Source organism: Thermobacillus xylanilyticus (assembly GCF_907165215.1).
Classification (GTDB): Bacteria; Bacillota; Bacilli; order Paenibacillales; family Paenibacillaceae; genus Thermobacillus; species Thermobacillus xylanilyticus.
Window position 1 is genome coordinate 1 of sequence record NZ_CAJRAY010000001.1, and the last position, 57,671, is coordinate 57,671.

The following is a 57,671-nucleotide window of genomic DNA, read 5'->3' on the forward strand; positions in this document are numbered from 1 at the left end:
AGACGGCGCGCAGCTCGGCGACCGGCACGCCGGCAGCCGCGGCGGCGGCCGCCACGCCGAAGCCTTCCATCGCTTCGGCGGCGGCGCCGGGCACGCGGCGTGCGCGTTCGGCCGCGGTGGCGGCCGTTCCCGTCGCGGTCGAGACGGTCAGCACCGGACCGCGGCGAAGCGGCAGACCGGCCGCTTCGATGCGCCGCGCCAGCCGGGCCGACCAGTCCGGATCGGCCGCGATGCGCGACGTGCCGAAGCCGAGCTCGTCCACCGGCAGGAAGCCGTCCGGCGTCTCGACGCCGAGATCGGCGGCCGCGATGACGTCGGCCAGCACGAGGTCGCCGATGCCGGCCGCACCGGCAAACCCGCCGCCGATCCCCGCGCTGATGACGAGGCGCCATCCGCCCCCGGCGAGCGCCGCCGCGGTCCGCGCGGCCGCCGATGCCGGGCCGACGCCGCCCAGCCGCACCTCCGCCCGCGGGCAGCCCGCCAGCCCGCGCAGCACCGCATCCCGTTCCGCCTCCACCGCCGTCATGATCAGAATGTCCGGTTTCGCCGCCCGGCCGGCTTTTTCCGTCTGACCGTCCGTTCCCGCCAGACGCTTATCGTCCCTCATCGCCGCACCTCCACCCTTCGGGCATCCGCCCGCAGTATCCGCAGCATGGTGCACAAATGCACGATATTTGCTCACGAAAAGCTGAAGTATCTTGATGTGCGCTCCGCCCGGGCAACCATGCCAGGCCGAACCGCTACGTCAGCCCCGGATTGCGGTAACGGACCGCATACCGCTCGAACTCCGCCCGGTCAAGCGGCTTGCTGAGCAGATACCCCTGGGCGTGCGTGCATTGCATGCCCCGAAGCATTTCGAGCTGCTCCTCGGTCTCCACCCCTTCGGCGATCGAATCGATGCCGAGCAGCGACGCGATGGACAGGATGACCTTCACGAGCGCCCTGTCCTTGCTGCCGTCATGGATGCGCGAGATAAACGAGCGGTCGATCTTGAGCACGTCAACATCCAACTGATTCAGCACGGAAAGCGACGAGTACCCGATCCCGAAATCATCCAGCGCGATCAGGATGCCGAGATCCGACAGTTCGCGCAGCGTCCTGGCGATCACATCCATCCGGCTGATGACCGCGCTCTCGGTCAGTTCCAGCATCAGCCCGTCCGGATCACAGCCCGTTTCGGCCAGAATCGTCCGCACGGTGTCGACGAAGCCCGGCTGTTCGAGCTGGATGGCGGACAGATTGACGGACACGCGATCGATCGGCAGCCCGCTGCGCCGCCACAGACCGAGCTGAGTGCATGCCTGCCGCAGCACCCATTCGCCGATCTCGACGATCAGGCCGGTGCTCTCCGCGATCGGAATGAACAGATCCGGCCGCACCGGGCCGAGCTCCCTGGAATGCCATCGCAGCAGCGCCTCCGCGAACAGGCCGCACTTCCCTTTCGCGATCGCCTGGATCGGCTGATAGACCAGCGCCAGCTCGCCTTCGGCCACCGCTTTGCGCAGATGCTGCTCGATCGCCACCTCGCGCGTCGTCTGCTCGACCATCGATTCGTCATAGCAGACGAGGCAGCCGCCTCCCAGCTTCTTCGCGCGGTACATCGCCAGATCGGCGTTCCGCAGGAGTTCGCCGCCGCTGGCCGCATGTTTCGGATAGAAGCTGATGCCGGCGCTGCCCGTGACGATGAATTCGTGATGTTCGAGCCGAATCGGCTCGCGCAGACGTCCGAGCACCCGCTCCGCTTCGGCGATGCCTTCCCCGGGGGCCTTCAGCGCTTCGAACAGCAGGACGAACTCGTCCCCGCCCAGCCGGTACAGCCGCTGGCCTTGGCGCAAGGCGGCGCCGAGCTGGCCGGCGGCCGCGATCAGCAGCCGGTCGCCGACGTTGTGGCCCAGCGCATCGTTGACGTTCTTGAAACGGTCCAAATCGATGAGCACGAGTCCGATCAGCCGGTCCTCGGAGAACGGATGGCTGCGGATCAGCGCGTTGAGCGCCTCCCTGAGCTGCAGCCGATTCGGCAGCGCCGTCAGCAGATCGTGTCTGGCCGCGTGGCTCATCTGGGCCAGCCGCTTTTTCAGATCGCGGAACCGGGAGGCGAAGCCTTGATGAAAAACGTACAGCAGAAGCAGCAAAACGGCATCCAGAAGGGCGAAGCCCGCCGCGGTCCGCCAGAAGCCGCTGCCCGCCGATGCCAGCAGCAGCCGGCCGGGAGCGGCGGCCGCGAGCGTCCAGGGCGTCCCCGCCGCCTTTCCGTATATTAACAGAAAATCTTCACCGTCCCGCTCGAACCGGATCACCCCGGAATCCGCATCGTCCCGCGAGCCGATCCGGCCGGCCAGGCCGGGATCCTCCGCCGGCCCGCCGCCCTCCGTCAGCCGAAACGCGGCATCGCCGGCCAGAAAGTAAACCGTCTGTTCCTCCGTCAGCGTGTATGTATAAAAAGTCTCGTGCACCCAGGCCAGCGGCACGAAGCTGCCCACGGCTCCGCCGGGCGCCCCGTCCGTCCGCTCAACAGAAAAGGCCAGCACGAGACCGGTCTCGCCGTGCGGGCCGTCGACCGGGCCGTAAAGCATCCCGCCGCCGTCCGCTTCATGCGGGACTGCGCCGTCTTCCTTCACGGACGCCGATGATCCGTCCGGAAAGACGATCGTTCCGTCCGGACCGATCAAGCCCAGGAGCGGAAGGTCCGCGTGCCTCGTCCGTTCTTCGGCCAGATAGGGCAGCGCTTCTTCGTCATTTCCCGACCGGACGGCGGTTGTGCCCGCCATGACGCGCAGCTCGGCGATCCGCATCTTCGTCCAGGCGGCGAATTCGTCCGCCCATGCGGCGACCGCCGCCGCGGCTTCATATTCGAGACGTTCGGTTTCGTCCAGTTTCTGTTTCTGATAAACGATCGTTCCGACAGACAGCACAAGCCATGTCGTCAAGACAGCGGCGCCCCAGAACCATCGGCGCATCCCCTTGTCCTCCACGTATGTTCCTCCCCACCGGCTGCCGCCTGTCACCATTATAACCGAAGGACCGGGGATCTGTAAGATTCATCCTGTCGATTCATGTCGAAGTTTGCAAATTGGCCTAATCCCCGCCGGCCGCGCTTTCCGTCGGTTGCGGCCGGCCCGGGCGAATGCCTATAATAACCCATAATCCCTTATACAGGAGCGATTCCGCCGTGAAAAAAGAGCTTATCGAACGCCTCACGCGCTACGTTCAGGTGGACACCCAGTCGAACCCGGACAGCGGCACCTGTCCCTCGACACCCGGCCAGCTCGAACTCGGCCGCATGCTCGTGGATGAACTGAAGGCGATCGGGTTGACCGACGCGGCCATGGACGACAACGGCTATGTCATGGCCACCCTCCCGGGCAACACGGACCGCAGCGTGCCGGTCATCGGCTTCCTCGCCCATCTCGACACGGCCACCGACTTCACCGGCAAAAATGTCAAGCCGCAGATCGTCGAAGCGTACGACGGCGGCGACATCGTGCTGAACGCTGAGCAGGGGATCGTGCTGTCGCCGCGCGACTTCCCCGAGCTTGCCGGTTACCGCGGTCATACGCTCGTCACGACCGACGGCACGACGCTGCTCGGCGCGGACAACAAAGCCGGCATCGCGATCATCATGACGGCAATGCATCATCTCGTCCGGAATCCCGGGATCAGGCGCGGCGCCGTGCGCGTCGCCTTCACGCCCGACGAAGAGATCGGACGGGGACCGCACCGGTTCGACGTCGCGAGGTTCGGCGCGCGGGCGGCCTACACGGTCGACGGCGGCCCGCTCGGGGAGCTGCAGTACGAAAGCTTCAACGCCGCCCAGGCGGTGATCGAGATCCGCGGCAAGAACGTCCATCCCGGCACGGCCAAGGGCAAAATGATCCACGCCGCGAAAATCGCCATGGAATTCCACGCGAAACTGCCGGCCGATGAGGCGCCCGAATATACGGAAGGACGCGAGGGCTTCTACCATCTCATCTCCTTCGAAGGCGGCGTCGAGCACGCCAGAATGCAGTACATCATCCGCGACTTCGACCGGGAGAAGTTCGAAGACCGGAAAGCGTATCTCGCCCATGTCGCCGCCGAACTGCAGGCCGCATACGGCGAAGAACGGATCCGGATCGAAATGAACGACCAATATTACAACATGCGGGACAAAATCGAGCCGGTACGCGAAATCATCGACATCGCCGAGGAGGCGATGCGCAGCCTCGGCATCGAGCCGGTCATCCGGCCGATCCGCGGCGGCACCGACGGCTCGCAGCTGTCCTACATGGGGCTGCCGACGCCGAACCTGTTCACCGGCGGCGAGAACTTCCACGGCCGCTACGAATACGTGTCCGTCGACGTGATGGCGAAAGCCGCCGAGACGGTCATCGAGATCGTGAAACGGTTCGCCGAACGGGACTGGCCGCAATAACCCGAATCATCCTATGCGAGCCGAATCGGGGAACATGCGCGCGGCAGCCCCCGTTTCGTCCGGGTAAGGGCATACCCGGTCCATCCGGACGGCGGACGCGTTCCGGTCCTTGAACGTGACATGCTCCCGCCTGAAGCCCGCCGGCGAATCGAGTCCGCACGAAGCCGCCAGCATGTAGACGCCTTCGCGAACCGTCGTCAGGTAGTTGGCCGTGCGGAACCTTTTCTCCTCGATGACCAGCCCCTTCTTCAGCTCCGGCTTGTGGCTGGTGACACCGGTCGGGCATTCGTTCGTGTTGCATTTCAGCGCGTTGATGCAGCCGATCGTGTTCATCGCGGCGCGGCCGACGTTGACGAGATCGGCGCCGAACGCCAGCGCGATCGCAATGCGATCGGCGGTGGCGAGCATGCCGCTGGCGATGATCTTCACCCGGTCGCGCACGCCGTGCCGCCGAAGCGCGTTGTCCGCGAGGAGCAGCGCGGAATAGACGGGCAGGCCGAGGGAATCGGCCATCTCCATGTTCGCCGCGCCCGTGCCGCCCTCGCCGCCGTCGATCGTCAGAAAGTCCGGTCCGGTGCCGGACTCGCGCATGAAGGCGGCAAGCTCCTCCATCGCCTGTTCGCTGCCCACGACCAGCTTGACGCCGACCGGCTTGCCGGACAGCTCGCGAAGCCGCTCGAGGAACGCGAAGAGCGACGGCAGGTCGCGGAAATCCTCGAACCGGTTCGGCGACTCCACATCGCCGTCGTAATCCATCGGAATGCCGCGGATGCGGCGAATCATCGGCGTCAGCTTGCTCTTCGGCAGCTTGCCGCCGCGCACCTTCGCCCCTTGCGCGAGCTTCACCTCGATCATCTTCACCTCGGGACGTCCGGCCGTCCGCATGAACGCCTCCGGATCGAACGTGCCGCGCGCGTCCGAGCGGGCGCCGTATTTGGCCGAGCCGATCTGGAAGATCAGATCGGCTGCCTTGCGCGTCAGCACGCCGGCGGCGGCCATGCGCTCCGCGGCTTGGATGTACGGATTCTCCTCCATGTCGAAGACGCGCATGTCTTCATGCGGAATGTCCGCAAGCTCCCGCAGAATCTCGAAATTCGAGACGATACGGCGCTTCCGCACGAAATCGAAAACGGCGGCTTCATGCCGGTCCCGCGGCCTTGCGGCCTGTCCGTCCCGCAGCTCGTACACCTTCGACAGGTGATAGGGCGACAGTCCGCCTTCCCCGGTGTTCATCCAGGTGTGGCCGGCGATCGCCGCGCCCTGGGCGAGCGCCAGGACCGCGTTGTCGGAGAGCGCGCCGAAGCTCATGCCCGAGATGCCGACGAAGCCTCGCGTCTTGTACGGCATCCGCACCTTGTTGTATTCGCCGATAACGACAGCATCCCGCTCGGTCAGCGCCCAGGGCAGCGATGTCGCGCGGATGCGCCGTTCCTTGCGGGAGATCAGTCCTTCGCTCAAGATTTGATATTTGTACGTCGTCGTGACGACATCCGTCTGGTCGACGGCCAGTTCGTCCGTGTTCTTCGGGAAGAGCGCGTTGTTCAGGAAGAACCCTTCCGTCTGGAAATCCCGGCGCGAGCCGAATCCGATGACGGTCGAGCCGTATTTGCCCGCCTTGGCAATATACGCCTGCGTGTCCCGGTCCACCGGCCGCCCTTCCTTGTCGCCCCAGATGAAATATTGCCGGAATTCCGGTCCGAGCATCTCGAACACGTACCTCAGCCTGCCGATGACCGGATGCGTTTTCAGAACGGAATGCTGACGCTGAAGATATTTGTCCCAGACATACAACGCGATAAGGGCAACGGGCACCGCCAGCACGATGACGGTGGCGGCAATATCGAGCAATTGACCGACAATTTGCATGGCAACCCCGCCTCCTTGTCTTGATGACGTGATCCGACAGCGTCATTCCCGCGCGGCGGCTCCTCTGCCCCTGGACACATACGGATTGCCCGCTTCCCAGAACCGCCAGGGGTAGAACCGCGCTTCGCCGCTTCCTTCGATGCCGATCCGCGGGCCGCATGCCACCGCTTCGGCCGGTCGGCCTTGCGCGATGAACAGCGGCGGCGCGGTCAGCGGACGGCCGTAGTCCGCCTTCGTGATGCCGAGCGCCTTCGTCAGCTTGCCGGGGCCGTTCGTCAAATCGTACGGCCGCTTCACCGGCCCGCGCCGCGCCCGCATCAACTCCAGTCCCAGGACAGGCTCGACGGCGCGGACCAGCACCGCTTCGGGTTTCCCTTCCTTCCCGCTCGTCACATTGAACAGGCTGTGGGTATGCATGACATAGACATAGGCCCTTCCGGGCGGGCCGAACATGACTTCCGTCCGCGGCGTGCGCCGGTTGCCGTAGGAATGGGCGGCGCGATCCTCCGGACCGATATACGCTTCCGTCTCCACGATTCGGCCGGCGGCCGCGCCTTCCTCCGTAACGCAGACCAGCAGCATGCCGAGCAGCGCCTGCGCAAGCTCCAGCGTCGGCCGGTCGAAGAAGCCGTCCCGCACCGGTTCCATCCGCAAGCTCTTCCCGCCTCCTTGCATGTCGAGCGGCGGTCCTGCAGGACCGCTTCTGCCCCCAGTATAACATGGATGCGAATGGATAACCTACCGGCAGGCGATGCCATTTCTACACAGGCGGAGGGATGTCTCATCAATGAAAGCCGTCACGTACCAGGGCGCCCACAGCATCGAGGTGAAAGAGGTCGCCGATCCGCGCATTGAACGTCCCGACGACATCATCGTCCGGCTGACGGCAAGCGGCATCTGCGGCTCGGATTTGCATCTCGTGCACGGCATGGTCCCGGATCTGCCGAAGGATTTCGTCATCGGCCATGAACCGCTCGGCATTGTCGAGGAAGTCGGTCCGGAAGTCACCCGGGTGAAGAAAGGCGACCGGGTCGTCATCCCGTTCAGTGTCAGTTGCGGCGAATGTTTTTATTGCCGGAACGGGCTGGAAAGCCAATGCGACAACTCGAACGAAAACGCGGAAATCGGCGCTTATTTCGGTTTCTCCGACAAGGGCGGGGGCTATCCCGGCGCCCAGGCCGAATACTTGCGCGTGCCGTACGGCAACTATCTGCCGTTCCGCATTCCGGACGACTGCGAGCTGACCGACGAGCAGCTCGTCATGATCGCCGATGTGCTGACGACGTCTTACTGGAGCGCTGAAAACGCGGGCGTGATGCCGGGCGATACGGTCATCGTGCTCGGATGCGGTCCGATCGGTCTGGTGACGCAGAAGATTTGCTGGCTGATGGGAGCGAAGCGGGTCATCGCCGTCGAACCCGTCGGCTACCGGCTGGAGCATGCGAGGCGGACGAACAATGTGGAGACGGTCGCGTTCGAATCACCGAAGGAGACGGGAAAGCTGCTCAAGGAGATGACGCGGGGCGGCGCGGACATCGTCATCGACTGCGTCGGCATGGAAGGCAAAATGACGCCCGTCGAGTATGTCGAGACAATGCTGAAGATGCAAGGCGGTTCGTTGGGAGCGCTCATCACCGCCGCGCAGGCGGTGCGCAAAGGCGGGTTGATCCAGGTCACCGGTCTGTACGGGATGCGCTACAACGGATTTCCCTACGGGGAAATTTACTCCCGAAACATTACAATGAAAGGCGGCCTTGCACCGGTCGTCCACTACATGCCCGTCGTCTACAACCTGATGAAGCAGGGCCGCCTCGACCCGAGCGACATCGTGACCCACGTGATGCCGCTCTCGGAAGCGAAGCAGGGATATGAGATTTTCGCACAGCGGAAACAGCATTGCATCAAGGTCATTCTGCGGCCTTGACAGCCGGTCATCCGCGCCCTCTCCGCCTGGACAGCGGGACGGAATCGGCGACCGCGCCGGCGGGCGTACGGACCGCGCCGCGCCTCCGGACCGCTTCGCGAAGCCGGTACAGCAGCACGAGCGCGAGGCCGCAGCCGACGCCGGCAATCAGGTTGATGAACACGGTCAGGGCGAACGTCGCGACGAGCACGACCGACTCCGGCGACCGCTTCCGCAGCAGTTCCTTGAAGGCCCGCCGCTCGCTCATGTTCCAGGCGACGACCATCAGCACCGGAGCCATGGCCGCGAGCGGGATCTTCGACGCCTGCGGGGCGAGCAGGACGAGCACGAGCAGCACGACGACGCCGTGGATGACGCCGGACATCCGGGAAGCGGCGCCCGTCCGGATGTTGGCCGCGGTGCGGGCGATCGCGCCGGTCGCCGGGATGCCGCCGAACAGCGGCGTGACGATGTTCGCGATGCCCTGCCCGACCAGTTCGCGGTTGCTGTTGTGGCGCGTGCCCGTCATGCCGTCGGCGACGACGGCCGACAGGAGCGATTCGATGCTGCCGAGCGCGGCGATCAGCAGGGCGGACGGCAGCATCGTCACGATGGTCCCCCACGACAGATCCGGCAGCGCAAGCGCCGGCAGCGACGACGGAATCGCGCCGTAGACCGACTCGATCGTCGCGGTCCGGCCATCGAACAGCAGCAGGGAAACCGCCGTGGCGGCGGCAATGCCCGCAAGCGCCGGCGGAATCTTCGTCGTCACGCGCGGCAGGATGAGCATCACGGCAAGGCAGACCGACGCGACGCAGACGCTCTCGAGGCTGGCGGCGGGCAGCCGCCGCAGCACTTCCCCGATATTCTGCAGGAAGAACTCATGCTGCTTCATCCCCTGAAGTCCGAGGAAATTGCCGATCTGGCCCGTGAAAATGATGACCGCGATGCCCGCGGTGAAGCCGACCGTCACCGCTTTCGGAATATACGCGATGATCGAGCCGGCCTTGAGCAGCCCCATGATCACGAGCAGGATGCCGGCCAGCAAGCCGGCGGTCAGCAGCCGCTCGTAGCCGTGCTCCAGCACGATGGCGAGCAGCACCGGAATGAAGGCGCCGGTCGGCCCGCCGATCTGGTATCGGGAACCGCCCAGCAGCGAGATCAGCATGCCCGCGATCACCGTCGTGTACAATCCGTACTCCGGCTCGACGCCGGAGGCGATGGCGAACGCCATGCCGAGCGGAATGGCGATCAGACCGACGATGATGCCGGAGACCAGATCCCTGCGGAATTTCTCCCACCCGTATCCGCCTGTACTGTCCGTAGGTTGCAACCCGGATGCGCCTCTTTTCTCTGTTTTTATGGTTATCTAAATATTTAAATTTTCAAATATAATAAACACAAGATGTATCCTACTCCCGCTTCCTCCTTCCTGTCAAAGGCGGAATTCGCGCGAAAACGGACGCGGCGCCCCGAATTTCCGATTCTTGTCCGTTCCGGGCTGTCCGGGCGAAGCTTGGAGCCCGCAGCCTGCCCGAAAGACGCGGAACGGCCCGGATTCCGCCAGCGGAACCCGGGCCGTTCTTGCGTCTGCTTCCATTCACAACGGTTCGTTGCGAATCTCTTCAAGCAATTGAATCTGGTCGATCAGATGGTTGTCGAAAATCTGTCTCGCCACCTGCAGCAAATCCTTGATCAGCGGATCGCGCAGGGAGTAGACGACCGTCGTCCCCTCTTTCACCCCGTACACGACGTTCTTGTTCCGGAGCACGGCGAGCTGCTGCGAAACGGTCGAGCCTTCCGATTGCAGGAGGCTCTGGATTTCGTTCACGCTGCGGTCGCCTTCGCAGAGAATCTCGAGAATGCGGATTCGCAAGGGATGCGCCAGCGCCTTGAAGAAATCCGCCTTGAATTGCTGAATGCTGTTGGCCATGTCCGATTCCCCTGTTCAGGCCTGCCGGCCCGTAATGCTTCTCTCTATAGTAACATATTGAAGCGCGGGACAGGCAACCCCGGCGAAGGCGCGAGCGCCGCGCAGGGTGATGCGGGGACGCTCAGCTTTTGACCTCGAGCACCTTGTATTCAATGATGCCCATCGGAGCCGTGACGCTCACCTTGTCGCCGGCCTTCTTGCCGATGAGTTCCTTGCCGAGCGGGCTCTCGTACGAAATTTTGTTCTCGTTGACGTTCGCTTCCGCCGGGCTGACGATCCGGTACTCGATTTTTTCATCGAACTCGAGATCATGCAGCAGCACGGTCGAGCCGATCTGGATCGTACCGTCGGCCGCCTCATCCGGGTTGACCACCTTGGCGGTCCGCAGCATCCGCTCGAGCTGCAGAATCCGCGTCTCCATGAACGCCTGCTCTTCCTTCGCGGAATGGTATTCGCTGTTCTCGCGGAGATCGCCGTAACTGATCGCGACCTTGAGCCGTTCGGCGAGCGCCTTGCGCTTCGGGCCCTTCAGCTCGCGGAGCTCTTCCTCCAGTTGCCTGTACCCTTCCGGAGTCAATATCAGTTCGTCGTTCGCCATGGTTTTCCACTCCCCATTGAATGCATAACCCTCTATATTTTACCCCAAGCCCTCCCGTTTCGATAATGCATTGTAGCAAAAAAATTCACGGCTTTCTGCCTGTCCGCTTGATCCTCCGTTCGCGGGCATGCGGTGCATGTTTGCCGCCCTTGCCCCCGCATCTCGCGAGGAGTCGACCGGAACGGGCATCCTGATGTACAATAGGGGGCATGGAGGAAGCGGGCAGGCGTGCGCCGGCGGCCGCTTCACACTCAATGCTGCGACAAGGAGATCGATATGAAGTATATCAGCACCCGGGGCGGGGTCGCCCCGATCGGTTTCACCGACGCCATCCTGATGGGGCTCGCGGACGACGGCGGGCTGCTCGTGCCGGAGCAGCTTCCGCGGCTGTCGGACGACGCGCTCAAGGCATGGCGCAGTCTGTCCTACCCCGAACTGGCGCTGGAACTTCTGGCGCTGTTCATGGAAGAAGACATTCCGCGGGATGAGCTGAAACGGCTCGTCGACTCGAGCTACGCGACATTCCGCGACCCGCACGTCACGCCGGTCGTGAAATTGCGCGACGATCTGCATGTGCTGGAGCTGTTCCACGGCCCGACGTTCGCCTTCAAGGACGTCGCGCTGCAGTTCCTCGGCAATCTGTACGCTTACGTCTCGCGGAAGACCGGTTCGGTCATCCATATCCTCGGCGCGACGTCCGGCGACACCGGAGCGTCGGCCATCGAAGGCGTACGCGGCAAGGAAGGCATCAAGATCTGCATCCTCCACCCGCACGGCAAGGTCAGCCGGGTGCAGGAGCTGCAAATGACGACGGTGCAGGACGACAACGTGCTGAACCTCGCCGTCGAAGGCACGTTCGACGACTGCCAGCGCATCATCAAGGAGCTGTTCGCGGACGTTCCGTTCAAGCGGCAGTATCATCTGCGCGCCATCAACTCGATCAACATCGCCCGCATCCTCGCGCAGACGGTTTACTATTTCTACGCGTACTTCCGTCTGGCGGAACAGGGGCATGCCGGCCCGGTCAACTTCAGCGTGCCGACCGGCAACTTCGGCGACATCTTCGCCGGCTACATCGCGAAGCGGATGGGGCTGCCGGTCGGCAAGCTCGTGCTCGCGACGAACGAGAACGACATCCTCGCCCGCTTCGTCGCAAGCGGCGTCTATCAGCCCGGCGAATTCCGCGGCACGTACAGCCCGTCCATGGACATTCAGGTGGCGAGCAATTTTGAGCGCTATCTGTACTACCTGTATGACGGCGATACCGGCACGGTCGCAGCGTTGATGGAACGGTTCAAGTCCGAAGGCCGGATCGAAGTGCCGCAGGATATGCTGCGCCGGGTGCGGGAAGACTTCGCCGCATACAGCGTGTCGAACGAGGAATGTCTCGACACGATCGCCCGCTATTACGAATCGTACGGCTATCTGCTCGATCCGCACACCGCCTGCGGCGTCGCGGCAGCGGACAAGCGGTCGGACGAAGGCGAGGTCACGGTCTCGCTGTCCACCGCCCATCCCGCCAAGTTCGACGAGGCGATCCGGCTGCGGAACATCTCGCAAGTGTATCCCGAGCCGATCCAGACGCTGTTCGGCAAGCCGCGCCGCGTCACGGTTGTCGGCAATGCGAACGATCAGGTGAAGGAACAGCTCGAAGCGTTCTTCGGCTGAACCGGCGCCATCGCCGCCATCTGTCATCGGAGAGCAAGCCTGAACAGGCGGCTTTGGAACCTCTCATGTTACGGTGGATGAGGAGGACGATGCGGATGGATTGGCTGGACAGAATGAACCGGGCGCTGGATTACATCGAGCATCATTTGGAAGACGGGGTCAGCATCGAGGAGGCGGCCAAGGCGGCTTACTCGTCGGCGTTCCATTTCCACCGGCTCTTCCATATGGTGACGGGAATTACGGTAACAGAGTACATCCGGCGCAGGCGGCTGACGCTGGCGGCGCAGGAGCTGGCATCGACGCAGAACCGGGTCGTCGATGTCGCGCTCAAGTACGGGTACGATTCGCCGGAATCGTTCGCCAAGGCGTTCCGCAGGCTGCACGGCATCCCGCCGTCCGAAGCCCGCAATCCCGGCGTTCGGCTCAAAGCCTTCCCCCGCATGGAATTCCAATTATCCTTGAAAGGAGTTCATGCGATGGATTACCGGATTGTCGATCGGGAAGCGTTCCGGATCATCGGGAAGGTGTTGGACACGACGTGCCGGGATGGCGAAAATCTCCGGGAGATCCCGAAATTTTGGCACGACGGTTATGCGGACGGCTGGATCCCGCGGCTCGAATCGCGCACCGGCAAAATGGCGATGGGCGTCTGTCTGCCCATGAATCCCGGCCAGGAAGAACTCTCGTACATGATCGGCGTCGAAGCCGGTTCGGAACCGGCGGGGGATGAATTGACCGTCTACACGGTGCCGCCCCTCACCTGGGCCGTATTCACGGCGGTCGGTCCGGTGCCGGGTTCCGTGCAAGAAACTTTTCGGCGTATCTTCCAGGAGTGGTTCCCGTCGACGAACTACGAGCATGCCCACGGACCGGAGCTGGAAGTTTACCTGGACGGAGATTCGTCCGCCCCCGATTACCGCTGCGAGGTTTGGATTCCGATTGTGAAGAAATAACGCGCACAAGCAAGGGGCCGTTCCCCGGCAGCCAAGGCTGCCTGGGGGACGGCCCCGTTTCACTTCCATGCGTTTTTCGCTCAGTGCGCCCAGATCCGGTACAGGATGACGGCGGCTTCCGCGCGCGTCAGACGGTTGCCGGGAACGAGCGTGCCGCCTGCTCCCTGCACAATTCCCGCCGCCACCAGCTTCTCGGCGCTGCTCCGGGCATATGCGGCCACGTCGCCGGCATCCTTGAACCGGAGGAGAGAGCCGCCTTCCGGAAGCGGTCTGCCTGCGGCCCGGAGCGCCAGATCAACCATCACCATCATGTCCTGGCGGGTGATGGGGCTGTTCGGATTGAACCGGTTGAGCAGGTTTCCGCTGACGAAGCCGTGCTGTTTGGCAATCCTCACTTCGTCATAGAATTCGTCCGTCTTCGCCACATCGCTGAACATCGCGACGGTTTTGCCCGTATCCTTCAGTTCGAGCGCGCGGACGAGCAGGGCGGCGAATTCGGCGCGGGTGACGAAGGCGTGCGGATCGAAGTTTGAACCGCCGCTTCCGTCGATAATATCGCGGGAAGCCATCGCTTCGATCGCCTGCTTCGCCCACGGCACCCGGTCAATGTCGTCGAACGTCTTCACGACGTAAGCGACGGCATAGACACTGAAATGGGTCGTGCGGAACACGACGGCGCCGGATTCGGCGTCGTAGCGGCCGTTCGGCACGGCCGTTGCGCGGCCATCTCCGTCAATGTACCAGACGACGAGATGACCCGGATTCGCGAGCTCTTCCGCCGTCGGCTCGTACGGGATGGACACGGTGACCGGCGCGTTCGGGTTGTTCCAGGCGATGGCCTCGCCGTCCGCCAGCACATTCAGGCTGATCGCCGGCCGATCGCCGATCCGGTTGCGCACGGCTTCATCCAGTTCGAGGTCGTCGACGCCGGAAATGGCGATGGTGATCGTCTCCGCATCCCCGGCAATGCCCGCCAGCATGTTCGACGGCAAGTCGACGATGCCCAGCGGCGTCCTGAGCCGGATGACATACGGCTCGTCAGCGGCCAGGAACCCGGCCGGCAATTCCACGTCGACGGCTTCGGCGTCTTCCGCATCGATGTCAAGGACGACGATCTTGCGGCCGGTGTCGTCCGCCGCCGCGAGTTCAAGCGCCTGCGAGAGCGTGCCGCCGCTCAGGCTCGCCTTCGCCCGGCCGTTCGCGATCGTCGGCTTGACGGTCACGGTGCCGTCTTCCGCCACGGCCGGCTCCGGAGCGGGCGCCGGCGAGGGCGTTGGCGACGGACCGCCGCCGCTTTGCGGCTTGCCGGTCAGGGTCAGCACGCCGAATACGGACGGATCCTGCCAGCCCTGGCCCGTCAGGTCGTTCCAGATCGCCACGCTCTGGCGCACGCCGTCTTTCGCGTCGTTGATCTGCGCGTCGAATCCGATCTTGCGGCCGTTCGCCGGCGTGATCGTCTTGAACGGAATTTTCATCTCGACGGTGTAGTTCGTGCCGTTCACGACGACCGCGGACTCGAACCCTTCGGCAATGCTCTCCGGATTGAACGTGGCGGCGTTCTCGTAGTTGACCCGGTACTGGCCGATCCCCGGGCCGTAGGACGGCGCCTTGCTGTTCGTCTCGTCAAGGAAGACTTCGACGGAATCCTGTTCGTACGGCAGATCGCTCGTCTGATCCAGCGCGGTATCCTGAACCTTGATCAGCACGTACAGATTCCGGTCATCCCAGAGCACCCGGGCCGTGCCGGTCGCGCCGTTGTGCGCCGTCTGGAAGCGTGCGATCGGCAGCTCCTCCGCCCGGCTCCATACCGCGTCCTCCGTTCCGTCCACGGCGGGTGTGCCGTAAGCGGCGGTGCCTTCCTGGTACTCTTTTTCCGCCGGCGGATGCTCTTCGATGAACTTGGCGGGATCCATGACGGCGTAGTACGCCGGTTTCGCCTGATAACGGCCGTCGAACAGCAGCGGGCTGTTCTCCGATCGCCAGCTTGTGCCGTCATCGACGCCCCAGAAGGTGACGCGCGTGATATGATCGGCATATTCCTTGTACAGTTGGAACAGCTGCGCGTACAGCCAGCCTTGCCGGATCGCCTGGTCCTCGGTGATCGTGCCGTTCGTTCCGGCCATGACGTCCAGCTCGGTGATGCCGACCTTCAAGCCGAGGCCGATGATCCGTTCGATCGATGCCCGCACATTGTCGGGGTTGGTGTTCAGGTTGTAGTGCGACTGCATGCCGATGCCGTCAATGAGCTTCTTGTCGCTTTTCGTTTCAGCCGCGTACCGCTCGTTGAGCTCTTGGACCATGTTGGCGATGGCCGTCGCCTTGTTCTGGTTGTCATCGTTGTAGTCGTTGTAGTACAGCTCGATGTCCCAGCCGTTCTCGTCGATCACTTCGCGAGCGGTCTTGTAAGCTTCATAGATGTAGTCCGGACCGATCGCGTAATACCATCCCGAACGGCGCAGCGAATCGCGCCAGTCTGCCGGGTTGGGCGGGTTGTCGTTCATCGCTTCGTTCACGACATCCCAGGAAATCACCCGGTCGCCGATCGTCTTGACGACGGTCCGGATGTGGGTGCGGAGATTGTTCAGCGCCTCTTCCTTGTCCAGATAGAGAATGTTGCCGTTCGCATCCCGGAGCGGAGTGCCGTTGGCATCCACCTGGGTATGCAGCCAATCCGGTGATTGCGAGTGCCATACGAGGACGTGGCCATGCACCTTGAAGCCGTTCGCGATGGCCTGCTCGGCCAGCGCGATCTCGTCCGTCAGGTCGAACTCCCGGGTGCCCGGTTTGTAGGCGTACTCCGGCTTCATCGCGTTCTCCGCGGTCAGCAGATTGTAATGATGCTTCAGCATCTTCGACCGGATTTCGTCGTCGAAATTGCCCGGGTTCATGATGTTGCCGATCAGGAATTGGTCCTTGTAGATGTCCTTGATCGCCGGGAGCGAGAAATCCGGATTCGGCCCGGCCACCGGCCCGATGTATTTCAGCTCGAAATCGTCGATCAGGAAGGTGCGCGGCCCGCCGTAATCGTTCGCCACTTCCACATAGGCGTTCAGATACTCGCCGGGCGTCACGGACTGCGTATAGGTGCCGCTCAGCTTCACCCACTCCCCGTCCGTCACCGTCACGTCCGGGGATACGTTCGCGAAGCTGTTTTCACCGTACTGGACGCTGATCCGGATAACCGTCGGCTCTTCGCCCCGGGCCATTTTCACCCAAGCCGACAGTTCATACTGATGACCGCGGGCCATCTTGCCGCGCACATCGAGCAGCGGACCGTCGTATTGGGCCGAAGCGGTCGTCTTCAGGCTGTGCTTGCCGCCCTCGGTGTGGTTGTCCTCCTGCGTCACCTCGATGCCGCCCGCGCCGAACCGGCGCACCCAGTTCCCGATGCCGCTCTCAAAATCGTCGAAAATGCCGCTCTTATCGACATCACCCGGATCCTCGCCGCCGGAAGTGACGTCCACGATCAGCACTTCGTCGATGTAAATATCCGAGGTCAGCGTGTTGCTCTCGGCCGACTCGATCCAGAGCAGCACTTCGCTCGTGTCGGCCGGAATCTCGACTTCCTTGGCCGCGAACGTCGTCCAATCGTTCGCCGTGACGTCCTGGTTGCCGACCAGCCACGGGTACTGGTTGTCCAGCAGCGGCGAATTGATCTTGGAGGCAATATGGAATTGTCCGGAACCTGCTCCGAGTCTCACGTTCAGCGAGACATCGTACGTGCGTCCCGGCTTCATGACGCCGGTCAGATTCAGCAGCGGTTGGCTGTCAGCGCTTTCACGATTCGTGAATTTCAGCGACTTGGAGCCGTCCGAAGCGACATCCCCGGAAACTTCCAATGTGCCCTGGCCGCCCCAGCTTTTGCGCGACCATCCGGTGTAATCGCCGTCTTCAAAGCTTTGCGACAGGACCACTTTTTGACCAGGCTTCTCCGGTCCGCCCGTTCCGGTCAGGATAAACTTGATCTCGCCGATGTAGTAGGGAATTTCTTTGCCGTTGGCATCCGTCTGGATACGGAACGCCTTGTCATGGTCTTCCACGGTGAACGTTTCGGTCAGCGTCGCCGGTTTGCCCGGCTCGAGCTCCACCGACTTTTGCTGCCGGTATTGATCGTCCGTCGTGACCACCGCGGCGACGATCGTCAGCTTGTCCAGCTCCTGCAGATCGGCCGGATCCGCATACACCGATGCGGTGACGGTGTACGTATTCCCCGTCTGCAGCGGAACGGACGAGACAGAGTAGTCGGCGGCATCCCACGGGTTCGTCCGGTTCGTCACGTACAGCGCGCCGCCGTCGTCGTTCCCGTCGAAGTACACGCCCGTGGCGTGCTGCAGACTTGCTCCGCCGGATTGCTCGGTTTTGCCGATCCCGCTCGCGAACGTCTCGTGGTAGACGACCGCGGGATCGCCCGCCGCCGACGCGGTCAACGGAACAGCAAACCCGCCGGGGATCAGCATGACAAGCGCCAGCAACGATGCCAGATGTTTTCGCAGTCTGCTTCTCATGAAGATATATCGGCCTCCAATCCATAAAAATTTGAAGCGCTTACAATCCTCATCTTCTTTATATATCACCTGCTGTAAGAATGTGGAGTTGAACAATTATAGATTTTTCTTTCAAAATCTTAGATGTTCGGAAATTGAACCGATGGACCCGGCCTTTGAGCCACGCGTTGAGGCCGATATTTTTCGCTATAATGGAGATCATCAAGGGAGATTGACGGGTTGGCGGAAAAGGGGGTGCACGCCATGAAGGAGCTGATCTCGGCCGCCGAAGCGGCCCGCATCCTGTCCATCTCGGTCGCGTCGGTGCGCAACTGGACGAAAGCCGGGCGGCTGTGCGGCATCCGCAGCGGCCGGACGCTCGCCTTCGACCGCGCGGAAGTCGAAGCGCTGAAGGAAGCGCTCGCTTCGGGCCGCACGGCGCGGCTCCGGAGCCGCCGCAACAAGACGGCGGCGGACGGCGCGTTCGTTCCGGCGGGCTACGTCCGGACGAAAGCGCATGAGCGGCTGGCCAGGCAGGCGGCCGAGATCGCCGCGGACCGGCTCGATCCGCGGCTCGCGCTCCTCGAGCTGGCGCTGAAGCTGCTTGTGAGCCGCGGGCATCTGCCCGCGCAGCCCGAAGCCGGCGGGGCCAGCCTGGCCGAGCGGTTCCTGGACGGCCGGCTGGATGCCGGCGGCTTCGCGCCCCTGCTCGACGGGCTGTGCGGGCGAGGCGGCGAGGACGAGGCCCGGGAGGACGGCGTCCCCCCGCTCGACGCGGACGCGCGGCGCAGGCTGCGCGAGCTGGCGCGGCTGCCCGCCGCGTACGCGGAGGGCGACGACCTGCTCGGCCTCGTCCATCTGTCGCTTGCCCGCCTGCGCCGGCGCAAGCAGACCGGCGCCTACTACACGCCCTCCGCGATCGTCGAATCGCTTGCGGGCGAAGTGCTGGACGTCTGGCCGGAAGATGCCGGCCTGCCCCGCGTCATCGACCCGTGCTGCGGGTCGGGCAACATTCTGATCCGCGTCTACCTCGCGCTGAAACGCCGGCTCACCGCCCGGGGCTTGAGCGCCCGCGAAGCCGACCGGACGCTGCGGGAGCATGGCGCGCTAGCGGGCTTCGACATCGACGGGACAGCCGTCCATCTGGCGCGGCTGAACCTCGCCCTGCTCGCCGAGCCCGACGGCGGCGGCATGCCGACCGGCTTCCCGATCCGGCGGCAAGACGCGCTGCGCGCGCTGTCCGGACATCCCGAAGACCCCTGCAGCGCCCGGTACGACCTGGTCATCGGCAACCCGCCCTGGGGCTATCGGTTCGCCCCGGAAGAGGCGGAGCGGTTCAAGCGCCGATTCCGCACCGCGGCAAGCTTCGGGACGGAATCGTTCGGCCTGTTCATCGAGGCGGGCCTGTCGATGCTGAAGGACGGCGGGCTGCTCGCCTACGTCCTGCCGGAATCGCTGCTTACGGTCGACCGGCATGCCGAGGCGCGCCGCCTCATCGCGGAGCAGACCGAAATGCTCGGCATCACGCTGGCCGGCAATCCGTTCGCGGGCGTCAGCAGCCCGGCCGTCACGCTGACGCTGCGCAAGCGTCCGCCCGGCTCCGGGCACGCCGTCATCGTCCGGGACGGCCGCGGCCGGGCGGACGCCATTCCGCAGCGGCGGTTCCGGGCGAACCCGGGCTGCGCGTTCAACGTGCGCGCCGCGGACGCGGAACAGGCCGTCCTCGAGCGGATGCGCGCCGCGCCCGGCGTCTGGTATCTCAAGGGCCGGTGCGACTTCGCGCTCGGCATCGTCACCGGCGACAACCGCGCCCATGTGCGGGAATTCCCGGACGGCCGGGTGCCCGAAGGGTGGGAACCGGTGCTGCGGGGCGCCGATGTGTCCGTATACAGCATCCGCCATTCGGGGCGGTACATCCGATTCGACCCGGACCGGTACCAGCAGACCGCGCCCGAGCCGCTCTACCGCGCCCCGGAGAAACTGATCTACCGGTTCATCAACGCGGATCTCGTGTTCGCCTACGACGACCGGCGGACGCTTACGCTCAACAGCGCGAACATCATCATTCCGCGCGCGCCCGGCTACCGCATGAAATACGTGCTCGCCGCGCTCAATTCCCGGCCCGCCCGGTTCTATCACACCTACGCGCACGCTTCCGTCAAGGTGCTGCGCCGCCACATCGAAGCGCTGCCGCTCCCGGCCTGCCCGCCGGCGGAGCAGGACCGGATCGCCGCGCTCGTCGACCGGCTGATCGCCTGCGAAGATCCGGCCGGGCGCCGGGAACTGTACGAGGCGATTGACCGGCGCATCATGGCGCTGTACGGCCTCCGGGACGCCGAACGCCGCCTCGTCGCCGGGCGGATCGACCTGCCCGGAACGCTGTGCCGGCCCGGAACATGAAAGAAGGCTGCGATGCATCCGTGCATCGCAGCCTTTTGCCTGCCGTTGGATCGGTGAATCTATCGGTTGACCCTGCCCCACGGCGTGCCGAGGAACGGAAGCGCCCAGCGGTCGAGACCGTACCAGCCGGCCACTTTCCAGGCCAGCACGAGCCAGGTCGCCAGAATGAACAGCAGCGGGTTCGTGCTCAGCGTTCCGGCGAACAGGAAGCTGACGTTCATGAATGAGCCGAAGAACGCCGCAATGCCGGTCAGCAGGCCGAGAATGAGGCCGAGGCCGACGAGCGTCTCGCCGAAGGCGACCATGTAGCTGAACACCTTCGCATTCGGCAGGACGACGTTCTCCAGGAACGATGCGTACCAGCCGGTCACATCCTGCCCTTCCTCCGCCTTGGCGAGCGCGCCTTTGACGAAGCCTTCGAGCGACTTGCCGGCGTTCTTCCCGACCCAGGTGTCTGAATTGATCTTGTGCCAGCCGGCGTCCAACCATTTCCAGCCGAGATACAGCCGCACGATCAGCCAGATCCAGGCCGAACGGGTGCTGTTGAACAGAAAATGCGATACGGGATTTTCCGGTACATGGATGGTTCTGCTCATGCCTCATCCCTCCGTCAACCATGTGTTCGGACGCCTTCGGCCGGCGCCATGGTCCAAGTATTGCCACAGCGCCATTGTATCATTGATGAGGGGCAAAGTATAAGGTCGATTTTGCGAAAATTGTATCCGCTTTCTTTCCATAAAAAAGAACCGGCGGGGGACCTGCCGATCCCCTGCCGGCCATAGCCGCCCGTCCGTCAACGGGCCGGGTGAAGCTCCGCGGAACGCTCCTTGTCCGCGCCTTCCTGCGGCAGCCTGTTCGACGTGCGAAGCGGAATTTCCCGCAGGAAAACCGTCAGCACGCCGGCCACGGCGACGATCGCCGTGCCCCACAGGAAGACGACTGTCAGCGACGAAGACAGCGCATCCTTCAGCGCGTTAACAACCTGTTCGGCGATCGGCTGCACATTCGCCGGGAACGACGCGATGACTTCCTTCAGCTTCGGCTGATCCAGAAGCATGTTCGGATCCATCAGCGCGGACAAATGCGACCTTGTCTCCTCGTCAAGCTGCGCCGCTGCGGCTCCGCTCTGCGCCATTTTCTCCTTCAGGTTCGAGCTGAGGCTCGTCGACATGACCGTCCCGAGCACGGCGATCCCGATCGTGCCGCCGAGGTTGCGGAAGAGCTGCGAGGAAGCGGTCGCGACGCCGAGATCGGCCGGGCTGACCGCGTTCTGCACCGTCAGGGAGAAGACGGGCATGCCGACGCCGAGTCCGATGCCGAACGTGATCATCGCGGCCACGGCAAGCCAGACACTGTCCATAAACGCCATGATCAGCATGCCCGCCACCATGATCGGCATACCGAGCAGGGCATATCGCTTGTACTTGCCGGATTTCGTGATCATCCGGCCGATGACGGTGCTCATGACCACCATCGTAATCGACATCGGCATCGTCACATAGCCGGCGTATGTCGGCGCGATGCCTTCGACGCCTTGCACGAAGAACGAAATGTAGATGAGCGCCCCCATCATGCCGGCGTTCATCAGGAAGCCGATGATGTTCGAGAGCGTGACGATGTCGTTGCGGAACAGCGAAAGCGGCAGCACGGGGCTTTTCGCCTTTCTTTCCACCAGCAGGAAAATAATCCCGAAGACAATCGCCGCCGCGAACAGTCCGATGATTTCCCGCGAACCCCAGTCATAGCGCGTTCCGGCCCAGGAGAACCCGAGCAGGATGGCGATGATCGTCAGGCTGAGGAACAGCGATCCGAGATAGTCGATCGTCTCGGACTCGCGCCGCGCCGTCTTCGGGAACAGCGCCAGAATCAGGACGAACGCGACAATTCCGAGCGGCAGGAAAATCCAGAACAGCCAGTGCCAGTCCATGTGGTCGACGAGCCATCCGCCCAGCGTCGGGCCGATCACGCTGGAGAAACCGAAAGCGGACATCATGATGCCGCTCCATTTGCCGCGCTCGCGCGGCGCGAACAGATCCCCGACGGCGGTGAAGGCCGTCGACATGATGATGCCGGCGCCGATGCCCTGAATGCCGCGGTAGGCGATCAGTTGAAAAATATTTTGCGACAGCCCGCACAAGAATGCCCCGACCAGAAAGATCAGGATGCCGCCGAGCAGAAACGGCTTGCGCCCGTAGATGTCGGACAGTTTCCCGACCAGGATCGTCGCAATGGTCGAGGTCAGCATGAAAATCGTAATAACCCAGGTATAATGTTCCATCCCTTGCAGTATGGCGATGATGCGCGGCATCGCCGTACTGACGATCGTCTGGTTGATGGCGGCAAAGAACATCGCCGCCAGAATGGCGGCCATGATGGCCATCTTGCGCTTGTGTGACAGTTCTTCCATGTTGTTCTCTCCTCACTCCCAAGGTGCCGCCAGCGTCCGGGATCGGATCACGTATCCGCTGCTGCCAGCCGTTCGAGCAGATCCGCAAGCTGCCGAACTTCTCCCTCATTCAGACGATCCGCAAAGCGGCTGAGCAGCTCGCTCCGCAGGTCGCTCGCCTTGCGCAGCACTTCCCGGCCCTCCTCCGTCAGCTCGACCCGCACGGCGCGGCGATCGTCGGGATCCTGAACCCGCTGCGCGAGCCCGCGCTTCTCGAGCCGGTCGACCATCACGGTCACGGCGCTCGGTTTCACCTCGATTTTCTCGGCCAGCGCCGTCAGCCTGATCGACCCGTGATGCAACGTCATGTTCAGCAGCATGAGCTGCGGCAGCGTAACCGGCATCTCCGGATGCTGCGCCAGGGCTGTATTGAGCTGCTTCTGCAGTCTCACCAGCGACGCGGCGATCCTGCGGACATCCGACTCCATGGTGACACCCCGTTTTAGTTCATCTATTTAAAATTTATACACTTTAACAATATAGATCGGCCCATCCGCGATGTCAACCCGCTCATAGTCTGCCCCAAAAAAGATCTGCGGCGTGAACAGGCGAAAAAAGAAAACGGCCAGCCCGGAATGAACATCTCCGGATTGACCGTATGATCCGATCAATGATGAAAATCGCGTCCGTCTTTGACTTCTTTCACATAGCCCGCGCGGATGCAGAAGTCGCCGAAACGCTCGCCTTCCCGCCGCTCCTTCGCGTAATGGAACAGAATCGGGCGCAGTTCGCGCAGAATTTCTTCCTCGCCGATATTTTCCCGGTACAGCTTGTTGAGCCGTTGTCCGGCGAAGCCGCCGCCCAGGTACATGTTGTACTTGCCGACCGCCTTGCCGATGAATGCCAGCTCGGCCAGCGCCGGGCGGGCGCAGCCGTTGGGGCAGCCGGTCATGCGGATGACGATGTCCTCATCCTTCAGGCCCGCTTCCTCCAGGATCGGCTCGATCTTGTCCAGCAGCGTCGGGAGATAGCGCTCCGACTCCGCCATCGCGAGGCCGCACGTCGGCAGCGCGACGCAGGCCATCGAGTTCCGGCGCAGCGCGGAGTAATTTTTCCCGTCCGTGATGCCGTACGCCGCGATGATCTCCTCGATTTTCTTCTTCTTCTGGCTCGTGACGCTGCCGATGATCAGGTTCTGGTTCGGCGTCAGCCGGAAGTCGCCCGTATGGACCTTCGCGATCTCCCGCAGCGCGGTCATCAGTTTGTAGTCGTCATCATCCTTGACCCGGCCGTTCTGGATGAACAGCGTGAAATGCCATCTGCCGCCCACGCCCTTCACCCAGCCGTAGCGGTCGCCGTTGTGCTCGAAATGATACGGCCGCGCCGGTTCCAGCTCCCAGCCGAGGCGCTTGTGCAGCTCGCCGATCAGCCAGTCGAGCCCGCGGTCGTCGATCGTGTATTTGAAGCGCGCGTGCTTCCGCACCGACCGGTCGCCGTAGTCGCGCTGGATGGTGACGACTTTTTCCGCCACGTCGACGACCCGCTCCGGCACCGTGAACCCGATCACCTTGCCAACCTGCGGATAGGTGGCCGGGTCGCCGTGGGTCATGCCCATGCCGCCGCCGACCACGACGTTGAAGCCGAGCAGCTTGCCGTCCTCGTGGATCGCGATAAACCCGAGATCCTGCGAGAACACGTCGACGTCATTGGACGGCGGGATGGCGATGCCGATCTTGAATTTGCGCGGCAGGTAGACCGGGCCGTAGATCGGTTCCTCCTCCGCGCCGTCCCGGCTGTCGTACATCTTCTCCTCGCCGAGCCAGATTTCGTGGTACGCCCGCGTGCGCGGGTCGAGGTGGCTGCTGATTTTCTTCGCCCACTCGTAGACTTCCGCGTGCACTTCCGACTGGTACGGGTTCGGGTTGCACATGACGTTCCGGTTCACGTCGCCGCAGGCGGCAAGCGTCGAGAGCAGCGCGTCGTTCACTTCCCGGATCAGCTTCTTCATGTTCCACTTGATGACGCCGTGGAGCTGGAACGACTGCCGCGTCGTCAGCCGGATCGTGCCGTTGCCGTATTTCCGCGCGAGCTCATCCATCACCAGCCACTGCTGCGGCGTCACGATGCCGCCGGCCGCCCGCACCCGCACCATGAACTGGTAGGCCGGCTCCAGCTTCTGCTTCGCCCGTTCGTTCCGGAGGTCGCGGTCGTCCTGCATGTAGCTGCCGTGGAACTTGAGCAGCCGGTTGTCATCTTCGGGAATCGAACCGGTAATTCGGTCTTCGAACGTCTCCGCCAGCGTGCCCCGCAGGTAGTTGCTCCGCTTCTTGATATCCTCGACGTCGCTGTGGGGCTTGCTGTTCGGATTCAGCAGGTTGTTTCCGAACATGTCACGTTGCCTCGCTTTCGCTAGTTTCGTTTCAAGCAGGCTGTCAGTAAACGTCGCGCTGATAGCGCCGTTCCTGCTGCATCCGCTTCAGATACTCGGCGGCCGCATCCTCGCTCAGACCGCCTTCCCTGCGGATGATCGTCTCCAGCGCCGCGTGGACGTCATGCGCCATCCGCGACTCGTCGCCGCAGACGTAGACGACCGCGCCTTCCTCGAGCCATGCGTACAGTTCCTTCGCCTGCTCGAGCATCCGGTGCTGCACGTAGATCTTCTGCTCCTGATCGCGGGAGAACGCGACGTCCATGCGCGTCAGCACGCCTTCCTTCAGCCAGCGCTGCCACTCGACCTGGTAGAGGAAGTCCGTGAGGAAATGCTGATCGCCGTAGAACAGCCACGTCTTGCCGGACGCGCCGGTCTCCTCCCGTTCGCCGAGGAAGGCCCGGAACGGCGCAACGCCCGTGCCCGGTCCGATCATGATGATCGGCGTATCGGGGTCGGACGGCAGCCGGAAGTTCTCGTTCTGCTGGATGAAGACCGGAATTTCCGTGCCCGGTTCGGCCCGCTCGGCAACGTACGTCGAGCAGACGCCGTACCGCGTGCGGCCGTGCGCTTCGTAGACGACTTTGCGGATCGTCAGATGCACTTCGTCCGGGTAAGCCTTCGGGCTGCTCGCGATCGAGTAGAGCCGCGGCGGAATCTTGCGGAGAAGCGGCACGAACGTCTTCGCCGGCACGCCCTTCAGATCGAAGCCGCGGATCAGGTCGACGAGATCGCGTCCCGCGATATATTCGCGCAGCGCCTGCTCCTGTCCCGGCGCCGTCAGCTCCTTCAGCTTCGAGCTGCCGGTCAGCTCCGCCGCCTGCTGAAGCAGCGGTTTCGTCAGCTGCGTAATCTCGTAATGGCGGGAGAGCGCCTCGCGGAGCGGTAGCTCTCCATCCTTGCCGGCCGGCACAAGCTCGTCCGACCGCCAGCCCGCCGCCTCGATCAGCTCTTCGACGAGCTGCGGATGATTCTCCGGATAGATGCCGAGGGCGTCGCCCGGCTCATAGGTCAGCCCCGAACCTTCGAGCGAGAGCTCGAGGTGGCGCGTCTCGCGCGCGGAGCCGCGGCCGTTCAGGTTCAGGTTCTCGAGCACCGCGGCGCGGAACGGATTCGAGCGGGAATATTCGATCGCTGCAGGCGCCGCCGCGGAGACGGCTGCCGCGGCCGGACCCGCTCCCGCCGGAGCCGGTCCGGCCGACGCTGCGGCCTCCTCGCCGGCCAGCGCGGCGAGCACGCTGTCCATCCACCCGTTCGCCGCATCTTCGAAGTCGACATCGCAGTCAACCCGCGGCGCGATCCGTCTGCCGCCGAGCTCCTCGAGCCGCTTGTCGAAGTCCTTGCCGGTCTGGCAGAACTTCTCGTAAGACGTGTCGCCGAGCGCCAGCACGGCGAACGGCATGCCGTCGAGCTGCGGCGCCCGCTTGCTGTGCAGGAACTCGTAGAAGCCGAGCGCGTTGTCCGGCGGGTCGCCTTCACCGTGCGTGCTGACGACAATGAACAGCCGGACCACTTTCTTCAGCGTGTTCGGCTTGAAATCGTTCATCGCGCTGACCGTTACCTCGTATCCCTGGCCTTTCAGGCGTTCGGCCAGCCGGTTCGCCAGCTTCTTGCTGTTGCCGGTCTGCGAACCGTAGAGCACGGTCGCTTCCTTCGGCAGCGCGGGCGCCGCGGGCGCGGCGGACTGCGCTTCGGCCAGCGCTGCCGCCGCCTGCGGCGCGGCAGGCGCGGACACCGCCGCGGCGGCGCCGACGGAGGCGGCCAGATAGCCGCTCAGCCAGATGCGCTGTCCGTCCGTCAGCGTCGGCAGCAGCTTGTTCAGCAGCTCCGCCTGATCCTGACGGAACGGGCTGTTCGTCTCGTGAAGAACCAACGTTTCCACCTCGCTGTGTTGCTTTCCGGTTTCTATTCCAAGTAAAGAGGTATGCATTATTTATTTAGAGTAGCACAGGGTGGAACAGGATTCAATGAAAAGGATCTTATCGAATTTATTAGTTTTCAATATAAATGAGAGAAGCCGGCGGAGGACCGTTTGGCCTTCCGCCGGCTTGTGCTTGCAACATGCCGTTGTGTGCGCTTTACGCGGCTGATCACCCGCCCGCGCCCGCGAGGGCGGCAACTTCGTACGGCTGCAGCGCGCCTTCATAGATGCGCAGCTCATCCATCAACCCCTGGTACGGCGGGTCCCACCAGTTCACGCCGAGCGCAAAGACCGCGTCCGGCACGGTGAACACGTGCGGGAAGTTCGCGCCCCTGAACCGCTCTTCGCCGTTCACGTAGACGACGAGTTCCCCGCCGTCCACCGTGAACGCGAGATGCGACCATTCGCCGGTCGGGATTGTGAGGCCCGCGGCGCCGTCATACCACGCGCTGCCGGACCAGACCATCGTCTGCCCGCCGGCCGGGCCGCGCGGCACGAGGCTGACCCAGTTGTCGGGATTTCGCGCGCCGAAGAACGTCGTCGTGTACATCGTGAGTTGCTCGGGCTTCAGCCAGACCGACACGGAGTACGCGTCGCCCTGAATCAGCCCGTTCGGCAGCCGGACGCCCGATGCACCGTCGAACACGGCGGCGCGGCCGATCTTCCCTTCGGCATAGCCGATCGTCCCGCCGACGCTGTCGATCCGGTCGCCGATTGGCGTGCCGGAGGCGAACGATTCCGTAGCATCGTCCAGATTGCCCTCGAACGCGTAGTGCGCGGCCAGCGTCGCCGGCCGGCGCGGCAGCACCGTGATCGGGAACGTCTTCACCGCGCGCTCCGGGCCGTACGTGATCGTCGCGGTCAGCACGGCCGAAACCGGTTCTGCCCCCGCCGGCGGCCGCGTCACGACGCCGGTCTCCGTTACGACGCCCGGATCGGAGGTCGTCCAGGCGATCCGCGCGCGGCGTGTTCCTTCCGTCGGCAGATTCAGGTTGCCGGTGACGCCGCTCGTATCGCCGAGCGCAAGATCAGCCGCGATGTCCTGCACGATCTGCGCTTCGGTGCGGTCCTCCAGCTTGCTTCCCCAGATCGCCACGCCTTCATCCGAGATGGCGGTGAATGTCATCACCCAGGCTTCCGAAACCGGATCCCACTGCTTGACGAACACGCCGTAATAGGTCTTGCCGTCGATCGTCAGTTCCGCGTCGAAGTGTCCCGTCTTTTTCCAACTGCCCTGGACGTCGCCGCTGATCGTGTTGTTCGGGTTCAGCCGGATGTAGCCCGACCGCTCGATGGCTTCCGAATACGCCTTGCCGTGTTTGATGAACCGATATTCTCCGATCAGATCCTGCCGGTTCACCTTCTCGAGCTTCTCGCCGGCATAACGGTACGGCGCAGCGACCGGCCAGCCCTTCTTGTTCAGGAAGAGCTGATGAACCCGGACCTCATGGATTTCGCCCTTGCCGGGGAAGCGCGCATGGAACACGAGGAACCTTTTGCCCGTCTCCTTATCGTAATAGACGGAGTTGTGACCGGGCGAGACGTAGCCGTAGCCGATTCCTTCGCCGGGTTCGCCGATGCGACGCTCGAACAGGAAGTTGCCCATCAGCTTGATGCCGTAGGGGGTATGGTCGACGTTGCCGGGCAGCACGGCATTTTGCCCCATCGTGTCCACATACGGCCCGTCCGGCCGTCTCGAACGGAACACCCGGATGTTGTAGCCGCCGTCCGAGCCGAGCCAGCCGTAGGACATGTACAGATAATAATAATCCGTCTCCCGGTCGTAGACGATGTACGGGCCTTCACCCGATTTCGTGTAGCCGCCGGCGATCTTCGTGCCGAAGTAGCGGTCGATCATCCGGCCGTCGGGCGTCGTGCCGTCCTCGCCCGGATAGATCGGCCGTCCGGTCTGCTTGTCCAGTTCCAGAATGAAAATGCCGCCCGACCACGAGCCGTATGTCATCCAGAGCCGGCCGTCCTTGTCATAGAACACGTTCGCGTCGATGGCGTTCGGATACAGGGTGTTGTTGTACGAACCGTTCGCGTTGAACCAGTTCGGATTCGGCCCGTCCAGGACGCCCCTCTCGACGAGCGCGGACAGGTTCGTGTTCGTCCACTTCTTGTTCACCCTGCTGTTCGCGTCGTACGCCTCGTCGCGGGTGAAGCCGGAATAGACGATCGTATCGACGTAGGTGTAGGGGCCTTCAATATGCTTCGATGCGGCGAAGCCGATCGCCGAGCGGATGTAGGTCGACGACGCGCTGTAATAGATCAGCCACGCCCCCTTCGTACCGTCTTCGTTCACGAAATGTTCGTTCCAGAAGACGTCGGGCGCCCAGACGGCGAAGCCGCCGAGACTGTCGGCGTCGTTCTCGCCCGCCCAGGCGAAGGAGCCGGCCAGGTTCGCGGACAGATCGCCGTACAGCGTGTTGCCCGGCGTCGTGTAGCCGTTCGTGAACCGCGTCCAGTTCATCAGATCGGTCGATTTCGCGGCTTCGATGTGCGAGCCGAACACATAATACGTGCCGCCGTGCCGGACGATGGACGGGTCGTGCACCGACACTTCCGTAAATGCCGGCGGCTGCGGATCGCGGGTCGGCTGCCCCGGCTTGCCGCCGCGATCGGCATTCGCTCCCGCGGCATGTACCGGCGCGGCAAGCGCTGTCAAGAGAAGGCACACCAGCATCATGAACAGCGGACGACGTCGACGCATGAAAGCATCCCTCCAATGTGGTGTTGGATCTGGATGTGTTTCAATGATGCGCAAAATGATGAAATCGTTCTCATGTGAATCAAACATACATCAATAATTCGGAACATTCAATTTCATTTAAGATTTTTAATAATTATTTCTTATTTATGAGAACGATTCGACACTGCGCGGGGCCGGCAGACCCATCGCTTTCGGGACTTGCGGCACGGCTTTGCCCCAAAAAAGACAAGCAGTCTGCCCCGGGCCGCTAATCCCCGAAGCAGACTGCCGATTGCAAGCGGACGATTCAACCTTTGACCGCGCCCGCCACGACGCCTTTCACGATATGTTTCTGCAGCAGCATGAACACGATGATGGACGGCAGCACCGCCATCACCATGGCCGTCATCGCATACTGCCAATCGGTATTGTACTGTCCGACGAAGGTGTACGCCGCCAAGGTCAGCGTCTTCGTCGATTGCGAGCTGTTGACCATGAGCAGCGGCAGCAGGAAGTCGTTCCATATCCACATGACGTCGATGATAATGACGGTGGTGGTCACCGGTTTCAGAAGCGGCAGAATGATGGTGCCGAACGTCCGGAAGGAAGAGGCGCCGTCGATCATGGCGCTTTCGTCCAACTCCCGCGGGATGCCCTTGACGAATCCGTGATAGATAAACACCGCCAGCGGCACGCCGAATCCCCAGTAAATGACGCCGAGCCCCCAGGTGCTGTCAGACAGCCCCATGTCCTTCGCCAGCTTGAGCACGGTGATCATGATGCTCTGGAACGGGACGAGCATCGGCAGAATGCAAACCAGATACAAGATGTTGCTCAGCCTGCTTCCGGTGCGGGACAACTTGTAAGCGGCGAGGGATGAAAGGGCAATGATGCCGGCCACCCCGACTACCGTGATGATGACGTTGTTGAGAAACAACTGCGGGTAATCGATGAACTTCCACACATAGATGTAATTTTCCAGGGTCAGCTTCTCCGGCAGCGCCACCACGTTCCGCATCACTTCGCCGAAGGTCTTAAACGAGTTGATCAGCACGAGAAACATCGGATACAGGAACACGAGGGCGGAAACGATCATGAACAATTCGAGCAGCGCAAGTCCGATTTTTCCGCGCTTCATCAGCTCTCCACCTCTCTCCGTTTGAAGTAGGCCAGCTGAACGACGGTGATGATCATGACGGCGAAGAACAGCACGAGCGCCTTCGCGGTGCCGTACCCGTACATGTTGTTCTGGAACGTATCCCGGTAGATGTCATACGACACGCTGACCGTGGACCCACCCGGACCGCCGGCGGTAAGGGACAGGATGACATCGAAAATTTTGATCGAGTTGGTGAGCGCCATGAACACGGCGATGGTCACCGACGGCGCAAGCAGCGGCAGCGTTACGCTGAAGAAGCGGCGAACCAGCCCCGCCCCGTCCACAACGGCCGCTTCCATGACGTCGGCGGGCACCGATTGCAGACCGGCGATGTAAATGACGATATAGAACCCGACGGACTGCCAGATGGACACCAGAAGCACGGAGATGAACGCCAGCGTATTTTCGCCCAGCCAGCTCCATTGGAAAATGCCCCAGCCGGTCTGTTCATAGAGCGATTCGAATCCCTGCATGAAAATGAACCGCCAAATGAAACCGACAATGACCAGACTGAGAATGTACGGGACAAAAAAAGCGGCCCTGAGCGCCGTCCGCGTCTTCAGCGGCCGGTCCAGCGCGAGGGCGATCAACACCGCCAGCACGTTGACGAGGATGATGTACAGAATCGAATATTTGAGCGTGAACAGGGACGCGTTCAAAAAGTTCCGGTCTTGAAGCAGCGCCCGGAAGTTGTCGAATCCGATGAAGTCGGGATTGCTGTTGATGCCGTTCCACTCGGTAAGGGAATACGCCATGCTCATGACGAACGGGATATAGAAGGCGAACAGCACGCCGATCACAGCGGGGATGACGAACAGCGAGAACTCCCATCCGGAGCGCGATTTGCGGCCCATGCTGAACATGATTTCACCTGCTTTCTTGTCGTTGCGTGCAAACTGACGGATAATACACATTATAGGCGGGCCGTAAGCCGCAAAAGAATGCATTTCTGTAATCAAATAAGGGGAATAACGTGTACTGCAACTGCTCCCGGAGGGGATTCCCATGCCCGACTGGATGAACCGCATCCGCCGGCTTGCCGGCAAACCGTCGGAACGGCTTGTCCGCAAACTGATCTTGCTGTTCGCCGGCCTGGCGATGCTGATCGTACTGCTGCTTACCTTCATTTCCTACAAAATGATTGAACGGCAGTCGGTAGAATCCTTCGTTGCCGGCAGCAAGAGCAACCTGATGCTGGTCAACAAAAACATCGTCCGCTACTTCGCGGAAATCGACCAGATGTCGACGCCCGGGCTGCAGTACGACGCACTGATCCAGGCGGCCGAGTGCGGGACCTGCGATTACACGGCCCAGATCTTTCTGGAGAATTACGTGCGCAGCATGTTTCATTCCCGAAATGACATCGAGAGCCTGTTTTTTTACCTGCCGTCCCATAACCAATACTACGCCATCAGCAAAGGCGAGCCGGGACGGACGGTGCGCATTGTGTCGGATGAAGAGGGGCGGATCGCGAGACAGAAATGGATGGAGATGGTTCTGGATCGGGACACGAACCGCCTGATTCAGACGCTGCTGCTGGATGAGTCCGTCGGATACGCCCGGACGAAGGACAGCTACATCGCCTATCACCGGGTCATTCGGACACTGCTCGAGCGGGAACCGATGGCGGTGCTCACGATTTTGTTTTCCCCCGGAGGCCGCGATGAGATTTTACGCGATGTCGCCCTCGCTCAAGGGGAACAACTGCTATTGGCGGATGCCGAAGGACGGCCTTTCTATTGGAGCGACCCGGCTTTCTTCGAACAGGCGCCTCTGACGGAATGGCTGGCCGACATCCGGGCGGACGAAGACGGCGTCCTGGACCGGGTGCTGGGCGGCGAGCGCTACATGGTGATCGGTGATATGGATCAGACTACCGGTTGGACACTCGTCAAATGGACGCCGTACCGGCTGATCTACGCTTCAGCGCAGAAGACGCGCAACGTCAGCATATTGCTCGGGTCGGTCTTTGTGCTGTTCGCGCTTCTGGCCGTCTCGCTGATGTCCAACGCGATCACCCGCCCGCTCAAGGCGCTCACCCGCAAGATGGAAGCGTTCAGCCGCGGCAATTTCAACGTGATGGTCGAGGTCCGGGGACAGGATGAAATTGCCCTGCTGTCCCGCCAGTTCAACCGGATGGTCCGGCAGATTGAAGAGCTGATCAATGAGCGGTACCGCATGCAGCTCGCGGAGAAGAACGCCGTGCTCAAGGCGCTGGAGGCGGAGCTCAATCCGCATTTCATGTACAATGCGCTGCAGACGATCTCCACCAACGCGCTGAAGAAAGGCGTGCCGGAAGTGGCCGACATGGTGGACGCCCTGGCCGGGACGCTGCGCTACAGCATCAGCCGGCGAGACCGGGTGCTGCTCAGAGAAGAAATCCAACACATTGAACGCTATCTGGCCATCCAGAAGGCCCGATTCGGCGGCAGGCTGCAAGTCCGCTTCGAGCTGGACGACCGGTTGCCCGACGTGGAGATTCCAAAACTGTCCGTCCAGACGCTGGTGGAGAATGCCGTCAAACACGGCGTGGAGAAGACGTCCGTCCCGGTCTTGATCCGGATCCGAGCCTGGCCGGACAAGCTGGGCACGGTCATCGCCGTGCACGACAGCGGTCCGGGCATGGACGGAGAACAACTGGAGCTGCTGCGGGAGCGGCTGGCGCGCGATTGGGACGACCGGGAGCAGCAGGGGAATGCTTCCATCGGTCTCTCCAACCTGGCCGCCCGCCTGAAGCTGCTTTACGGCGATGCGGCGCGGCTCATGATTGATTCCGATGAATTGGGGACGGAAGTCCGCATTTTGATCCCTCGGGGAGGAAATGATGGCAATGATTCGGGCGCTGATCATCGAGGATGAACAACCGTCCCGGGAAGCGATCAAACTTCTGGGCAATTGGGAGAAATACGGCATTGCGGAGATCGACGAAGCGGAGAACGGCCGGGAGGGGCTTCGGCTTGTGGCCGCCCGGCGGCCGGACCTGCTGCTGGTGGACATGAAGATGCCGGAAATGGACGGCGTCGAGTTTCTGCGCCGGGTGTCCGCGGAACATCCCGAATGCGTATGCATCGTCATCAGCGGTTACGACGATTTCGAATACGCACGCACGGCCATCCTTTCGGGGGCCATCGATTATTTGCTGAAACCGATCAACCGGCACGATCTGAACGAGGCGCTGGCGAAAGCCGCGGCGCTGATCGGGCGGCGGAAACGGGAAGCCGGCGAGCGGATTGATCAGGGCATAGCCCTCAACCTTTCGCTGCCGAAACTGAAGGAGACGGTTTTCCTTCGCCTGGTGGAAGACGCGGGCGGCGTCACGCCGACCCACCTGTCCGTTATCGGTGCCGACAAACCCGCGGAGTATCAGGTGGCCGTCTTCTGCCTGCTGAACATGACGCAGGTGCGGCGGGAAAAATTCAAAGGGGATACGGAACTGTTCCGATTTGCCGTCGCCAACCTGCTGAACGAGTTGGAGCTGGACGGGGTGAACTGCTTCAGCTTCGCCAATCCGAAATCGGCACGGGAGTTCATTCTCGTGCTGACGTTGGACCCTGCCCGCCCTCACGGCCTTCGTCCCGATATCGAAGGATTGCTGAAGGAGGGGCTCGACCGGCTGGAGAAATGGCTCCATCTCGTCGCCTCCGGCGGGGTCGGCCGCCCGGTCCAATCCCATACCCAAATACGCGATTCCTACCTCGCCGCCCGGGATTTGGCATGGTCCGCCAACCTGGCGGAGACGGCCCATCGGCCGATATGGGCAGCTTCCGCCGCGGAACAAGGGTCGCCGCCGCCGCTCATCGGAAGGATGCCGCTCATCCGGCACGGCCTGGAAGAAGGAAATGCGGCCTATGCCGCCGCCGTCGTCAGCGATTATGTCGCGGAGATCCGCAAGGCCGGCCGCCTGAGCCTGGCCGCCGCCGACCGGCTGCTGGACGATTTCGCGACGCTGCTGCATGAGCTGGCCCTCGACCTCGGCGTGCCGAACGGTTGGCAGCCCGACATGCGCTCTGCCGGCCATGATCCGGACATGCCGTACGACCTTACGTCGCTCAAGCAATTTGAAAGCGCGATGCAGGATCTGCTGGCGGACTTCGCCGATTATGTGCGGAGAACGGTCAAATCGGCCGCCCGCTTCCACGTAAGCGACATCAAGGCGTACATCGATCAACATTACAACGAATCGATCCGCATTCATACGTTTACGGAAAAATACTACCTGAGCCGCGAATACTTGATGAAACAGTTCAAGCAGGCATACGGCATGGGCATCTACGAATATGTGCAAAAAGTGCGCATGGAAAAGGCGGCGGAACTGCTCAGGGACCCCGAGCTGAAAATTCAGGACGTCTCCGATCTGGTCGGCTTCAAGGACAAAAATTATTTCAGCAAGGCGTTCAAAAATCATTTCGGGCTGTCCCCCACAGAGTACCGCAGCAAGGAACAGAACGCCACTTTTTTACCCTGAAATCTCTACGATATCGCCTTCTTTCGGACTCTCCGCGTTCTTTACAATGAAAAGGCAAACATCCAAAAGACGGAGGGGTTGAAATGTTGAAAAAAACGGCACTCGTGTTGTGCGCCGTCCTGCTGGCCGGCATGGCCGCGGCATGCGGTTCCAAGAATAACGCGGAACAGGGCGCGAACACGGGAGAAGGCGGCGGAGCGAACGAACAGCCCGTCAACATGCGCATGTTCATCAACATGCCGGAATACACCGACGCCTTCAATGCTTTCGTTGAAGAGTACAAAAAAGTAAAGCCGAACGTCTCGATTGAACTGGAAATCATGCAGGCCGACTACCCGACCATCCTGAAATCGAAAATCGCGTCGGGCAACCTGTCCGACGTGTTCGCATCGACGGCCGGCGGGGAAATCGATCAGTACGCGGAGTATAGCGCCGACCTGACCAACGAACCACTTGCGCAAGCAATGAACGACGCGGTGAGAGCGAACATGACGTCCAGCGACGGCAAGGTGCTCGGCCTGCCGGTGAAGGACAACCTGTTCGCCATCATCTACAACAAAGACCTGTTTGAGAAGGCGGGCATCGAATCGTTCCCGAAAACGATGACGGAACTGAAGGATGCCATCGCGAAGCTGGAAGCGATCGGCGTAACGCCTTTCGCCAACGGTTACAAAGAGTGGTGGGTGCAGAAGCATATCTTCCAGCACTTCATCAATGCGGCGGCTCCGGGCAACACGAAAGCGCTCGTTCAGGACTTCATCGCCGGCAAGACGACGTTCGCGGATCATCCGGAATTGATGGCCTTCTTCGACTTCATCGACCTGACCGTTGAGCATGGCATGCCGAAGCCGCTGGAACGTGACCTGTCCGCGCAAATCAGCGACTTCGCGACGGGCAAGGCGGCCATCATGACCGGTCAAGGCGCCTGGACGGAAGAGCAGATTCTGAAGATCGATCCGAACCTGAACATCGGCGTGGCCGGCTATCCGGTCAGCGAGAATCCGGAGGATGCCATGATCATTACCGGCGCCGACCAGGCGCTTCGGATCAACAAGGATTCCCCGGTGGTCGACGAAGTGCTGGAGTTCTTCAACTGGCTGTACACGTCGGATTACGGCAAATCGTGGTTCTCGGAAGTGGCGAAAGTCATTCCGCCGATCAAGGACGTCCCGTTCCCGCAGCTGCAGATGCCGCAGCAAATGCAGCAAATCATGCAGACCGAGAAGACGGGCGAACTGGCGATTATCTATTCGCTGGACAGCTTCCATCAGCGCTTCGGCGAGATCATGCAAGCCTACATCGCGGGCAACACGACGCGCGAACAGGCCGTCAAAGACATCGAAAACGCCTGGACGCAGCTCGGCGCGCCGAGATAACCGGAAGACAGAACACCCAGCATCTTGAACGATGCCGGGTGTTCTTGTTTGTGGAACGCTGCCGATTGGCGTACACTGATGGTATCGAAGGAGGCGAACTACATGTCCGAACACAGCAGCACCCCGAATCAAGATAACGAACCTGCCGCCGGCATCGAGATCGGCATCAGCACCTTCCTCGAAGCGACGCCCGACCCGGAGACGGGCGAGCGGATCAGCCATGCGGAACGACTGCGCCGCGCGGTGGAAGAAATCGTCGTTGCCGATCAGGCCGGCCTTGACGTCTATGGCGTCGGCGAGCACCACCGGCCCGACTACGCCTGCTCCGCGCCGGCCGTCGTGCTGGCGGCCGCCGCGCCGCTGACGAAGCGGATCCGGCTCACGAGCGCGGTCACCGTCCTGTCCTCGGACGACCCGGTCCGCGTCTATCAGCAATTTGCCACGCTGGACGGCATTTCGAACGGCCGGGCGGAAATCATGGCGGGCCGCGGCTCGTTCATCGAATCGTTCCCGCTCTTCGGCTGCAAGCTGGAAGACTACGACGAGCTGTTCAACGAGAAGCTGGAACTCTTGCTTGAAGTGTGCCGGAACGAGATCGTGACGTGGCGCGGCGGACACCGGCCCGCGATCGACGGCCGCGGCGTCTATCCGCGCGCCGTGCAGAACCCGCTGCCCGTCTGGATCGCGACCGGAGGCAATCCGGAATCGGCCGTCCGGGCCGGCATGCTCGGCCTGCCCGTCTGCTTCGCGATCATCGGCGGCATGCCGGAGCGGTTCGCGCCGCTCGTCGAGCTGTACAAGCGCGCGGCCGTGCAGGCCGGCCACGATGTGTCGAAGCTGCAGATCGCGACGCATTCGCACGGCTTCGTCGCGGACACGACCGAGGAAGCGGCCGAGAAATTCTATCTGCCGACGCAGGCGCAGATGAACCAGATCGGCCGGGAACGGGGATGGCCGCCGTACACCCGCGAGACCTACGACGCGGCGCGCAGCCTGCGGGGCGCGCTCTACGTCGGCGACCCCGAATATGTCGCGGAGAAAATCGTCCTGCTTCACCGGAACCTCGGCGTCACCCGGTTCTTCCTCCACGTCAACGTCGGCACGATGCCGCACAAGGACGTGCTGCGCGCGATCGAGCTGCTCGGCACACGCGTGGCGCCGATCGTGCGGAAGGAGCTGGCGCGCGGGACGGGACGCGCGGGGGATGCGGAGTGACGAGCCAATCTTTGGCTTGATTGCGCGCCCTTGATATGCCACAATCATCGTGAACACGCATTCACAGCGTCGCAGCCCGCCCTGCGGCGCGTTCGATTCAACACCTTATCGCCGATCACAAGGAGGCTATCCATCCATCATGCGTACCATTCAACTCGGCACCAGCACGCTTCAAGTGCCCGTCGTCGCCGTCGGCTGCATGCGCATCAACCGGCTGAGCAAGCCGGAAGCGGAGAAATTCATCCGCACGGCGCTCGAAGAAGGCGCGAATTTCTTCGACCATGCGGACATCTACGGAGGCGGCGCCTGCGAGGCGATTTTCGCGGACGCCATCGGCATGAACGCCGAAATCCGCTCGTCCATGATCCTGCAGTCGAAGGTCGGCATCCGCAAGGGGATGTTCGACTTCTCGAAGGAACATATCCTGTCGTCCGTCGACGGCATCTTGAAGCGGCTGCGGACGGACTACCTGGACGTGCTGCTGCTCCACCGTCCGGACGCGCTCGTCGAGCCGGAGGAAGTGGCGGAGGCGTTCGATCAGCTGCACAGCTCCGGCAAAGTGCGCTGGTTCGGCGTCTCGAACCAGAAGCCGATGCAGATCGAGCTCTTGAAGCGCTATGTGCGCCAGCCGATCGTCGCGAACCAGCTGCAGCTCAGCATCACGAACGCGACGATGATCTCGAACGGCATCAACGTCAACATGGAAAACGACTCCGCGATCGACCGCGACGGCAGCGTGCTCGACTACTGCCGCCTGCACGATATCACGATTCAGCCGTGGTCGCCGTTCCAGTACGGGTTCTTCGAGGGCGTCTTCCTCGACAACCCGAAGTTCCCGGAGCTGAACAAGAAGATCGACGAGATCGCGGCGAATCACGGCGTCTCGAACACGACGATCGCGATCGCGTGGCTGCTCCGCCATCCGGCGAAGATGCAGCCCGTGACCGGCACGATGAACATCGACCGCCTGCGCGACTGCTGCAAGGCGAGCGAAGTGCATCTGTCCCGCGAAGAGTGGTACGAGATCTACCGTGCCGCCGGCAACATTCTGCCGTAAATGCGAAACGGCCGCCAAGGATGTCAGGTCCTTGCCGGCCTTTCTTTTTTCTTGTCGGGCCTCATTCCTGCTCTTATGCCGATGCAACCAATTCCGCCAGCTTGCGCGCCGCCGACTCGCCGGACTGCGGATTCTGGCCCGTCACCAGCTTCCCGTCGACTTCGACGTGATCGGCCCATTTCTCCGCGGGGATGAACTCCGCGCCCGCCTGCCGCAGCCGGTCCTCGAGCAGGAACGGCATCGCCTGATCGAGCTTCACGGCGCGCTCTTCCTCGTTCGTGAACGCCGTCACCCGCCGGCCTTTCACCAGATGCGTGCCGTCGGACAGCCTCACGTCGACGAGTCCGGCCGGACCGTGGCAGACCGCGCCGACCGGACGATCCGATTCGATGAGCGTCCGGATGAGCGACTGCAGCTTCACGCTGCCCGGCAGGTCGAACATCGTCCCGTGTCCCCCCGGCAGGAAAAGGGCGTCGAACCCGTCCGCGCTCACCGCGTCAATCGGCACCGTATCGTCGAGCACCCGGATCGCCTCCGCCCATTTGGCTTCCGCCTCCGCCGTCAGGCTGCGCGGATCGATCGGCGCTTTGCCGCCTTTGATGCTTGCAACCGTAATCTTGAACCCGGACGCGCGGAACACTTCATACGGCTCGGCGAACTCGGACAGCCAGATCCCCGTCCGTTCGCCCGTCGGCATTTCGCCGTGGCTCGTCACCACCATGAGCATATGTCGTTGGGCCACCATCCATCCCTCTTTCCACCATGGAATATGCATGCAGCCGGCTGCCACGCTTTCAGTGTATGCCATCGGCTGCTATAATCCAAATAAAGAAAAATGCATGGTGGTATTAAAATTTTTATGGCCGACTTCGAATGGTTCCGTTCCTTCGTCGCAATCTACCGCCACGGCTCCGTCTCCGCCGCCGCGGCGTCCCGGTACATGACCCAGCCGGCGCTCAGCCAGCATCTCGCCGCGCTCGAGGCCGAGATCGGGGAGCCGCTGTTCCGCCGGACGCCCCGCCGCATGGTGCCGACCGAGCGCGCGAAGCAGCTCTACGCGCAGATCGCGCCGGCCGTCGACCGCCTGGAACGGGTGGACGACGCCTTCAAGCTGCCGGGACGGGCGCCCGTCCTCCGTCTCGGCGGACCGTCCGAGTTCATGCACGAGCGGATCATCCCCGCGCTGCCGGACTCGCCGTACCGGCTGATTATCACGTTCGGCGAGACGCGCCCGCTGCTGCGCCTTCTGCAGGACGGCGAGCTCGACCTGCTCGTGGCCACGCAGCATGTGGCGACGACCGGGCTTGTCTTCTCCCGGCTCGCCGTCGAGACGTTCCTGCCGGTCGGCGCCCGGCCGCTCGACGTGCCGCGCGGCGCGGGCAGAGAAGCGATCCGGGCCGCGCTTGAGAAGGAGCGTTGGATCAGCTACGGCTCCGACCTGCCGATGATCCGCCGCTACTGGATGCAGGCATTCGGCGTCCGCTGCGCGATTCTGCCGGACTGCGTCGTCCCCGACTTGCGGGTCATCAAGACGATGGTGCTGCGCGGGTTCGGCGTCAGCGTGCTGCCGGATTACCTGATCCGCGATGAGCTCAAGGCGGGACGCCTCCACGTGCTGCATGAGCCGGATACACCGGCCGTGAACGAGCTGTGGCTCGTCCGGCGGTCGGCGGACAGCGGCGATGAGCGGCTCTCGGCCTTCGCCGACGCGCTCGCCGCGGCTGCCGCCCGCTGAGGAAATATCTAGCAGCAATCGCGAAGGTTGTGAAAATTGTCGAAATTGATATAATCAGATCAGTAAATACATTATTTAACAGGAGACGTCGCTAATGTACCTGGTTTACGTAGATGAGAGTGGGGATATCGGACTCACAAATTCACCTACACAATTTTTTGTACTGAGTGCATTGGTAGTACATGAGTCACAATGGGAAAACTTGTTGGATGATGTATTACAATTCCGTTCAGATATGCGGAGTTTCTATGGTCTTAAATTAAGAGAAGAGATACACGCTGCACACTTCTTTTCGAAGCCTGGCAAGTTGGCACGAATCCCAAAACACGAAAGACTTCAAATTTGTAAAAAAGCAATTGATTTTCAGGAGAATTTAGGTTACATCCGCTTAGTCAATGTAGTTGTCAGAAAACTTGGGAAACCATCCACATATGATGTTTTTGAAAAAGCATGGAGTCGCTTAATTCAAAGAATCGACAATACAATACAATACAATATGGTAACTTTCCAAATGGCCATGGTAGAGACAGAGATAAGGCTATTATCATACCAGATCAAACTGACAACAAAAAATTAACGGGTCTGGTTAGAAAAATGAGAAGATATAACCCTGTGCCCAATTTGGGCGCCCCAGGGTATAGAATGCTACAAACTATCCGAATCATAGAAGATCCTTACTTTAAAGATTCTGCAAATTCCTTTATACACCAATTAGTAGATGTAAATTCCTGCTTTTTGTACCAAATGCATCAACCAAATTCCTATATACGTTCCAAAAAGGCGCAAAATTATTTCAGAAGATATAATAGTATCTTATGCAAAGTTGCTTCGCGAACAGATCCAAATGGTATAGTTTACGTTTGAATAGGCAAAAATAAAAGGCCCGTAAGGGCCGGGTGGAGCCTACTACCAAGTCTGGCTTGGGTTCAGTTCCAATTTCATTGTATTCAGATATTGACAAAATGTCAAAAAGAAATTACATTGTTGGCCACCAAATTGTGGCCTTTATTATTTGTTACTGCCATATACACTTGGCATGCTATGATGGGACCGGGAGGCTTCCAATCATGACCGCTTACCATTCCGCACAGAACGGCCCGGAGGCGGCCGTTGCCGCGCTGCTCCGCTGCCCGGTCTGCGGACAGACCGTCCGGCTGGACCGCCGGAGCATCGTCTGCCCGGCCCGCCACACGTTCGACCTGTCGAAGCACGGATACATCAATCTGCTGACGCGCCCGGCGCGCGCGAAATATGACAAGCGGCTGTTCCAATCCCGCAGGGCGGTGCTGCTCGGCGGACTGTACGATCCGCTCCATGAACTTGCGGCGGCGAAGATCCTGCAATCTTGCGGCGGCAAGTCCCCTATCCTCCTGCTCGACGCGGGCTCCGGGGAAGGCTCGCATCTGGCCCGCATCCGCGGCAAGATCGCGGCGGAAACGGGGCATGCTATTCGGGGTGTGGGCATCGACCTCGCGAAGGAAGGCGTGGAAATGGCTGCGCGATCGTATCCGGAGCTGCTCTGGTGCGTCGGGGATCTGGCCCGCAGTCCGCTGGGCGCCGGCTGTTTCGACGCCGTCCTCAACATCCTCTCTCCTGCCAACTATGAGGAGTTCAGCCGGCTGCTGGCGCCCGGCGGCATCGTATTGAAGGTAATCCCCGAACCCGATTACCTTATCGAACTCAGGCGGCTGCTGCAGCCGGATGCGGATCGGCCGGTCACCGCCGGCAGCCGGGCGAAGGCGCATTTCCGGGAACGGTTCGCACGGGTCGACGAGGACCGGCTCCGCTGCCGCGTCCGGCTGGACCGGCCGCTGCTGCCGCACCTCGCCGCGATGACGCCGCTGAGCTGGCAGGCCGGCGAAGAGGCCCTGCAGCGCATTGCCGAGCTGGACCAGCTCGAGGTGACGATCGATCTGGCCGTGCTCATCGGCCGCAAAGCCGATTGAACTGCGCGGCTCCGGCTGAACCGTGCATAGCACATGCCCCCTCCTCGCGCAGTGATGCCGGTCACAACGGACGATGTCCAACATTTGCTACCATGAAATCAAACGAAGAGCGAGGAGGCATACCGGTATGAAACTGTCCGGCAAAGTCGCCATCGTCACCGGCGCGGCATCCGGCATGGGCAAAGCCATCGCCGAACGGTTCGCGCAGGAAGGCGCCAAAGTCGTCGCATCCGATCTCAATGCCGAAGGCGTGCAGGCCGTGGTCCGGGGCATCGAAGCGAAAGGCGGCACGGCCATCGCCGCGGCGGCCAACGTCGCCAAGGAAGAAGACGTGCGGAACCTCGTCGATACGGCCGTTTCGACGTACGGCACCGTCGACATCCTGATCAACAACGCCGGCATCATGGACAACTTCGTCCCGGCGGCGGAAATCACCGACGAGCTGTGGGAACGCGTCTTCGCGGTGAATACGACCGGTCCGATGCGGACAACCCGCAAAGTGCTGCCGATCTTCATCGAGAAGAAGAGCGGCGCCATCGTCAACATCGCCTCGATCGGCGGCCTGCAAGGTTCCCGGGCGGGCGCGGCCTACACCGCTTCGAAGCACGCCGTCATCGGCTTTACGAAGAACGTCGGCTTCCAGTACGCCGAATACGGCATCCGCTGCAACGCGATCGCGCCGGGCGGCGTGAACACGAACATCGGCACGACGATGAACAACCCGAGCCAATTCGGCATGGGCAAGGCCATGTCCGGCGCAAGCAACAACCCGCGCGCGGGCGAGCCGGAAGAGATCGCGGCCGTCGCGCTGTTCCTCGCTTCGGACGACGCAAGCTTCGTGAACGGCGCGGTCGTGACGGCCGACGCGGGCTGGACCGCATACTGATCCAGGATTGGCTCCACTCCCCTTCCCATCGAAACCATCGAAACGCGAAATGGAACCGCTCAGGTTCCATTTCGCCGTTTCACCGGTTCTCCGCCATCCATTGCGCGGCGAAGTCCACCGCCTCCTTCATGTCGAAAAGCCGGCATTCCGCCTGTCCGACCGTCCCTTTCCGCACGGAAATGCTGCCTTCCATCTCCCTGCCGATCCGGTTGAAATCATCCGCGTCGTAGGCATAGTCTTCGAACCACCGCCACACCCGCTCGCCGTTTTCCCGGATCGCCGCCCCCATCCGCTTGACCGGCATCGAAGGGAGCCGGGTTTCGGCCAGATGAAAGCTGGTGCAGGCATGGTAGCCGACGCCGAGCAGCAGCACCTTCGCCCGCATGCCGTACATTTTGCCGAGCGGCGAGGGCATGCCGAACTGCGGGGTGAGCGGATGTTCCGACACGATCGCATCCGCATGCCGCCCGTTCGCGCAGAACGACACCTGGGGATGGCCGGACCGCTTCGTCCCCGGATACGTGCGGAACAACTCGGCGATCCGCCCCATCCCGCGCGTCGGCGTCACATCCGGATCGAACGCGGGCCACTCCCGGTAAATGATTTCGTGCCAGTCCGCCGGCACCGGGGGATTCTGCCATTCGGCCGGATCGCTCCAGTCGCCGGTTTGCGCCGGCATGACCAGCGTCCCCTCCCCGCCGACCGCGCGGAGCAGCGCATCCACGACCGCCTGCGGTCCGCCGCACACCCAGCCGATGCTCGACAGCGACGAATGGACAAGCAACACATCCCCGTCTTCGACCCCGAGCCGCCGGAGATCGCGCACCATCCTTCCGGTCGTCACCGGTTCGGCCGTCCGGGCGACGACATCCTTCTCGCTCATGCCGATCCCTCCCGTACCTATGTGCATATCCGTTCGCCGCAGCCGGGTCCATCCCCTTCCCGTCCGCCGCGGAAACCTTGATTATAGTGGAAAAATTCGCCACCGGAATGTCATTGACAACCTTTCTTCCGGCCGCTATCATCATATTGTCGAAACTGATAATCATTATCATTTCGTCAAACCATCAACATACATAGCAAGTTGAGGAGTGGAGCATCATGCGCAACATTTTGTTCCCCGTCCTGCTGGTGCTGGCGCTCGCCGTCACCGCATGCGGCGGCGGGAATCAGCAGTCGGCCCGGGAAAATCAACCGCCGGCGCAGGAGAACCCGCAATCCGCCCGGGGGAATGAGCAGCCCGCACAGAGCGGCACCATCACCTACGAATCGGAGACCGGACCGATCGAAGTTCCCGCAGATCCTCAGCGGGTCATCTCCCTGTCCGGCTTCACCGGCAACCTCATGCATCTCGGCGTGCCCGTGATCGGCACCGACGTATGGTCGAAGAGCGCCCCGCAGTTCGCCGAGCAGCTGAAGGATGTCGAGGAAGTGTCCGAAGAAGGTCTGGAGAAAATCATCGAGCTTGAGCCCGACCTGATCATCGCGCTGTCGACCACCAAGAACCTTGACAAGATGAGCCAGATTGCACCCACCGTCTCGTACACCTGGGGCGCGCTCAACATTTTCGACATGCACATCGAGGTCGGCAAGGCGGTCAACAAGGAGCAGGACGCCCGGGAATGGGTCGAAGGTTTCCGGAAGCGTCTGGAAGAAGCCGGCGCGAAAATCCGCGAGAAAATCGGCGAGGACGCCACGGTCACCGTCATCGAAGTGTATGACAAGGCGATCTACGTGTTCGGCGACAACTGGGCGCGCGGCACGGAGCTGCTCTATCAGGAAATGAAGCTCGGCATGCCGGAGAAAGTGAAGGAGAACGCGCTGGCATCCGGCTACTACGCGCTGTCTCCGGAAGTGCTGCCGGAATTCGTCGGCGACTATCTGATCATCAGCAAATATTCGAACGCCGACTTGTCGTTCCAGGACACCGAAACGTACAAGAACATTCCCGCCGTGAAGAACGGCCGGGTGCTCGAAATGACCGGGGAAGGCTCTTCGTTCTCCGACCCCTACACCCTGGAGATGCAGCTGGAGCTGTTCGAAGATTTCTTCCTGAACAGCCCGTGACGGAGAGGATGACGCTTCGTGATGAACGTTCCGGGGCGCCCGCGCAGGGCCGCATACGGATGGACGATGGCCGCCGGCGTCGCGGTCATGGCAGGGATGTTCGTCGTGTCGCTCGTGTACGGCGCGGCGAACATCCCTTTCCGTGATGTCTGGCAAGCTCTTTTCTCCCGGGAGGTCAATGATCAGATTCTGATCATCCGGGAAATCCGGCTGCCGCGGGAGATCGCCGCGATGGTCGTCGGCGCCGCATTGGCCGCCGCAGGCGCGATCATGCAGGGGATGACGCGCAATCCGCTCGCCGACCCCGGGCTGCTCGGCATTACGGCGGGCGCGAACCTGGCGCTCGCCGTCGGGTTCGCGTTCTTCCCCGCGCTCGGCTACTTCGGCATGACCGTCGCCGGTTGGATCGGCGCAGCGTTCGGCATGCTGCTCGTCCTCGGCCTCGGCGCCTCGCGCAGGGACGGCTGGTCCCCGCTCCGGCTCGTGCTGGCCGGGGCGGCCGTCACGTTCTTCCTGTACGCCCTCGCCGAAGCGATCGGCATCGCCTTCAAGGTGACGAAGGACGTCTCGATGTGGACGGCGGGCGGCATCATGGGCACGACCTGGCGGCAGCTCGCCATCGTCGTCCCGACCGTCGCCGCCGGCCTGATCGCCGCGTTTCTGTACGCCCGTCAGCTGACGGTGCTGTCCTTGAGCGAAGAAGTCGCCGCCGGGCTCGGCCAGCGCACCGCCCTCGTCAAGGCGGCGCTGTCCGCCGTCGTCATCCTGCTGGCCGGCGTATCCGTCGCCCTTGTCGGCAGCATGGCGTTCATCGGCCTGATGGTGCCGCATATCGCGCGGGCGCTCGTCGGCACGGACTATCGGCGCGTCCTGCCGATGGCGGCGGTGGCGGGCGCCTCGCTGCTGCTGCTCGCCGACACGCTCGCCCGGACGATCAGCAAGCCTTATGAGACGCCGACGGCAGCGATCATCGCCGTGCTCGGCATCCCGTTCTTCCTGATCATCGCGCGGAGAGGGGGGCAGCGCTCATGATTCCGAAGGCGCTCGTCCGGAAACAGCGCCTCTGGCTGCTTGGCCTGCTCGGCCTGACCGCGGCCACCGCGGTCGTCAGCATGGGCCTCGGCTATGCTTCGCTGTCCTTCGACCGGCTCATTCCGACCTTCCTCGGCCAGGGGACGTTCAAGGAAGAATTCGTGCTGTTCTCGATCCGGCTGCCGCGCATCGTGATCACGCTGCTCGCCGGCATGGCGCTGGCGCTGTCCGGCGCCATCCTGCAGGGGGTCAGCCGCAACGAGCTGGCCGATCCCGGCATCATCGGCATCAATGCCGGCGCAGGCGTCGCGGTTACGCTGTACTACCTGTTCTTCCCGATCGATGCCGGCCTGTTCCTCTATCTGGTGCCGGCCATCGCCTTCGCCGGCGCGCTGGCCGCCGCCATCCTGATCTGGCTGGCGGCGTACCGCCGCGGATCCGGCCTGCACCCGCTCCGGCTGGTGCTGATCGGCGCCGGCAGCTCCATCGCACTGAACGGCCTCATGGTCGTGCTGATCTCGGCAGCCGAGCCGCAGAAGGTCGATTTCATCTCGAAGTGGCGGGCCGGCAGCATCTGGGGTGCGGACTGGCCGTTCATCCTGGCGCTGCTGCCGTGGCTGGTCGTGCTCGTGCCGTTCGTGCTGCACAGAGCGCGCCGCCTGAATTTGCTGGAACTCGGGGAATCGGAAGCGATCGGCATCGGCGTGCCGCTCACGCGCGAGCGCGCCGCGCTGCTGCTGGCCGCCGTCGCGCTGGCCGCGTCCGCCGTCGCGATGGCCGGCAGCATCGTATTCGTCGGCCTGATGGCGCCGCATATCGCCAAGCGGCTCGTCGGGCCGCGCCACCAGTTATCCCTCCCGATCTCGATCCTCGTCGGCGGCTGGCTGCTGCTCGTCGCGGACACGATCGGGCGCAACGTCGCCCAGCCTGAGGGCATCGCGGCCGGCACGATGGCGGCGCTGATCGGCGCGCCGTACTTCCTGTATCTGCTGCTGCGCAAGTAAAACCAAAAGGCTCGGTCCCTGAATCCCTCAAGGCCGAGCCTCTTTCGTTTCACCGCCTGAGCGGAATGCCGTACATCCGGGCGAACGCCTCGCGCAGCGTCTCCGGCCCGTCCGCGCCGTTCTGCCCCGCGCCGCTGTCGAACATCGCCACGCCGTCCCGCAGGAAGACGATCCGGTCGGCCGCCGCCTCCGCGATCTCGAGCTGGTGCGTCGAGAACAGCACCGTCTGCCCCCGCCCCGCCGCCTCCCGCACGAGCCGGATGAAGCTCTCCATCCAGAAGGGATCGAGGCCGTTCGTCGGCTCGTCCAGCAGGACGAGCGGCGGCCGCGCGAGCAGCGCCTGCGCGAACAGGACGCGCTGCCGCATCCCCTTCGAGAACGACGCCACCGGCTTCGTCCCCGTGTCCGACAGCCCGACCTCGGCCAGCGCCTCGGCCGCCCGGCTCTTCGGCAGCCCGCGCAGCTTCGCCCAGAACGTCATCGTCTCCATCGCCGTCAGCCCGCCGGGGAACCGGTAATCGTCGGGCATGTAGCCGACCCGCTCGGCGTACCGCAGCCGGCCGTCCTTCCAGCGCAGCCCGCCGACGCGAATCTCTCCCGCGTCCGGGTGCAGGATGCCGGCGATCAACCTGAGAATTGTGCTCTTGCCCGCGCCGTTGCCGCCGAGCAGCGCGATCACCCGCCCCGCTTCCGCCTGCAGGGTGAAGTCCTTGATGACTTCCTGCCGGCGCATCGACTTCCGCACATGTTCCATCACCAGCACCGGTTCAGCCATGCCTCCGCCCCCTCTCCCAGAGCCATCCGGCCAGGCCGAGGCAGACGGCGACCCAGGCCAGACAGACGACCGTGAACACCATCGTCCCGCTCCCGCCGCGGATCCACGTCACCCACTCCGTGTAGTCCGCCCCGAGCATCGAGCCGCCGCCGAGCTTGATGACGGCAAGCAGCCGGGCCAGCTCCGCCGGATTGAACAACGTCAGCATCGACACGCCCGGCTTGATCCACGGATACGGCAGCATGCCGAGCACCGCGATCAGGAGCGCCGGCCAGGCCATGACCGTGAAGAACCAGACGGCGGCCGAGATTGTCAGCGCCTGCCACCGGTTGCGCGCCAGCGCGCCGACCAGCTGCGACACCGCAAGATACATCAGCGCGAGGCAAAAAGAAAACGCAAGCAGCACGACATAAGTCCGGAAACCGAAACCGCCGCCCGCCGCCCAGCCCGCGACGCCCGCCAGGCCGAAGCCGAACGCCGCGATGGCGAGCAGCACGACGGCAAGGCCGATGTACTTGCCGATCAGGTAGGCGCCGGTTGTCAGCGGGTAGGTGGAGAGCAGTTCCCATCCGCCGTCTTCTTTTTCACCCGTGAGGGAGAAGGAGCCCAGCATCAGCGTCATGAGCGGCAGCAGGTACAGGATCAGATTCAGCATCGTGCCCGTCACGCCGGAATACCCCTGCACGTATCCCTGCCGATTGATCAGCAGCAGGGCGAGCATGAACAGGGCGAACAGGGCCAGGAACGAATAAGCCCACGGATTGCGGAAGCCCATCCGGATTTCCCGGCCCGCCACCTGCAGCATTTGCGTCATGCCCCGGCTCCGCCTTCATGCGCATCCCCGCCGGCATCCCGGCCGTGGCCGCCGCCGTCGCCATGGCCGGCGCCGCGGCCATGCGTGCCATCGTCCCCATGCGCGCCCTCGCCATGCGCTTGTCCCATATCGCGATTCACTTTCCACGCATGATCCGGAAGTTCGTCCGCCGCCATGAGCACGCCCTTGCCCTGCTCCGCGATGAACGCCTCGGCGTCCGCCTTGTCCGCGAACGACAGCACGCCGTACGCCATCGGCGTCTTGAACGACGCGTCGTAGACGTAGTACGCCTTCTCCGTCTTGACCCATTGGAGGCCGTGATAGTCACGGACGAAGGACGCGCCGACATCGCCGTCGCCGTGTTCCGCCAGCCAGGCGTACATGCATCCGATATCGTCGAACATGAGCGTCCGTCCGTCTTTCATCACGATCTGCGTCGCATGGGCGTCGTCCGCCACAGCCATGTTGCATTGCGCGCACCGGTCCGTCTCCTCGTTCACCGCACGCGCCGAATATTCGCTGCGGCCGCATGCCACACTAAGGACGGCTGCCATGATGATCGCGAGTGCCAAGGTCATCCGCCGATTCCTCATGTCGTTCTCCTCCTCGAAATGATCATGACGGCGCAGGCCGCCGCAAGCAGAAGCGCGCCTGCGGCTCCTGCGGCCCGTCCCGATTCCCGGCTTGTCCTGTCCGTCTCCCGCGCGGGCTCCATGAGCGGCGCGGCGTCAACCGCCCACCCGCTCCGGTCCGCACCGTACAACCCCTCCAGAAACTTCATCCCCGGCGATTGGAACAGCAGCCGGAACACCGGCCGACGCTCCGTGACCGACAGGAAGAACGGATTGACGGCATAGCGCAGGTCGCTGGCGCCGTCGCCGTCCGCATCGACGCCGCTGAACGAATCCCAGAAATTCCGCTCGATCCGGTTCGCTCCGCTGCGCTGCGCGCCGGCATCCGCCACGTTCCCGATCCATTGGTTGCCCGTGACGGCGTTCCCTTCGGAATCGAGAAGCTGCATCCCCATGAAATTGTCCAGAATCTCGTTGTTCTCGATCCGGTTGTCGACGGATCCTTCCACGTAAATGCCGACCCGGTTGCCGGAAACGACGTTCCCGCGCACGACCGAATTTTTGGCCGCGAACAGCAGGATGCCCTGGGAGTTGACATTTTCGCTCTGCTTCGCAAAAATGTTCCCCTCAAGCAGCACGCCGTCCACCGTCATCACCATCGCGCCGGTGACATTCATGCGGCCGTCATTGCCGGCAATCACCGTGCCGTCCGAGTACATGACGTGGATGCCGTACCGCGACGACTCGACCGCGTTGCCCGTGATCCGCACGTTGTCGCTGTTCTCGATATAGATGGCGTCATACATCGACGCGACCGTGTTGTCCTGGATTACCGCGTCATGCGTCTCGTACAGATCGATGCCGTTCCGCCGCTCCGTGAACCGGCCGCCGGACGGCCGGGAAGAACGGACCATGCTGCCGCGCACGACCGACCGGTCGGCCCGTTCGAGGCGGATGCCGTAGCCGTCCGTCACGATGTCGAGCCCTTCGAGCGCCGCCCCGCGAGCCGTGACGAGCACCGCCGGGCTGTCTCGACCGCCCGCTTGCTCGATCCGAAGCCCGCGGACGGTGACGCCCGCCGCCGTAACGGCGATCGCGGGACGCTCGTCCGCGCTCGCAACCGTCACGGTGCCTTCCGCTTCCGCTTCCACCGTCAGCGGCTTGCCGATGACGGCCGGCCCGGCATACTCGCCCGGCGCAAGGCGCAGCACCGCCCCCTCCGGCGCCGCGTCAATGAGCGGCTGAAGCGGCTGCGGCTCGCCCGTGTCCGCCGCGCCCGCCGGCCGGGCAGCCAGCGCCGCGCCGATCACCAGAAGGGCGGCGGTCCGCCTCATCCCGCGGACAAGGCTCGTCCGCGTCATTGCACGGTCACCTGTTTCTTCTTGTAGATATGGACGTCCTCGTAGTACAGATGAAGATCGATGTCATATTCGCCCGGCTGCTCGAACCGGTACTCGGCCGTGAACGTATTGTCGCCTTCGTAACGGTGTTTCACCGTGGTCGGCTCACCGTCCGCGATGACAACGAACTGCACGTTTGCATTTTCGTCCAGTTCGACGCCGGTAAACACCGCTTTCATCTGTACGGCTTCACCGGCCCGGGCTTGCGCCGGCTCGATCTCGAACGACGCTTCGATGCCGACCAGACCGATCTGCTGCAAGTTCTCGCGCGAACATGCCGCAAGAACCGCGAGCAGCACGAACGCCGCCGCGAGGATTCCCGCCGCTTTCCGCATCCGCATCGGTTCTCCGCCTCCCCTCACCCTCATGATTTCATCGTAGAACGCGCGCCTTCGGACCGCATGACCATTTCGGGCCAGGAGTTGTGGAGATTCCATGAACATCAAGAGCATGGTTTTCGCATATCTCGGACGGGCCGCATCCGTTATGCGCAGCAAGATATACCCTAGTATGCACGGTTTGGACTGCCGATCATTCGGCGGTCTTTTTTTCGCCTCATATAGCAAAATTTAGACACGATTTGACATGATATAACAAAATCTGAATATTGATGCAATTATTATAGTTATTTATAATAATTTTATATTAATAGTAAACTCTCAAATTTGACAAAGATTGGAGGAATCTTGACGTATGTGGAAGATTTCCAAGATGAAGTGGAGCTCCATCTTATCAGCGGTGCTGACAATGGCGCTCGTCGGAACGCTGCTCGCCGCCTGTACCAGCGGCAACAACAATAACGGCGGCCAAAACCAAAACGGCGGCGAAACCGCACCGCCAAGCGGCAATTCGCCGAGCACCAACACCCAAACCGGTGACGACTCCAATGCCGAACCAACGGGTGGGCTCAAGGAATTCCGTTTCACCATCGGCAGCGAACCGCCGAGCCTGGATCCGGCGCTGTCTACGGACTCGCAGTCTTACATTTTGGGTCTGGGGTTGTATGAAGGTTTGTTTCGCTTGAACCCCGAAGGAATTTCCGAACCGGCGCTGGCCGAGTCCATCGTGGTTTCCGCCGACGGCAAGACCTACACCTTCAAGCTGCATCAGGGGGCGAAATGGACCAATGGGGATCCGGTGACCGCCCACGATTTCGAATATTCCTGGAAACGCACGCTGGCGCCGGAGACCGCGGCCGACTACGCGTACATGCTGTACTACCTGGAAAACGGCGAGAAATACAACGCCGGCGAGGCTTCGGCCGACGAGGTCGGCGTCAAGGCGCTGGATGACTACACGCTGGAAGTGAAGCTGGAAAGCGCGACGCCTTACTTCCTGGACATCCTCGCCCACAGCTCCTACTGGCCGGTCAACAAAAACGTCGTCGAAGGCAGACCGGATTGGGCGACCGACATCAAAACGCTCGTCACCAACGGCCCGTTCAAGGTAACCGAATGGCAGCACGGCGGCAAGCTGGTGCTCGAGAAAAATCCGGACTACTACAACAAGGACAAGATCAACTTTGACAAAGTGACGGTCTTGATGGTTGAAGAAGACTCCACCGTCTTCAACCTGTTCAAGACGGACGAGATCGACTGGATCGGCGCCCAGGCGGGATCGGTGCCGACGGATCAGGTGACGCAAGTGCTTCAAAGCGGCGAAGCGAAGGTCATGCCGATCGCTTCCACGTACTATTACATCTTCAATACGACCAAAAAACCGTTCAGCAACGCCAAAATCCGCAAAGCGTTCGCGATGGCCATCGATCGGCAAGCCATCATCGACAACGTGACGAAAGCGAACCAAGAGCCGGCGTTCGCCCTCGTTCCGCCCAGCATCAGAGGCGTGGAAGGCAAATCGTTCCGTGAACTGTACCCGGACAGCGGTTACTTCCAGGAGAATGTGGAAGAAGCGAGAAAACTGCTCGCCGAAGGCCTGCAGGAAGAGGGGCTTTCCAAATTCCCCGAAGTTACGCTGCTTTACAACACCAACGAGGGCCATAAGGCGATCGCGGAAGCAATCGTGGACCAATGGCGCAAGAACCTGGGCGTGGAGGTGAAGCTCGGCAACCAGGAATGGGGCACGTTCCTGGAAACGCGGGACGCGCTGCAGTACGATATCGCCCGCGCCGGCTGGGGTGCGGACTACAACCATCCGATCAGTTTCTCGTACGACCTGATTCACTCCAAGTCCGGCAACAACGACGGTGCTTACGCCAACCCCCAAGTCGACCAACTGCTGGAACAGGCGATCGCATCCTCCGATGAAAAAACGGTCATGGCCAACATCGCGGAGGCGGAAAAAATCGCGATCGCCGACGACATGGCGATCCTGCCGATCTACTACTACACAACGGTGACGATGATTAAGCCCGGCATTGTGGACGTCGTCTCGGACTACGCCGGCTATCTCAACTGGGTTTTCGGCGACAGACAATGAGGCGGCAAGCCATAATCGAATTCATATCGTGACGGCAATGAACAAAAGGGTATATATAGTCCCTATATATACCCTTTTGAATTTTGGCAAAAGGGTGGTGAACTCCATGGTCCGCTTCATCCTGCAGAAATTCGTCTTTATGATCGTGTCGCTGTTCGTGCTGGTCACCGCCACGTTCGTGCTCATGAACGCGGTTCCCGGCAGCCCCTTGCAAAGAGAGAAGGCAACCACACCCCAAATCCAAAAAAATCTCGAAGCCTACTACGGTCTGGACAAACCGCTGATCCAGCAATACGGCATCTACCTTAAAAATCTGCTGAAATTCGATCTGGGCATTTCCATGAAAAAGCGCTTCTATTCCGTCAACAAAATCATCGCCGATTCCTTCAAATATTCGCTCCGTCTCGGCGTCGTGTCGGTGATCACCTCGGTCATCGCGGGCTGCGTGCTGGGCATTATCGCCGCCCTGCATCACCGAAAGTTTCTGGACAATCTGGCGATGGTGCTGGCGGTGATCGGACTCGCCGTTCCCAGCATGGTGATGGCGCCGCTCCTGCAATACCTGTTCGCCGTGAAATTCCGCCTGTTCAACGTGGCGGGGCTTGAGCGTCCGCTGGATTACGTACTTCCGACGATCGCGCTTTCTTCCGCTTCGATCGCCTTTATCGCCCGATTGATTCGCACCACCATGACCGAGGTGCTGCACGCCGATTTCATCCGGACGGCGAAAGCCAAAGGCCTGCCCGGGCATCTGATCGTGTGGCGGCACGCCCTTCGCAATTCGATGCTGCCTGTCGTCACGTATTTGGGCTATCTGGTCGCGGGCGTCATTACCGGTTCCGTCGTCATCGAAGCGATCTTCGCGATACCCGGCATGGGCAAGTTTTTCGTGCAAAGCGTCGTCGACCGGGACTACCCGCTGATCATGGGGATCACGGTGTTTTACGCCGTCTTGCTGATGGTATGCCGATTCCTGGCGGACATCGCATACGCGTTGGTGGACCCGCGGATGAGAAACTTTACGAAAAAGGTGGCGTGATCCCATCGTGCGCATCGAAGGCAATACCAACACCGTCGTGCAGGCGAACGTCGATCTGTTTGCGCCCATCGGACGCGATCCGTCCGGAAAAGAACGCATCGAGCGTAAAAGCATGTCCACCTGGCAGCATATCCGCTATCGCCTGTTCAGCAACAAGCTGGCGATGACCGGGCTTGTCATCATCATCCTGATCACGTTGCTGGCCATCTTTGTTCCGATCATCTCGCCCCATGACCATTTCACCAACGACCTGGAAAACACGAACCAGCCGCCGAGCTGGAACCATTGGTTCGGAACGGACGACCTCGGACGGGACATGTTCGTGCGAACGTGGAAAGGCGCGCAGGTGTCCCTGTTCGTCGGCGTCGCGGCCGCCTTGATCGATCTGGTGATCGGCGTCGTCTACGGCGGCATCATGGGGTACTATGGCGGAAAAGTGGACGAAGTGATGAACCGGATCGCGGAAATCCTGTACGCGATACCGTATTTGCTCGTGGTGATCATGCTGCTGGTGGTGATGGAGCCAAGCCTGACCACCATCATCGTGGCCATGTCCATTACCGGTTGGATCAATATGGCCTGGATCGTGCGCGGGCAAATCATGCAGCTCAAAAACCAGGAATACGCGCTGGCCTCCCGGTCGCTCGGAGCAAGTTCCATGCGCATTCTGTTTCGCCATCTGATCCCGAACGCCATGGGGCCGATTATTGTGACCCTGACGCTCTCCGTTCCCAGCGCGATTTTCACCGAAGCGTTTCTCAGTTTCCTGGGACTGGGCGTTCAGTCTCCCGTCGCTTCCTGGGGGACGATGCTGGATGACGGGATCAACGCGCTCACGGTTTATCCGTGGCGGGAATTTTTCCCGGCTCTGTTTCTGAGCCTGACGATGTTCGCCTTCAATGTGTTCGGAGACGGGCTGCGGGACGCGTTCGACCCGGTCATGCGGAAATCGTAACGGACAGGAGGTTGCGGTCATGGGCAAAACGATTTTGGAAGTGCGCGATTTGCGCGTGTCGTTTGAGGTATACGGCGGTGAAGTCGAGGCGGTGCGGGGCGTGAGCTTCCACGTGTGCGAAGGGGAAGCGGTGGCGATCGTCGGCGAATCCGGTTCCGGCAAAAGCGTCACCGCGCAAGCGATCATGCGCCTGATCGCCATGCCGCCGGGGAAGTTCAAAAGCGGTTCCGTGATTTTCGAGGGCAGAGATTTGCTGACGATCTCCGAGAAAGAGATGCAGAAAGTGCGCGGCAACAAGATCGGCATGATTTTTCAGGACCCGATGACATCGCTGAATCCGACGATGACGATCGGCATGCAGATCATGGAAAGTCTGATCAAGCACCAGCGTCTGCGCAAATCCGCCGCGAAAGCGCGGGCGATCGAATTGCTCGCCATGGTCGGCATTCCCGATCCGGAAACACGGATGAAGCAATATCCGCACCAAATGTCCGGCGGCATGCGCCAGCGGGTGATGATCGCCATCGCGCTCGCCTGCAACCCGGCGCTGCTCATCGCCGACGAGCCGACGACCGCGCTGGATGTGACGATTCAGGCGCAGGTCATGCAGTTTATGAAGGAGCTCCAGCAGAATACGAATACTTCCATTATCCTGATCACGCACGACCTGGGGGTCGTGGTCGATCTGTGCGACCGCGTGATCGTCATGTATGCCGGTCAAATTGTGGAAACGGGAACCAAGTGGGAAATTTTCAAAAATCCGCAGCATCCTTACACCAAGGGATTGCTGAAGTCGCTGCCGCGGCTTGATCAGCCGAAAAACGAACCGCTCATTCCGATTTACGGAACGCCGCCCGACATGATTCAACCTCCGCAAGGCTGCGGCTTCTGCAGCCGGTGCGAATCGGCCATGCGCATTTGCGAACGGCAAGACCCGGAATGGACCGCAATCAGCGAAACCCAGAGCGTGCGGTGCTGGCTGCAGTCCGCCGGTGAAAAAGCGGCGGCGGTGGTCGGCGGGAAGGAGGCGGACGCATGAGCCAGCCGTTTATCGAAGTCCATGGTTTGACCAAATATTTTCCCGTGGGGAGACGCCGTGTGCTCAAAGCGGTGGACGGCATCCAATTCACCATTCAAAAAGGCGAGACGCTGGGATTGGTCGGCGAATCCGGCTGCGGCAAGACGACCGCCGGCCGCACGGTCATCCGCCTGTATGAACCGACGAGCGGACGGGTGCTGATCGGCGGGACGGATATTACGCGGCTCAAGCGTTCCGGGCTGAAAGCGTTCCGCCGCAAGATGCAGATGATTTTCCAGGACCCGTACGCGTCGCTCAATCCGAGGATGACCGTGCTGGACATCATCGGCGAGGCCCTCGATATCCACGGATTGGTGAAGAGCCGGACCGAGCGTAAATACAGGGTGGAACAACTGCTGGAGCTTGTCGGTCTCAGCGCCGAGCACGCTTCACGGTATCCCCATGAATTTTCGGGCGGACAACGGCAGCGGATCGGCATTACAAGGGCGCTCGCGGTCGAGCCGGAGTTTATCGTGTGCGACGAGCCGATCTCCGCGCTCGACGTGTCCATTCAGGCGCAGATCGTCAATCTGCTGATCGACCTGCAGAAAAAGATGGGGCTGACCTACCTGTTCGTCGCCCACGATCTGGCGATGGTCAAGTACGTCAGCGACCGCATCGCCGTCATGTATCTGGGCAAAATTGTGGAATTGGCGCGCAGCGAAGATCTGTATGATGATCCCCAGCATCCCTACACCCAAGCGCTGCTGTCCGCCATTCCGATTCCGGATCCCGAAGCCGAAGCGAAGAAGGAGCGGATCATTTTGCGGGGGGAGCTCCCCAATCCCATGAATCCGCCGAGCGGCTGTCCGTTCCGGACGCGTTGTCCTCACGCGAAGGAGCGCTGCGCTCAGGAGGCGCCCGCGTTCCGCGAAGTGCGGCCGGGGCACTGGGCGGCCTGCCATTTGCACGCATGATCGACGAAATCAGATCGCCCCAACGGCGAAAACGCCAAACCGCAGAATGCGCGGTTTGGCGTTTTTCATTTGCGCGGGGCCCGTCAGAACAGGACGG

At 62.1% G+C, this 57,671-nt stretch carries 46 protein-coding genes and 1 pseudogene (1 of these 47 running past the window's edge); 22 read left to right on the forward strand and 25 right to left on the reverse strand.

Features of this window, described 5'->3' with window-relative positions; all coding sequences use genetic code 11:
- A partial coding sequence (locus KJQ12_RS00005; RefSeq protein ID WP_244860323.1) for a futalosine hydrolase occupies positions 1–526 on the reverse strand: 526 nt, incomplete at its 3' end.
- A gap of 214 nt (positions 527–740) precedes the next feature.
- Complete coding sequence (locus KJQ12_RS00010; protein WP_213482966.1) at positions 741–2,972, reverse strand: bifunctional diguanylate cyclase/phosphodiesterase; 2,232 nt, start codon at positions 2,970–2,972, stop codon at positions 741–743.
- Positions 2,973–3,169: 197 nt separating this feature from the next.
- Between KJQ12_RS00010 and pepT the strand changes: the two genes are divergently transcribed.
- Complete coding sequence (gene pepT, locus KJQ12_RS00015; protein ID WP_213482967.1) at positions 3,170–4,411, forward strand: peptidase T; 1,242 nt, start codon at positions 3,170–3,172, stop codon at positions 4,409–4,411.
- Between the two features lie 6 nt (positions 4,412–4,417).
- Here the strand turns inward: pepT and KJQ12_RS00020 are convergent, their stop codons facing one another.
- Complete coding sequence (locus tag KJQ12_RS00020) at positions 4,418–6,277, reverse strand: FMN-binding glutamate synthase family protein (protein ID WP_015253030.1); 1,860 nt, start codon at positions 6,275–6,277, stop codon at positions 4,418–4,420.
- Between the two features lie 42 nt (positions 6,278–6,319).
- Complete coding sequence (locus KJQ12_RS00025) at positions 6,320–6,925, reverse strand: DNA-3-methyladenine glycosylase (protein ID WP_213483033.1); 606 nt, start codon at positions 6,923–6,925, stop codon at positions 6,320–6,322.
- Positions 6,926–7,064: 139 nt separating this feature from the next.
- Between KJQ12_RS00025 and KJQ12_RS00030 the strand changes: the two genes are divergently transcribed.
- Entirely contained in the window at positions 7,065–8,201 is a 1,137-nt protein-coding gene (locus KJQ12_RS00030) for a zinc-dependent alcohol dehydrogenase (RefSeq protein WP_015253032.1), read from the forward strand.
- Positions 8,202–8,310: 109 nt separating this feature from the next.
- On the opposite strand, the pseudogene KJQ12_RS00035 reads toward KJQ12_RS00030, so the two are convergent.
- The 3 genes and pseudogenes from KJQ12_RS00035 to greA all read right to left on the reverse strand — a co-directional run.
- Positions 8,311–9,513: pseudogene (locus KJQ12_RS00035) on the reverse strand (SulP family inorganic anion transporter); the annotation flags it as partial.
- 267 nt (positions 9,514–9,780) lie between these two features.
- A complete protein-coding gene (locus KJQ12_RS00040; RefSeq protein ID WP_213482969.1) occupies positions 9,781–10,113 on the reverse strand; it encodes an ArsR/SmtB family transcription factor in 333 nt (110 codons plus the stop codon).
- Positions 10,114–10,234: 121 nt separating this feature from the next.
- The gene (gene greA / locus KJQ12_RS00045) at positions 10,235–10,711 is read right to left on the reverse strand and encodes a transcription elongation factor GreA (RefSeq protein ID WP_213482970.1); all 477 of its coding nucleotides are present in this window, start codon (positions 10,709–10,711) and stop codon (positions 10,235–10,237) included.
- A 276-nt stretch (positions 10,712–10,987) separates the two neighbouring features.
- Between greA and thrC the strand changes: the two genes are divergently transcribed.
- A complete protein-coding gene (gene thrC, locus KJQ12_RS00050) occupies positions 10,988–12,379 on the forward strand; it encodes a threonine synthase (RefSeq protein ID WP_213482971.1) in 1,392 nt (463 codons plus the stop codon).
- A gap of 95 nt (positions 12,380–12,474) precedes the next feature.
- Positions 12,475–13,332: an AraC family transcriptional regulator gene (locus KJQ12_RS00055; RefSeq protein ID WP_213482972.1), complete on the forward strand. Its 858-nt coding sequence runs from the start codon at positions 12,475–12,477 to the stop codon at positions 13,330–13,332.
- An 80-nt stretch (positions 13,333–13,412) separates the two neighbouring features.
- On the opposite strand, the gene KJQ12_RS00060 is transcribed toward KJQ12_RS00055, so the two are convergent.
- Complete coding sequence (locus KJQ12_RS00060; RefSeq protein ID WP_213482973.1) at positions 13,413–17,837, reverse strand: endo-1,4-beta-xylanase; 4,425 nt, start codon at positions 17,835–17,837, stop codon at positions 13,413–13,415.
- Positions 17,838–18,056: 219 nt separating this feature from the next.
- Between KJQ12_RS00060 and KJQ12_RS00065 the strand changes: the two genes are divergently transcribed.
- Positions 18,057–20,216 carry a TaqI-like C-terminal specificity domain-containing protein gene (locus KJQ12_RS00065; protein ID WP_213482974.1) on the forward strand — a complete coding sequence of 720 codons (2,160 nt, stop codon included), beginning with the start codon at positions 18,057–18,059 and terminating at the stop codon, positions 20,214–20,216.
- Between the two features lie 59 nt (positions 20,217–20,275).
- Here KJQ12_RS00065 and KJQ12_RS00070 read toward each other — a convergent pair whose 3' ends face one another.
- The 8 genes from KJQ12_RS00070 to KJQ12_RS00105 all read right to left on the reverse strand — a co-directional run bounded on the left by KJQ12_RS00070 (position 20,276) and on the right by KJQ12_RS00105 (position 31,665).
- The gene (locus KJQ12_RS00070; protein WP_015253040.1) at positions 20,276–20,812 is read right to left on the reverse strand and encodes a DoxX family membrane protein; all 537 of its coding nucleotides are present in this window, start codon (positions 20,810–20,812) and stop codon (positions 20,276–20,278) included.
- A gap of 197 nt (positions 20,813–21,009) precedes the next feature.
- Positions 21,010–22,623: an MDR family MFS transporter gene (locus tag KJQ12_RS00075; protein ID WP_015253041.1), complete on the reverse strand. Its 1,614-nt coding sequence runs from the start codon at positions 22,621–22,623 to the stop codon at positions 21,010–21,012.
- A 47-nt stretch (positions 22,624–22,670) separates the two neighbouring features.
- The gene (locus tag KJQ12_RS00080) at positions 22,671–23,090 is read right to left on the reverse strand and encodes a MarR family winged helix-turn-helix transcriptional regulator (protein WP_015253042.1); all 420 of its coding nucleotides are present in this window, start codon (positions 23,088–23,090) and stop codon (positions 22,671–22,673) included.
- 179 nt (positions 23,091–23,269) lie between these two features.
- Positions 23,270–24,991, reverse strand: coding sequence for an assimilatory sulfite reductase (NADPH) hemoprotein subunit (gene cysI, locus KJQ12_RS00085; protein ID WP_213482975.1), 1,722 nt, complete (start codon positions 24,989–24,991; stop codon positions 23,270–23,272).
- Between the two features lie 43 nt (positions 24,992–25,034).
- A complete protein-coding gene (locus KJQ12_RS00090) occupies positions 25,035–26,903 on the reverse strand; it encodes an assimilatory sulfite reductase (NADPH) flavoprotein subunit (protein ID WP_213482976.1) in 1,869 nt (622 codons plus the stop codon).
- A gap of 217 nt (positions 26,904–27,120) precedes the next feature.
- A complete protein-coding gene (locus tag KJQ12_RS00095; protein ID WP_213482977.1) occupies positions 27,121–29,664 on the reverse strand; it encodes a LamG-like jellyroll fold domain-containing protein in 2,544 nt (847 codons plus the stop codon).
- A 286-nt stretch (positions 29,665–29,950) separates the two neighbouring features.
- Positions 29,951–30,781 carry a carbohydrate ABC transporter permease gene (locus KJQ12_RS00100; protein WP_015253046.1) on the reverse strand — a complete coding sequence of 277 codons (831 nt, stop codon included), beginning with the start codon at positions 30,779–30,781 and terminating at the stop codon, positions 29,951–29,953.
- Positions 30,781–31,665, reverse strand: coding sequence for a carbohydrate ABC transporter permease (locus KJQ12_RS00105; protein WP_213482978.1), 885 nt, complete (start codon positions 31,663–31,665; stop codon positions 30,781–30,783). The genes KJQ12_RS00100 and KJQ12_RS00105 overlap by 1 nt, the downstream gene beginning before the upstream one ends.
- A 142-nt stretch (positions 31,666–31,807) precedes the next feature.
- Here KJQ12_RS00105 and KJQ12_RS00110 point away from each other — a divergent pair, with 142 nt between their 5' ends.
- The 5 genes from KJQ12_RS00110 to KJQ12_RS00130 all read left to right on the forward strand — a co-directional run bounded on the left by KJQ12_RS00110 (position 31,808) and on the right by KJQ12_RS00130 (position 38,915).
- Positions 31,808–33,661: a sensor histidine kinase gene (locus KJQ12_RS00110; RefSeq protein ID WP_213482979.1), complete on the forward strand. Its 1,854-nt coding sequence runs from the start codon at positions 31,808–31,810 to the stop codon at positions 33,659–33,661.
- Complete coding sequence (locus KJQ12_RS00115; protein WP_213482980.1) at positions 33,627–35,267, forward strand: response regulator; 1,641 nt, start codon at positions 33,627–33,629, stop codon at positions 35,265–35,267. The genes KJQ12_RS00110 and KJQ12_RS00115 overlap by 35 nt, the downstream gene beginning before the upstream one ends.
- Before the next feature lie 83 nt (positions 35,268–35,350).
- Entirely contained in the window at positions 35,351–36,643 is a 1,293-nt protein-coding gene (locus KJQ12_RS00120) for an ABC transporter substrate-binding protein (RefSeq protein WP_015253050.1), read from the forward strand.
- 102 nt (positions 36,644–36,745) lie between these two features.
- The gene (locus tag KJQ12_RS00125; RefSeq protein ID WP_213482981.1) at positions 36,746–37,858 is read left to right on the forward strand and encodes an LLM class flavin-dependent oxidoreductase; all 1,113 of its coding nucleotides are present in this window, start codon (positions 36,746–36,748) and stop codon (positions 37,856–37,858) included.
- A 139-nt stretch (positions 37,859–37,997) separates the two neighbouring features.
- Positions 37,998–38,915 carry an aldo/keto reductase gene (locus KJQ12_RS00130; protein ID WP_213482982.1) on the forward strand — a complete coding sequence of 306 codons (918 nt, stop codon included), beginning with the start codon at positions 37,998–38,000 and terminating at the stop codon, positions 38,913–38,915.
- Between the two features lie 73 nt (positions 38,916–38,988).
- Here the strand turns inward: KJQ12_RS00130 and KJQ12_RS00135 are convergent, their stop codons facing one another.
- Entirely contained in the window at positions 38,989–39,660 is a 672-nt protein-coding gene (locus tag KJQ12_RS00135; protein WP_213482983.1) for a type 1 glutamine amidotransferase domain-containing protein, read from the reverse strand.
- A 114-nt stretch (positions 39,661–39,774) separates the two neighbouring features.
- On the opposite strand from KJQ12_RS00135, the gene KJQ12_RS00140 reads away from it, so the two are divergent.
- The 4 genes from KJQ12_RS00140 (at position 39,775) to KJQ12_RS00155 (ending at position 43,482) form a co-directional block, all read left to right on the forward strand.
- Positions 39,775–40,650 (forward strand): LysR family transcriptional regulator, encoded by an 876-nt coding sequence (locus KJQ12_RS00140; RefSeq protein WP_213482984.1) that lies wholly within the window; start codon positions 39,775–39,777, stop codon positions 40,648–40,650.
- A gap of 94 nt (positions 40,651–40,744) precedes the next feature.
- Entirely contained in the window at positions 40,745–41,227 is a 483-nt protein-coding gene (locus tag KJQ12_RS00145; RefSeq protein WP_213482985.1) for a DUF3800 domain-containing protein, read from the forward strand.
- A 490-nt stretch (positions 41,228–41,717) separates the two neighbouring features.
- Positions 41,718–42,596 carry a putative RNA methyltransferase gene (locus KJQ12_RS00150; RefSeq protein WP_213482986.1) on the forward strand — a complete coding sequence of 293 codons (879 nt, stop codon included), beginning with the start codon at positions 41,718–41,720 and terminating at the stop codon, positions 42,594–42,596.
- A gap of 127 nt (positions 42,597–42,723) precedes the next feature.
- Positions 42,724–43,482, forward strand: a complete 759-nt coding sequence (locus KJQ12_RS00155) for an SDR family oxidoreductase (protein WP_213482987.1) — start codon at positions 42,724–42,726, stop codon at positions 43,480–43,482.
- 79 nt (positions 43,483–43,561) lie between these two features.
- Here the strand turns inward: KJQ12_RS00155 and KJQ12_RS00160 are convergent, their stop codons facing one another.
- Positions 43,562–44,365 (reverse strand): AAC(3) family N-acetyltransferase, encoded by an 804-nt coding sequence (locus tag KJQ12_RS00160; protein ID WP_213482988.1) that lies wholly within the window; start codon positions 44,363–44,365, stop codon positions 43,562–43,564.
- Between the two features lie 218 nt (positions 44,366–44,583).
- Here KJQ12_RS00160 and KJQ12_RS00165 point away from each other — a divergent pair, with 218 nt between their 5' ends.
- Genes KJQ12_RS00165 through KJQ12_RS00175 form a run of 3 tightly spaced genes read left to right on the forward strand, consistent with a single transcriptional unit; the run spans position 44,584 to position 47,585 of the window.
- Positions 44,584–45,549 carry an iron-hydroxamate ABC transporter substrate-binding protein gene (locus KJQ12_RS00165; protein WP_213482989.1) on the forward strand — a complete coding sequence of 322 codons (966 nt, stop codon included), beginning with the start codon at positions 44,584–44,586 and terminating at the stop codon, positions 45,547–45,549.
- A gap of 21 nt (positions 45,550–45,570) precedes the next feature.
- Positions 45,571–46,581: a FecCD family ABC transporter permease gene (locus KJQ12_RS00170; protein ID WP_015253060.1), complete on the forward strand. Its 1,011-nt coding sequence runs from the start codon at positions 45,571–45,573 to the stop codon at positions 46,579–46,581.
- Positions 46,578–47,585: a FecCD family ABC transporter permease gene (locus KJQ12_RS00175; RefSeq protein WP_213482990.1), complete on the forward strand. Its 1,008-nt coding sequence runs from the start codon at positions 46,578–46,580 to the stop codon at positions 47,583–47,585. Before KJQ12_RS00170 ends, KJQ12_RS00175 begins: the two co-directional genes overlap by 4 nt.
- 49 nt (positions 47,586–47,634) lie before the next feature.
- On the opposite strand, the gene KJQ12_RS00180 is transcribed toward KJQ12_RS00175, so the two are convergent.
- The 6 genes from KJQ12_RS00180 to KJQ12_RS19465 form a co-directional block, all read right to left on the reverse strand.
- Positions 47,635–48,360: an ABC transporter ATP-binding protein gene (locus tag KJQ12_RS00180; RefSeq protein WP_213482991.1), complete on the reverse strand. Its 726-nt coding sequence runs from the start codon at positions 48,358–48,360 to the stop codon at positions 47,635–47,637.
- Positions 48,353–49,174: an ABC transporter permease gene (locus KJQ12_RS00185; protein WP_015253063.1), complete on the reverse strand. Its 822-nt coding sequence runs from the start codon at positions 49,172–49,174 to the stop codon at positions 48,353–48,355. The genes KJQ12_RS00180 and KJQ12_RS00185 overlap by 8 nt, the downstream gene beginning before the upstream one ends.
- Positions 49,171–49,767 (reverse strand): nitrous oxide reductase accessory protein NosL, encoded by a 597-nt coding sequence (locus KJQ12_RS00190; RefSeq protein ID WP_213482992.1) that lies wholly within the window; start codon positions 49,765–49,767, stop codon positions 49,171–49,173. The genes KJQ12_RS00185 and KJQ12_RS00190 overlap by 4 nt, the downstream gene beginning before the upstream one ends.
- Complete coding sequence (locus KJQ12_RS00195) at positions 49,764–51,107, reverse strand: right-handed parallel beta-helix repeat-containing protein (RefSeq protein ID WP_213482993.1); 1,344 nt, start codon at positions 51,105–51,107, stop codon at positions 49,764–49,766. The genes KJQ12_RS00190 and KJQ12_RS00195 overlap by 4 nt, the downstream gene beginning before the upstream one ends.
- Positions 51,104–51,487, reverse strand: a complete 384-nt coding sequence (locus tag KJQ12_RS00200) for a hypothetical protein (protein WP_213482994.1) — start codon at positions 51,485–51,487, stop codon at positions 51,104–51,106. Before KJQ12_RS00200 ends, KJQ12_RS00195 begins: the two co-directional genes overlap by 4 nt.
- Before the next feature lie 318 nt (positions 51,488–51,805).
- Complete coding sequence (locus tag KJQ12_RS19465) at positions 51,806–52,075, reverse strand: hypothetical protein (RefSeq protein ID WP_244860318.1); 270 nt, start codon at positions 52,073–52,075, stop codon at positions 51,806–51,808.
- Between the two features lie 91 nt (positions 52,076–52,166).
- Between KJQ12_RS19465 and KJQ12_RS00205 the strand changes: the two genes are divergently transcribed.
- The 5 genes from KJQ12_RS00205 (at position 52,167) to KJQ12_RS00225 (ending at position 57,574) form a co-directional block, all read left to right on the forward strand.
- Positions 52,167–53,585: a peptide ABC transporter substrate-binding protein gene (locus KJQ12_RS00205; protein ID WP_244860319.1), complete on the forward strand. Its 1,419-nt coding sequence runs from the start codon at positions 52,167–52,169 to the stop codon at positions 53,583–53,585.
- 106 nt (positions 53,586–53,691) lie between these two features.
- Positions 53,692–54,624 (forward strand): ABC transporter permease, encoded by a 933-nt coding sequence (locus tag KJQ12_RS00210; RefSeq protein WP_015253068.1) that lies wholly within the window; start codon positions 53,692–53,694, stop codon positions 54,622–54,624.
- A gap of 13 nt (positions 54,625–54,637) precedes the next feature.
- Positions 54,638–55,579 carry an ABC transporter permease gene (locus tag KJQ12_RS00215; protein ID WP_083883326.1) on the forward strand — a complete coding sequence of 314 codons (942 nt, stop codon included), beginning with the start codon at positions 54,638–54,640 and terminating at the stop codon, positions 55,577–55,579.
- 19 nt (positions 55,580–55,598) lie between these two features.
- Positions 55,599–56,618 carry an ABC transporter ATP-binding protein gene (locus KJQ12_RS00220; RefSeq protein WP_213482995.1) on the forward strand — a complete coding sequence of 340 codons (1,020 nt, stop codon included), beginning with the start codon at positions 55,599–55,601 and terminating at the stop codon, positions 56,616–56,618.
- Positions 56,615–57,574: an ABC transporter ATP-binding protein gene (locus tag KJQ12_RS00225; protein WP_213482996.1), complete on the forward strand. Its 960-nt coding sequence runs from the start codon at positions 56,615–56,617 to the stop codon at positions 57,572–57,574. The genes KJQ12_RS00220 and KJQ12_RS00225 overlap by 4 nt, the downstream gene beginning before the upstream one ends.
- Positions 57,575–57,657: 83 nt before the next feature.
- Here KJQ12_RS00225 and KJQ12_RS00230 read toward each other — a convergent pair whose 3' ends face one another.
- Positions 57,658–57,671 carry the 3' portion of a LysM peptidoglycan-binding domain-containing protein gene (locus KJQ12_RS00230; protein ID WP_015253072.1) on the reverse strand. The gene runs 790 nt beyond the window's last position, so 14 of the gene's 804 nt are visible here — the last part of the coding sequence; its start codon lies off the right edge, out of view; its stop codon occupies positions 57,658–57,660.

Excerpts from the sequence above, each read along its gene's own strand:
- KJQ12_RS00080 (WP_015253042.1), bottom strand. The coding sequence starts at position 23,090 with ATGGAGTCGGATGTCCGCAGGATCGCCGCGTCGCTGGTGAGACTGCAG.
- KJQ12_RS00185 (WP_015253063.1), bottom strand. The coding sequence starts at position 49,174 with ATGACGCAAATGCTGCAGGTGGCGGGCCGGGAAATCCGGATGGGCTTC.
- KJQ12_RS00180 (WP_213482991.1), bottom strand. The coding sequence starts at position 48,360 with ATGGCTGAACCGGTGCTGGTGATGGAACATGTGCGGAAGTCGATGCGC.
- KJQ12_RS00225 (WP_213482996.1), top strand. The coding sequence starts at position 56,615 with ATGAGCCAGCCGTTTATCGAAGTCCATGGTTTGACCAAATATTTTCCC.
- KJQ12_RS00155 (WP_213482987.1), top strand. The coding sequence starts at position 42,724 with ATGAAACTGTCCGGCAAAGTCGCCATCGTCACCGGCGCGGCATCCGGC.
- KJQ12_RS00165 (WP_213482989.1), top strand. The coding sequence starts at position 44,584 with ATGCGCAACATTTTGTTCCCCGTCCTGCTGGTGCTGGCGCTCGCCGTC.
- KJQ12_RS00130 (WP_213482982.1), top strand. The coding sequence starts at position 37,998 with ATGCGTACCATTCAACTCGGCACCAGCACGCTTCAAGTGCCCGTCGTC.
- KJQ12_RS00030 (WP_015253032.1), top strand. The coding sequence starts at position 7,065 with ATGAAAGCCGTCACGTACCAGGGCGCCCACAGCATCGAGGTGAAAGAG.
- KJQ12_RS00060 (WP_213482973.1), bottom strand. The coding sequence starts at position 17,837 with ATGAGAAGCAGACTGCGAAAACATCTGGCATCGTTGCTGGCGCTTGTC.
- KJQ12_RS00145 (WP_213482985.1), top strand. The coding sequence starts at position 40,745 with ATGTACCTGGTTTACGTAGATGAGAGTGGGGATATCGGACTCACAAAT.
- KJQ12_RS19465 (WP_244860318.1), bottom strand. The coding sequence starts at position 52,075 with ATGGTGAAACGGAATTCCTTGAGCCCACCCGTTGGTTCGGCATTGGAG.
- KJQ12_RS00190 (WP_213482992.1), bottom strand. The coding sequence starts at position 49,767 with ATGAGGAATCGGCGGATGACCTTGGCACTCGCGATCATCATGGCAGCC.
- KJQ12_RS00105 (WP_213482978.1), bottom strand. The coding sequence starts at position 31,665 with ATGTTCAGCATGGGCCGCAAATCGCGCTCCGGATGGGAGTTCTCGCTG.
- cysI (WP_213482975.1), bottom strand. The coding sequence starts at position 24,991 with ATGTTCGGAAACAACCTGCTGAATCCGAACAGCAAGCCCCACAGCGAC.
- KJQ12_RS00020 (WP_015253030.1), bottom strand. The coding sequence starts at position 6,277 with ATGCAAATTGTCGGTCAATTGCTCGATATTGCCGCCACCGTCATCGTG.
- KJQ12_RS00195 (WP_213482993.1), bottom strand. The coding sequence starts at position 51,107 with ATGACGCGGACGAGCCTTGTCCGCGGGATGAGGCGGACCGCCGCCCTT.
- thrC (WP_213482971.1), top strand. The coding sequence starts at position 10,988 with ATGAAGTATATCAGCACCCGGGGCGGGGTCGCCCCGATCGGTTTCACC.
- KJQ12_RS00135 (WP_213482983.1), bottom strand. The coding sequence starts at position 39,660 with ATGGTGGCCCAACGACATATGCTCATGGTGGTGACGAGCCACGGCGAA.
- KJQ12_RS00220 (WP_213482995.1), top strand. The coding sequence starts at position 55,599 with ATGGGCAAAACGATTTTGGAAGTGCGCGATTTGCGCGTGTCGTTTGAG.
- KJQ12_RS00115 (WP_213482980.1), top strand. The coding sequence starts at position 33,627 with ATGGCAATGATTCGGGCGCTGATCATCGAGGATGAACAACCGTCCCGG.
- KJQ12_RS00055 (WP_213482972.1), top strand. The coding sequence starts at position 12,475 with ATGGATTGGCTGGACAGAATGAACCGGGCGCTGGATTACATCGAGCAT.
- KJQ12_RS00150 (WP_213482986.1), top strand. The coding sequence starts at position 41,718 with ATGACCGCTTACCATTCCGCACAGAACGGCCCGGAGGCGGCCGTTGCC.
- KJQ12_RS00200 (WP_213482994.1), bottom strand. The coding sequence starts at position 51,487 with ATGCGGATGCGGAAAGCGGCGGGAATCCTCGCGGCGGCGTTCGTGCTG.
- KJQ12_RS00210 (WP_015253068.1), top strand. The coding sequence starts at position 53,692 with ATGGTCCGCTTCATCCTGCAGAAATTCGTCTTTATGATCGTGTCGCTG.
- KJQ12_RS00095 (WP_213482977.1), bottom strand. The coding sequence starts at position 29,664 with ATGCGTCGACGTCGTCCGCTGTTCATGATGCTGGTGTGCCTTCTCTTG.
- KJQ12_RS00075 (WP_015253041.1), bottom strand. The coding sequence starts at position 22,623 with ATGGAAGAACTGTCACACAAGCGCAAGATGGCCATCATGGCCGCCATT.
- KJQ12_RS00100 (WP_015253046.1), bottom strand. The coding sequence starts at position 30,781 with ATGAAGCGCGGAAAAATCGGACTTGCGCTGCTCGAATTGTTCATGATC.
- KJQ12_RS00025 (WP_213483033.1), bottom strand. The coding sequence starts at position 6,925 with ATGGAACCGGTGCGGGACGGCTTCTTCGACCGGCCGACGCTGGAGCTT.
- KJQ12_RS00110 (WP_213482979.1), top strand. The coding sequence starts at position 31,808 with ATGCCCGACTGGATGAACCGCATCCGCCGGCTTGCCGGCAAACCGTCG.
- KJQ12_RS00170 (WP_015253060.1), top strand. The coding sequence starts at position 45,571 with ATGAACGTTCCGGGGCGCCCGCGCAGGGCCGCATACGGATGGACGATG.
- KJQ12_RS00160 (WP_213482988.1), bottom strand. The coding sequence starts at position 44,365 with ATGAGCGAGAAGGATGTCGTCGCCCGGACGGCCGAACCGGTGACGACC.
- KJQ12_RS00120 (WP_015253050.1), top strand. The coding sequence starts at position 35,351 with ATGTTGAAAAAAACGGCACTCGTGTTGTGCGCCGTCCTGCTGGCCGGC.
- greA (WP_213482970.1), bottom strand. The coding sequence starts at position 10,711 with ATGGCGAACGACGAACTGATATTGACTCCGGAAGGGTACAGGCAACTG.
- KJQ12_RS00175 (WP_213482990.1), top strand. The coding sequence starts at position 46,578 with ATGATTCCGAAGGCGCTCGTCCGGAAACAGCGCCTCTGGCTGCTTGGC.
- KJQ12_RS00140 (WP_213482984.1), top strand. The coding sequence starts at position 39,775 with ATGGCCGACTTCGAATGGTTCCGTTCCTTCGTCGCAATCTACCGCCAC.
- KJQ12_RS00040 (WP_213482969.1), bottom strand. The coding sequence starts at position 10,113 with ATGGCCAACAGCATTCAGCAATTCAAGGCGGATTTCTTCAAGGCGCTG.
- KJQ12_RS00070 (WP_015253040.1), bottom strand. The coding sequence starts at position 20,812 with ATGAGCAGAACCATCCATGTACCGGAAAATCCCGTATCGCATTTTCTG.
- KJQ12_RS00125 (WP_213482981.1), top strand. The coding sequence starts at position 36,746 with ATGTCCGAACACAGCAGCACCCCGAATCAAGATAACGAACCTGCCGCC.